Source organism: Litoreibacter halocynthiae (assembly GCF_004365635.1).
In the GTDB taxonomy this organism is placed as follows: Bacteria; Pseudomonadota; Alphaproteobacteria; order Rhodobacterales; family Rhodobacteraceae; genus Litoreibacter; species Litoreibacter halocynthiae.
In genome coordinates this window covers 1-57671 of sequence record NZ_SOBH01000001.1, presented here as the reverse complement: position 1 = coordinate 57671, position 57671 = coordinate 1, and the positions used below count along the sequence as shown (strand labels likewise).

Here is a 57671-nt window from a genome sequence, read left to right as displayed (position 1 = left end):
CCTCCGACGACAACGTCAAAGGCATCCTGGTCAACATCTTCGGTGGCATCATGCGCTGCGACGTCATCGCCGAGGGCGTCGTCGCCGCCGTGAAAGAAGTCGGCCTTCAAGTGCCGCTGGTCGTCCGCCTCGAAGGGACCAATGTTGAAGAGGGCAAAGCCATCATCAACGGCTCCGACGTCGACATCATCGCCGCCGACGACCTGAAAGACGGTGCCGAGAAGATCGTGAAGGCGGTTAAGGGTTAACTTGTAGGGCGGGGTTCACCCCGCCGTGCTTGTCCATCGGCGGGGTGAACCCCGCCCTACACTCAAGATTTCAAGAGGAGCCCACATGGCCATTCTCATCGACGAAAACACCAAGGTAATCTGTCAGGGCTTCACCGGCTCGCAAGGCACCTTCCATTCCGAACAAGCCATCGCTTACGGCACCAAAATGGTCGGCGGCGTGACCCCCGGCAAGGGCGGGCAGACCCATCTGGACCTGCCCGTGTTCGACAGCTGCCACGAGGCGGTGGAGCGCACCGGCGCGGATGCAACCGTGATCTACGTCCCGCCCCCCTTTGCGGCGGATTCCATTCTGGAAGCCATCGACGCCGAGATCCCCTTCATCTGCTGCATCACGGAAGGCATTCCGGTGCTCGACATGATGAAGGTCAAGCGCGCGCTGGAAGGCTCCAAGTCCCGCCTGATCGGCCCCAACTGCCCCGGTGTCATCACGCCTGATGCGTGCAAGATCGGCATCATGCCCGGCCACATCCACAAGCGCGGCTCCGTCGGTGTGGTCTCCCGCTCCGGCACGCTGACCTATGAGGCGGTGAAGCAGACCACCGATAGCGGCCTCGGCCAGTCCACCGCCGTCGGCATCGGCGGCGACCCGATCAAAGGGACCGAGCATATCGACGTGCTGGAAATGTTCCTCGCCGACCCCGAGACCCAGTCGATCATCATGATCGGCGAAATCGGCGGCAGCGCCGAGGAAGAAGCCGCACAGTTCTTGGCTGACGAGAAGAAGGCCGGTCGCTGGAAACCAACAGCAGGCTTCATCGCTGGTCGCACCGCCCCTCCCGGCCGCCGCATGGGCCACGCGGGCGCAATCGTCGCCGGTGGTAAAGGCGACGCGGAAAGCAAGATCGAAGCGATGAAAGCCGCAGGAATCGTGGTGGCTGAGTCCCCCGCAGGTCTGGGCGAAGCCGTTCTGGCAGCGATCGCAAAATGATCAAAGCGGTCGCCATAGCAGCGTGCGCAAGCACCGCTTTGGCGGCCACTTCACTTATGGCCGGCACACCCTCTTGGGACGAAAAGTCCGGCGCGATCAGTCGCTCCCTCCGGATTGGAGGCCACTGAAATGATTTGGCGCGGAATGAAGGAGGGGTTCAAGAACTATGGTGTAGTGCAGGGGCGAAGTTCTCGCAGCCAGTTCTTGCGCGTGATGGTTGCTTTCTCGCTTCTTTTCGCGGTCGCTTTTTCTCCAGCGCTCTGGCTGTTGTTTTCGGAGCAAGATTCTCCCGGCAGCGTTCCGGCGCTAATTGGGGTAGGCATAATGGTCTTGCAAATTTCAGCGATGTTCGTTCTGTTGCCACCTCCTTGGTGCATTGCGCTCCAAAGAATGAACGATACGCCTCTTAGTTTTCCCGATACATTCGCATTGGACCTGCCATTTTTCAAACGGTTGATCCGATTTGGTATATCGTATTGGGCAGGGCTGGTCGTACCTATTGTGTCAGCCGCTTTCGTCGCACAGTTGGCCGTCGATCAGCAAATCTCGATTGAGAACCCGATCGCGTTTGCCTTATTTTTTGTTCCAACAGCCCTGCTCTTGTTCCTTCCCTCCGAGAAAGGCTCCAACACTTACGGCTCCAACCCAATGGGGGCCGTGACATGATGCGCGTGCTAACACTTTCCTTTCTGGCGGCGTTGCCCGCCAGCGCTCTGACGCTGACCGAGATGTCCGCCTCCATCGAGGCGTGCCACCTGCCCCACTCCAATATCGACGACACCATCGGCGCACTGGCGCATCAAGGCTGGATACAAGCCCCCGAGGGCGATCTTACCCCTGAAATTATCGAGATGTTGATCTGGCCCCAAGTCGCCTTCTACGCGACCGGCGACACGGGCGGCGAGCAGATCAAGGCCATCGTGGACCTGCAACGCAAAACAGTCGCAGGGTTCGCCCGCAAGAAAGACATCCCTCAAAGCAAAACCCGCATCCTGACCCGCCAGATCGGCGCGGATACCGAGGCCGCTTTGGTGTTCTGGCTCCAGCCGGACCCCACACAGACCAACATCATATGCCGCTTCGCGCTGTCGCCCCATTCGCTCATCGGTCACACCGCCAGCGACTTCGCCGCCCCGCAGGTGGTCGAGACCTCACCCACCCAACGCTTCGCCATCACGCCCATGAACGCCGCGAGTCTTTCGGCCAAAATCGGCGCCCCCGTCACAGTCTCCGGCACGCTAGAGACGCAAACCAGTTTCCCGTCTCAGGAGTAGCCCCCAATGACTGAACACTCCCCCAACGACCAGTTCCACGCCTCCAGCTTCATGCAAGGCCACAATGCCGAGTATCTGGAGCAGCTTTATGCGCGTTACGCCAAAGACCCCAACGCGGTCGATCAAGGCTGGCAGGACTTCTTTAAAGCCCTGGGCGACGCCGACACCGATGTGACCGCCGAGGCCGCTGGCCCAAGCTGGGCGCGCGCCGACTGGCCGCCGCAGCCCAACGACGACCTGACCCAAGCGCTGGACGGCCAATGGGCGGAGCCGGAAAAAGCCGCCGACAAGATCAAGGCGAAGGCCGCCGAAAAGGGCGTGCCGGTTTCCGATGACCAGATCAAGCAAGCCGTGCTGGATTCCATCCGCGCCATCATGATCATCCGCGCCTATCGCATCCGTGGCCACCTTGCCGCCGATCTGGACCCGCTGGGCATGCGCGAGATCACCGAACACCCCGAATTGGACCCGAAGAACTACGGCTTCTCCGAGACCGACCTTGACCGCCCGATATTCATCGACAACGTGCTGGGGCTGGAAACCGCCTCCATGCGCGACATCGTGGCTATACTGAAACGCACCTATTGCGGCACATTCGCGCTGCAATACATGCACATTTCCAACCCCGAAGAAGCAGGCTGGTTGAAAGAGCGTATCGAAGGTTGGGGCAAGGAAATCACTTTCAGCCAAGAAGGCCGCAAGGCAATCCTGAACAAGCTGGTCGAGGCCGAAGGCTTCGAAAAGTTCCTGCACGTCAAATACATGGGTACCAAACGCTTCGGCCTTGATGGTGGCGAAAGCCTCGTGCCTGCGATGGAGCAGATCATCAAACGCGGTGGTAGCCTTGGCGTCAAAGACATCGTCATCGGCATGCCCCACCGTGGCCGCCTATCAGTTTTGGCGAACGTGATGAGCAAGCCCTACAAGGCGATCTTCAACGAGTTTCAGGGCGGCAGCTTCAAGCCCGAAGATGTCGACGGCTCCGGCGACGTGAAATACCACCTCGGCGCATCGTCGGACCGCGAATTTGACGGCAATACTGTCCACCTGTCGCTCACCGCCAACCCGTCCCACCTTGAGGCGGTCAACCCCGTCGTCTTGGGCAAGGCCCGCGCCAAGCAGGACCAGAACAACGACAAAGACCGGACAAGCTGCATGCCGATCCTGCTGCATGGCGATGCGGCCTTCGCAGGTCAGGGCGTTGTGGCAGAAGGCTTCGGCCTGTCCGGCCTGAAGGGCCACAAGACCGGCGGCACAATGCATATCGTGGTGAACAACCAGATCGGCTTCACCACAGCGCCACATTTCTCGCGCTCCTCGCCCTACCCGACCGATATCGCTTTGATGGTCGAGGCACCGATTTTCCACGTCAATGGCGACGACCCGGAGGCCGTGGTCCACGCCGCCAAGGTCGCGACCGAGTTCCGCCAGAAGTTCCACAAGGATGTGGTGATCGACATCATCTGCTACCGTCGGTTCGGCCATAACGAGGGCGATGAGCCCATGTTCACCAACCCGTTGATGTACAAGCAGATAAAGAAGCAGAAGACCACGCTGACCCTCTACACCGAACGCCTCGTGCGTGACGGGCTGATCCCCGAGGGCGAGATCGACGACATGAAGGAAACCTTCCAGAACTACCTCAGCGAGGAGTTCGAGGCGGGCAAGGACTACAAACCCAACAAGGCCGACTGGCTGGACGGCAAGTGGTCCCATCTGGATCGCCGTGACGAGGAAGATTACCAACGTGGCCAAACCTCTATCTCCAAGGAGACCTTCGACGAGGTTGGCAAGTCCTTGGTCAAAGCCCCCGACGGCTTCCCGCTTCACAAAACTGTGGGCCGCCTGCTGGAAACCAAGGCTGAGATGTTCAAATCCGGCGAGGGCTTCGACTGGGCAACAGGCGAGGCGCTGGCCTTTGGTTCGCTGCTCACCGAAGGTTTCCCCGTCCGCCTGTCCGGCCAGGACTGTACACGCGGCACTTTTAGCCACCGCCACTCCGGCCTGATCAATCAGGACACTGAGGAGCGGTACTACCCCCTCAACAATATCCGCGATGGCCAGTCCCAGTACGAGGTCATTGACTCGATGCTGTCGGAATATGCGGTGCTTGGGTTTGAATACGGCTACAGCCTCGCCGAACCCAACGCGCTGGTGCTCTGGGAAGCCCAGTTCGGCGACTTCGCCAACGGCGCGCAGATCATGTTCGATCAGTTCATCTCGTCGGGCGAGTCCAAGTGGCTGCGCATGTCCGGCCTCGTCTGCCTACTGCCCCACGGTTATGAGGGCCAAGGCCCCGAGCACTCCTCAGCCCGCCTTGAACGCTTCCTGACCATGTGCGGCGGTGACAACTGGATCGTGGCAAACTGCACGACGCCCGCCAACTACTTCCACATCCTGCGCCGCCAGATCCACCGCGACTTCCGCAAGCCGCTGATCCTGATGACGCCCAAATCCCTGCTGCGCCACAAAATGGCGGTGTCCAAAGCGGAAGAATTCCAGGACGGCTCATCCTTCCACCGCGTGTTGTGGGACGACGCGCAACATGGCAACTCCGACACCAAGCTGGTGTCGGACGACAAGATCAAGCGCGTGGTCATGTGTTCCGGCAAGGTCTATTTCGACCTGCTGGAGGAACGCGACGCCCGCGGCCTCGACGACGTCTACCTGATGCGGTTCGAGCAGTTCTATCCTTTCCCCGCCATCTCCGCGGTGGGCGAGCTGGAGCGCTTCAAGAACGCCGAAATGGTTTGGTGTCAGGAAGAGCCCAAGAACCAGGGCGCGTGGTCCTTTATGGAGCCCAACATCGAGTGGGTACTGACCCGCATCAAAGCCAAGCATTCGCGCCCGGTCTATGCCGGTCGCGCCGCCGCTGCCTCGCCCGCCACGGGTCTGGCCAGCCAGCACAAAGCACAACAAGCAGCACTCGTAGACGATGCGCTCACAGTTAAAGGAACGAAATAATGTCTGAGATCCGCGTCCCAACCCTTGGCGAAAGCGTCACCGAGGCCACCGTGGCCACATGGTTCAAAAAGCCCGGCGATACCGTCGCCGTCGATGAAATGTTGTGCGAGCTGGAAACCGACAAGGTCACCGTCGAGGTGCCGTCCCCCGTCGCAGGGACCCTGTCGGAAATCGTCGCCCAAGAAGGCGAAACCGTCGGCGTCGACGCCCTGCTGGCGCAGGTCAGCGAAGGTGATGCAGAAAAGCCGAAGCAGGACGATCCGACTGTCGAGCCCGACAAAGCCATCAACGCAGGCCCGACAGACGTGAAGCCCCGCGAAGACGGCGGTGACAGCATCGATGTCATGGTCCCCACATTGGGCGAAAGCGTGACCGAGGCGACCGTCTCCACATGGTTCAAGAAAGTCGGCGACACCGTCGCGCAGGACGAAATGCTCTGCGAGTTGGAGACCGACAAGGTCTCCGTCGAGGTCCCGTCGCCCGCCGCCGGCACGATCACCGAAATACTCGCCGCTGAAGGCACGACCGTGGACGCCTCCGCCAAACTGGCCGTCCTGTCCTCTGGTGGTGGTGCGGCTGCGGCCGCTGCGCCTCCGGCGTCAAAGGACAGCGCCCCTGCGCCCGCATCCAGCGGCGGCAAGGACGTCGAGAACGCCCCCTCCGCCAACAAGATCATGGCCGAAAAGGGCATCGACCCCGCCACCGTCCAAGGCTCCGGCCGCGACGGGCGCATCATGAAGGAAGACGTGCAAAACGCCATGGCCTCCGCTCCTACCCCTGCCGCGCAGGCCCCCCGCGCACCGGTTTCCGCCGATGACGACAGCCGCGAAGAACGGGTCAAGATGACCCGCCTGCGCCAGACCATCGCGCGCCGCCTGAAGGAAAGCCAGAACACCGCCGCCATGCTGACCACCTATAACGAGGTGGACATGGGCGCGGTCATGGACCTGCGCAACGAATACAAGGACCTGTTCCTGAAGAAACATGGCGTGAAGCTTGGCTTCATGTCCTTCTTCACCAAGGCCTGCGTCCACGCGCTGAAGGAGGTCCCCGAGGTCAACGCCGAGATCGACGGCACCGACGTGGTCTACAAGAACTACGTCCACATGGGCATCGCCGCAGGCACGCCCACCGGCCTCGTCGTCCCCGTGATCCGCGACGCGGATTCCATGAGCTTCGCCGAGATCGAGAAGGCCATCGCCGAGAAAGGCGCCAAGGCCCGCGACGGCAAGCTGTCCATGGCAGAGATGCAGGGCGGCTCGTTCACCATCTCCAACGGCGGCGTCTACGGCTCGCTCATGTCCTCGCCCATCCTGAACCCACCGCAATCCGGCATCCTCGGCATGCACAAAATCCAGGACCGCCCCATGGCGATCAACGGAGAGGTCGTCATCCGCCCGATGATGTATCTGGCGCTTAGTTACGACCACCGGATTGTGGATGGCAAAGGGGCTGTGACGTTCTTGGTGCGTGTGAAAGAGGCGCTTGAGGATCCACGTAGGTTGTTGATGGATTTGTAGGGATACAAGTATGTCAAGTATCAAGTGCTTTGGCTTGTTCTGGCGGCGTGACTTAGTCGAACTTGATGATTTTTGGATTTATGGCTGGAGACCAAAATCACTTTCCTCAACAGAGCCTGACGAACCAGAAACGCAAATCAACTTTCAGTCAGGTGTTTATGTTCTGCAGAATGACCAACGAGAAAATTTGTACATTGGTCAGGCGGGCCGCGGTAAGTCAAAAATTGGGCCAAGACTTTGGGCGCACACTCGGAACAATAACAGAGACCGATGGTCACATTTCTCATGGTTTGGGTTAACTGATCCAAAGCGGTTGCCGAAAGGGAGTGTAGATGACCAATCCGAAGCTGACGAAACTGAAGACAATGCTCGCCCGATCAGCTTTGCATTGAACGAACTTGAGGCCCTGCTGATTTCAGTTGGTGAACCAGCGCTAAATAAACGAGGAGGCGATTGGGGCGATGCAAAGGAGTATCTGCAATGGTCGCACTATGAAGACGTGCACCTTCGAGAACTATACTCTCAAAATAAAAAACTAAAAAAGAGACTTAAACGAATTGAGAAAAGACTCGGCCAATAGCACCCCGAGTTGTGGTTCGTTCTTTGCCAAAGACGAACGATTCACCTACCACACCACCCCCGTAGGGCGGGGTTCACCCCGCCACCCCACAAAGGATCTCGATGGCCTATCTAGACCCCATAACCCTCACCTGCCCGGAAAGCGATTTCAACGATGAAATCCGCATCGTGGTCGGTGTCGGTCCAAGCTCCGAGCCGGGGGATACGCCCTACCACCGCTTCCAAAGCTCGGGCGGGTTTGTCAAGGGCACCAAAGAAGACGGCTCGCGCGACGGGACACTTCAGTGCCCCAATGATGGCACGATCGTCTGGACCAACCAAGCCGGAAAGAAAGCCAAGAAATGACCACCGAACTCACCATCCTCACCCTCGCGGCCCTGCTGCAAGTCGTGCAATTCTTGCTCTACTCGGTCACCGCACAAATGCAGGTCGGCACAAAAGCCGCCGCCTCACCGCGCGACAAGAAGATCGAGCTGACCGGAACCGCCGGCCGTCTGCAACGCGCGATGAACAACCATTTCGAGGGGCTGATCCTGTTCACCATCGCCGCCGTCGTGATCTCGGTCAGCGGCCAGTCCACCCCCGTCACCGCAACCTGCGCCTGGCTCTACCTCATCGCGCGGGTGCTCTACATTCCCGCCTACGCGTTTGGCCTGACCCCTTGGCGCTCCGTCATTTGGGCCGTAGGGTTCTTCGCAACAGTCACCATGCTTGTCGCGGCGCTGCTCTAAAAAGGTGCCCGACAGAAGTCCGACGCTTTGCCGACGGATCGCAGACACAGAAAACACGCCTATTTAAGGTAAGGAGATACCTCAATGTCCAGCTACGACGTCATCATCATCGGTTCCGGCCCCGGCGGCTACGTCTGCGCCATCCGCTGCGCCCAACTCGGCCTGAAAGTGGCTTGCGTAGAAGGTCGCGAAACCCTTGGCGGCACCTGCCTGAACGTCGGCTGCATCCCGTCCAAGGCCCTGCTGCACGCGTCGCACCAGTTGCATGAGGCAGAGCATAATTTCGCCAAGATGGGCCTGAAGGGCAAGGCACCGTCCGTCGACTGGAAACAGATGCTGTCCTACAAGGACGAGGTCATTTCCGGCAACACCTCCGGCATCGAATTTCTGTTCAAAAAGAACAAGATAGATTGGATCAAAGGCTGGGCCTCCATCCCCGAGGTGGGCAAGGTAAAAGTCGGTGACGAAGTCCATGAGGCCAAGAATATCGTCATCGCATCCGGCTCTGACGTGGCCACCCTGCCCGGCGTAGAGATCGACAAAAAGACCGTCGTCTCCTCCACCGGCGCATTGGAATTGGGCAAGGTTCCAAACAAGCTGGTCGTGATCGGCGCAGGCGTGATCGGACTGGAACTGGGCTCTGTCTACAAGCGTTTGGGTGCCGAAGTGAAGGTGATAGAGTTCCTCGACACAATCACCCCCGGCATGGACGCGGAAGTGGCCAAGACCTTCCAGAAACTGCTGAAGAAACAAGGTCTTGAGTTCCAACTCGGCGCCGCCGTCCAAGGCGTAGACGTCAAGAACAACAAGGCCAAAGTCACCTACAAACTGCGCAAGGACGACAGCGAGCACACCGAAGACGCAGACGTCGTGCTGGTTGCCACTGGTCGCAAACCCTACACCGACGGTCTTGGCCTCGAAGCCCTTGGCGTCGAGATGGAAAAGCGCGGCCAGATCAAGACCGACGCCCATTGGGCAACCTCGGTGAAAGGCATTTACGCCATCGGCGACGCGATCACCGGCCCGATGCTGGCCCACAAGGCCGAAGACGAAGGCATGGGCGTCGCCGAGGTCCTTGCAGGCCAAAAAGGCCATGTAAATTATGATGTTATCCCCGGCGTGATCTACACCCACCCCGAAGTCGCCAGCGTCGGTGCCACCGAAGAACAGCTCAAAGAGGCGGGCCGAAACTACAAGGTCGGCAAATTCTCCTTCATGGGCAACGGCCGCGCAAAGGCCAATTTCGCAGGCGACGGGTTTGTCAAAATCCTCGCCGACAAGGATACCGACCGTATCTTGGGTGCGCATATCATCGGCCCAATGGCGGGCGACCTGATCCACGAGGTTTGCGTTGCGATGGAATTCGGCGCCGCGGCGGAGGATCTCGCCCGCACCTGCCACGCGCACCCGACCTATTCGGAAGCCGTGCGCGAGGCCGCACTGGCTTGTGGCGACGGCCCCATCCACAGCTAACCGCCTATCATTGCTTCACAAATACCTCGGGGTGTGGGGCAGCGCCCCACGAATATCGGGGGTCCGAAAGGACCTCCGAAACTCCTATTGCGCCAACATCCGAAGCCCTTGGGTCACATCCGCCCGCACAGCCAACCGCAATCCCGGTTCATCCCCTGCCTTGAGAGCGGCGACGATGAGACGGTGGTGTTGCGGCAGTTCCGAGCGCCTTAGCTTCTCGTACAAACTGCGCATGGTTGGCCCCATTTGCAGCCAGACGGTTTCCGCCATGGCCAGCATGGCCGGGGCCTGCGCACGCAGATAAAGCGTCCGGTGGAACTCGAGATTGGTGCGGATATAACCAACAGCATCTTGGCGCGCGATGGCTTGTCCAATAGTGCCATTGATAGTTTGCAATCGATCAATCAGCGCGAAATGCGCACGAGGCAGCGCACGGGCTGCCAGTTCCGGCTCCAGCAGCGCGCGCAAGGCCGCCAATTCTTCAATGCGGTCGTTTGATAGCTCCGGTGTTGAAATACGTCCCGACGACGACAATGAGAACGCCCCTTCCGCCACCAACCGCCGCATGGCTTCGCGTGCGGGAGTCATCGACACACCGAATTCCTTACCGATCCCCCGAAGGGTCTTGGCAGAGCCGGGCAATATCTCCCCGTGCATGATCTGGGACCGAAGGCGACGGTACACCATGTCATTGGCCGCACCTGTCGCGGCGGTGCCTGTGGGTTCGGGCTTGGGCGCATTCAGCAGCATGGAAAGACTGTGATCACAAACCCTTGCACGGTCAAGGTGTCAAACCTCAAGCTCCGCCACCAGCGCTGCGAACGACGCGCCGTGCATGTCACGATCCTGACGCGTTCCTTGCACCGCAGGGCGAGGCAGGCTGAATTTCAGCACGTTCAATGAGTCCATCTCGTAGCGATCTACAACAGCGATCTCGGCCTCAAATACGTCAGCGATCCGTGCTGACGTGATTGAGGTACAGACCTGCGCGAATACACTTTGTGAGCCACAGAAAATGTCGACGGTTAACCAGAACGGCCCCGCGTTTTTGGAACGCACCTTGACCGCAATATCCCCGAGCCTGCTCATTGGCCCAACTCCTCAATGGTCAATGTGAAAGCCTCCATCAGGTCTTCAAGCTCCAGCACATGGTTCAAGCAGAACTCGTAGACCGCGCCCCTAGACACTTCCGGTGGCGAAAACGGGAATGCAAATGTGGGCATTTCCTCTTCTTCGGTCAACGGGTGATGCAGAAGATACGGGTTCAAAACCTTGGCCACCTCGCGTGACAGACTTTCGGTTGGGGCCGTAACCAGACCCAACACTCCAACTTCGGTTCCAGCTTTGGCTTGTGTGTCCAGTTCCCCCAAAGTCGCATCCAAACCAATCAGGCGGAGTTCAATCTCGAACCCCTCCCCGACACGCGCACGCGCTTTTTCAGTCGCCTTGATCGCGATATCATCGCACCATGTACGGATATTGGCGACGTAGCGGGGGTCGCGCACAGTGACCAAGGACACCGTCTGAAAACCCGCCAGACGTGCGCCTTCCAACTTTACCGTGTAGCGGTCCGAGACCACCCATTCGCTTCCGGAAACACGCACCCGCCTGTCATCGAGTGCCTCATATTTTGCGGCACTTACGTCCAGATAGCCGCCGGGCTCATAAAGGATGTCAGGGTTGGAGTTTTCATAGAGCATATGGGCCGAAACGGTGTGTGGTGTCGCGCGGGCCTCCGCGCCCATCGGGGAAATTGTGAACCCTTCCGCGTCAAACTCGATCAGAATGGTGCCAGAATTGGGCGCAGTCGTTGCCAGCGCGCCGCACTCCCCGATCTTGGCCCCGTGCCACGCCCCGCCAGCGTGGCACCCACGCGACAAGGGCAAAGCTGAAATAATTGCCGTGTCAGTTGTTCGCCCTGCAATCACAATATCCGCACCGGTCTCAAGTGCCGCTTGTATTTGCTCGGCTCCGGCCAATGCCACGATGTTGGAGCAGGATGCTATGACGTCCTCGGACAGCTCCGGTGCCGGCTTTAAGGGCGTGATTTTTCCCTGACCGAATGCGTCGATCAAAGCATCCTGTCGCTGCCCACTTTTGAGAACGGCAAGCTTCACCTTCATCCCGGTTTCGGCAACGATCTCTCGCGTGATATCCACCAGCCAATCCACGGCACTATCCGCGCCGCAGGTGCCAGCGGTTCCGATGATCAGTGGCACACCCGCCTCGGCGCGGGCCTCCATCAACTCACGCCATTCCGCCTTGGTGGAACCGCGCGCATATTTGGAGGTGCCGGTCCCAAGATAATGGGGCCCACTATCCGTGGACCCCCCGTCAATCGCTATGATGTCCGGCTTCTCGCTTATACCTCGTGCCAAAGCTTTGCGGTCATACCCGAGCCCCAAAGCCCCGGAGGGAATAAGAACCTTGACCATCAGTCTGTGATCGCTTGTGGCTTTTTCAGAATGTTACGCAAGAACATCGGCGCAACGAACCCTGCTATGGCAGCGACCCATAGCCCGATCGCAATCGGGCTGGAGAACAGGTAGGTCACATCGCCATCCGACAGTGTCATGGCACGACGCAATGCGTCCTCCATGTTACCGCCTAGCAAGATGCCAAGGATCACGGGCACAGTCGGAATGTCGAGTTTGCGCAGAATGTATCCGAGCGCACCGAAACCTACCATCATCAACAGATCGAAGTAGCTGCCTGACAACGAGTAGATACCGACAAACGAAATCATCGTCACGCCGGGCAGCAATATCCACGCTGGCACCATCAAGATTTTGACGAAGATCTTCACCATCGGCACGTTCATCAAGAGCAGCACAATGTTCGCGATAAGCAGCGAAGCGATCAGGCCCCAAACGACTTCGGGCCGGTCGGTGAACAGCGTCGGGCCGGGTGTGATGTTAAGTGTCATCAGAAGCGCCAGCAAAACCGCGGTCGTGCCAGACCCTGGCACGCCCAGTGTCAGCATTGGCACAAGCGCACCACCTGCTGCGGCGTTGTTGCCCGCCTCCGGAGCCGCGACGCCTTTAGGGACGCCTGTGCCGAAGCCGCCTTTTTCGCCCGCAATGGATTTCTCTGACATATAGGCCATGAACGAGCCAAGCGACGCCCCGGCACCGGGAAGAATGCCCGCGATGAAGCCGACAGCAGAGGACCGAAGCATCGTCCACTTGGTGTCCCAGATATCGCCCCATGGAATGCCGACCTTGTCCAGTTTCACACCGATGGACGACCCCTTGCCGTGGCTTTCGATGAAGAAGAACACCTCGGCGATAGCGAACAGACCGACGATGGCAACAAGGAAATCAACACCGTCATACAGGTGCAGGTTGCCGCCCGTCAGACGCGGCAGACCGGAGGACGAGTCCACACCGATCGTTGCAATACCTAGGCCGATACAAGCGGCCAAAGCGGCTTTGGCCTGGTTGTTGGAGGCCATGCCGCCAAGGGTGCAGAATGCCAGAAGATAGAGGGCAAAATACTCGGCGGGGCCAAAAAGAAACGCGACCCGCGCCAGCGACGGGGCCAGCAGCATCAGGCCGATAGTGGCAAGGAAGGCACCCACGAAAGACGCGACACCTGACAGCACCAGCGCGTCTCCCGCGCGGCCTTGCTTGGCCATCGGGTAGCCGTCGAGGGTGGTCATCAGTGCTGGCTCGTCACCAGGAATGTTCAGCAGGATCGAGGATATCCGCCCGCCATACATCGCGCCGTAATAGACGGAAGTCATCAGCACCAAGGCACTGGTGGCGTCTAGGCCAAGGGTGAAGGTAATCGGGATCAGGATCGCCACGCCGTTCGACGGACCTAAGCCCGGCAGCGCACCGATAATGGTTCCGAGGAAACAGCCGCAAACGGCCAGAAACAGGGTGTAGGGCGAAAGCGCCACGCCGAAGCCCAGCGCGAGGTTGGATAGAATGTCCATATCAGTGCCCCACGAATGGAATGAGAATTGAGATCGCGTCCCACAGTTTCGCGGGCGTCGGGATGCGGTAGGCCACGATGTTGCCCAAACCCAGCGCGAACTTGAACAGCACGAACAGCCCCAGCGACAGGCCGATGCCAGCCAGCATGGCAGGCTTGGCACGCGGGGAAATTTGGTAGCTCAGGATGCCTGCGGCGAAGATGGTCGGCAGGATGAATCCCAGCGGTTTCAGCAGCACGGCGTAGATTGCAAGCACGACGACAGCGACGCCCATGGCGATCCACGAGCCGGAGGCGGGCCAGTCAGGCTCCGGGTCCGGTTTGAAAACCATGAACAACGAACAAAGCGCTGCCACGCCACCGATCAGCATCGGGAACAGCTTCGGCAGAAATTCGCCCGAGAAAAGGTTCGTCTGAATCTGAGTGGCGGCCGCGAGATACGCGACCGCCGTGATCAGAGTGACCAGACCAAATATCCGGTCAGAGGCCATTACTGGGTAACTCCCAGCTCTTTGGACATTGCGGCGATGTCAGCGACAAGACCATCGACATAGGACTGGAAGTCGCCACCGACTTTGGTGAACGGGGCCAAGCCGTTGTCTTTCATTGCCTGCGCCCACTCTGGGCTGTCAGCAACTTGCTGCAGCTTACCGGCCCATTCGTCGAATTTCTCGTCAGAGATGCCCTTTGGTACGTAGAGACCACGCCAGTTCACCGCAACCACATCATAGCCCTGCTCCTTGGCAGTCGGGATATCATCAAAGCCCGGCACGCGCTCGTCAGTGAGAACCGCGATGACGCGGATGTCACCGTTGGACAGGAACGACACAACTTCGGACATGTCGCCGGTCATGGCTTGGGTGAAGCCACCCACAGTTTGCGTGATCGCATCCGCACCGCCGTCAACACCGATATATTTGACCTTGGTGATGTCGGTGAAGCCAGCTTTTTGCAGGATCATAAGTGGCTTCATGTGGTCAAAACCGCCCACAGCAGAACCGCCAGCGAAAGCGACGGAGCCGGGATCGGCCTTGATGGCATCAACCAGATCACCCAAAGACTTGTAGGGGCTGTCAGCTGCAACCACGATCACACCTGGATCGGCACCAATAGCGCCAACAAAGCGCACTTGGTCAGCCGTCATGCCAGCGTAAGCATTTTGTGCCAGACGCGTGGTGGTGGCGGAAGATGCGGCGACAATCAGGTCGCCATCATCTGCGCGCTCGGAAACCACGTGGTTATAAGCAAGTCCGCCACCGGCACCCGGCATGTTGGTCACCTGAACAGGTGTATCAACGGCTTTGATGTCATACATGATCTTGCCGATTTGACGGCAGGTGAAGTCCCAGCCGCCGCCAGGGTTGGCAGGCGCGATACATTCAGCAGCGGAAATTGCGGTGGTGGCCCCAAGACCCAATACAGCACTCGTCATGAGCGCCTTAAAAAGACGGTTCGTCATAGTTTCCTCCCATTTGACATGGCGGGATTCCCCGCACATGGTCCCAGACAAACGCTGAAACCTGACACGAACCTGTCACGCAGCCCAAAAGGCTTCAACCCCATGCGCTATCTGCTGATCGAGGATAACCAAAAGCTGGCAGGTGCGATTGTGGAGCGGCTACAGCTTGACGGACACGCGGTGGATCACGCTGACCGTCTTGACGCGGCAAGTGCCTGCATGGATGTTGCCGATTACGACTTGATTTTGCTGGATATTATGCTGCCAGATGGCGACGGCCGCGATTTCCTACAGCGTCAAAGGCGCGCCGAGAAACGCACACCTGTTATCGTCATCACCGCGCGTTCCGCCGTGTCTGATCGTATCTCCTTATTGGATTTGGGGGCGGATGATTATATTACCAAACCGTTCGACTTTGCCGAGCTGGAAGCCCGTTGCCGCGCTGTCATGCGCCGCCAAGGGGGTGCCGCAGACAACCAGAAGACCTTTGAAGGAACCGTGCTGAACCTGACAACGGGTGCATTGCAATTTGGCGACGCCTCAACAAACCTGCGCAATCGGGAGCTTCGGCTTCTAGAGGTATTCTTCGCCGCGCCCGGTCAAGTATTCTCCAAATCACACCTTATCGACCGGATGTTTTCATTCTCTGACGAGGCGTCAGAAAATGCCATCGAGGTCTATGTAGCCCGCCTTCGCAAACGGCTCGAAGGCTCCGGTGCGCGCATCGAAACCGTGCGTGGCCTCGGGTATCGCATGATCCCCGCATGAAGCAGCCAACCTCCATTCGCAAACGCCTGTTTTTCCAGCTTGCCGCCGTGGCAGCGGTGTTGTCGCTGGCTTTTGTCATGGTGGTGCGCGGTGTCGCGTCGCAGGCAGCCGAGGGAACGCAAGATGACATCCTCGCGGCCTCAGCCACAGCTATTGCCGACAGTCTCACTTCGGAGGACGGCAAAGTCACATTGGAGCTTCCCTATTCCGCACTTTCCATGCTTGGCACGATCAACGAGGACCGTGTGTTCTACCGCGTCATGGTTCAAGGTGAAACACTGACGGGCTACGCAGATCTGCCTGTGACCCGTAGCCCCCGCCGTCTGGATACGCCCGCATTTTCAACTGAAATTTACCGTGGCGACGAGGTGCGAGTTGCCTCCGTCCTGCGCCGCGTCGCCAATACTGCGACCGGTTCGGAAGTTGTGGTCAGCGTGGCGCAGACCAGATCCGGCCTTGCGGCGATTTCGCGACGTATCACGATCACCGCTACAAGTGTGGGGTTGCTGTTCTTCTTGTTGGCCACAACGCTTTCCCTGCTCGCCGCAAACTCGGCGCTGCGCCCGTTGCGGCGGATGACGGGGGCTGTGACGCGGCGTGGCCCGTCCGACCTGCGTCCGGTGACCGCAGAAGCCCCTAAGGAACTTGTGCCCCTGGTTGACGCCCTGAACTCGTTTATGGGGCGGCTGCGTTCATCCCTGTCGCGCACGGAAGACTTGATCTCCGAAGCCGCGCATCGCGTGCGCACACCGCTTGCAACCGTGCGCACGCAAGCTGAGGTGACCCACCGCAAGCTCAACAAACCCGAGCACAAGAAAGCTATCCGCGACATGATCCGTGCGATTGATGAAAGCTCTCGCTCTGCCGGTCAAATCCTCGATCACGCCATGGTCACTTTTCGCGCCGACAGTCTGGCACTGGACCCGTTGGATTTGGCGGCGCTGATCAATGAGACCTGTGATCGCCTCGCGCCTACGGCGGGTTTAAAGGACATTGCTTTGTTGCGAGAGTTGCCGGACAGACCGGTTCCCTTCAACGGTGACGGCATCATGTTGCAAGCTGCGCTGCACAACATTCTGGACAACGCGATCAAGTATTCCCCCGAGGACAGCGACATTACTGTTCGCATCGCAAGCGGCTCGGAGTTGCGTATTTCCATCGCGGATCAGGGCCGCGGCTTTGGCGGTATGGACCTTAAAGACCTCACCACGCGTTATTCTCGCGGGGCAAATGTGGGGGATGTGGTGGGGTCCGGTCTGGGGTTAACCATCGCGGATGAAGTGGCCCATGCCCATGGCGGGCGGCTGGAGCTGTCCCATAGCAAGGAAGGACAAGGCGCATGCGTGTCACTGATTTTGCCCTACGTCTGATTGCCGCCGTAACGTTGTGGAGCGGCGCGGCGCATTCATTCGAGGTCGAAGACCGTCAAGTCTATACCGCAGTGGCTGAGACATCCGTGCTTCGTGTCATTTCTACCGCTGACAAAGCAGTATTCGAGCCCATCATCGCTGCATTTCAGCAGGCAAACCCCGGCATCTCGGTCGATTACACGATCACAGGCACCACAGACCTGATGCAAGCAATCTACGAAGAAGGGGCCGTGTTCGATCTGGCAATATCGTCAGCCATGGACCTGCAAACCAAACTGGCCAATGACGGGTTTGCACAAAGCTATTCGCCGACGAACGCCGCCAGCTTGCCAGATTGGGCGATCTGGCGTGATCAGCTATTTGCCTTCACTCAAGAACCCGCCGTAATGGTGGTATCCAACACCTTCTTTAAACAAGGCGAGGCCCCGCAGACCCGCGACGCGCTTATCGCTTTGCTTCGCGAGAACCCTGACAGATTTCGCGGGCGCATCGGCACCTATGATGTACGGCGGTCGGGATTTGGCTACCTCATGGCCACGCAGGACAGCCGCACATCCGAGACATTCTGGCGATTGATGGAGGTCATGGGTCGTTTGGACGCGCAGCTCTATTGCTGCTCAGGTGACATGATTGCTGAAGTGGCGTCAGGAAAGCTGGCCTTGGCGTATAATGTGCTGGGCAGTTACGCGGCCTCCGAGCAAGCAAAGACCGAGGGCTTTCATATCGTAGAGCTAACCGATTTCGTTAATGTCATGCTGCGCACCGTATTGATCCCCGCCAATGCTGAAAACGTCAAGGACGCCCGGGTTATGGTCGATTTCCTCACATCCTTGCGCGCGCGACCGGACCTTGCGGACAAGACAGGCCTTCCGCCATTGGATGCAAGTGCCTTGCAAAACAACCCCGCGCTTCGACCGATCCGCTTCGGGCCGGGCTTGTTGGTGTTTCTTGATCAGCTGAAAGAGAACAAGTTCCTACGCAGTTGGGAAAACTCCATCTTGCAGGAAACGCCATAGGCGAAGCGGATCGTCGCTTCTGGGTTCACAAATTTCAAAACGGAGGGTGTTTGGTGGAGCCTAGCGGGATCGAACCGCTGACCTCCTGCATGCCATGCAGGCGCTCTCCCAGCTGAGCTAAGGCCCCAAACTGCAACCTTGCGGTTGCGAAGTGGTATCTAGAAGGGCGCGGGGATCAGTTCAAGCGAAAAATCCAACCGCGCCCCACTAATTAGCTGTCGTCGTCGTCGGCGGCTACATCAGCCAGTTCATCAAGGCTGACGGTGTCGTCATCGTCATCGTCTTCAAGGACGTCGTCGCCCAAATCTGCGTCTACTTCGTCCTCATCATCTTCGAGAACGACCTCGTCCGCATCGTCCGCGACGTTGTCTTTGTTTTGCGCGTCAGGCTTGTCCGCCTGCATCGTACGAGACTTGTTACCAGTCAGGCTTTCCAGCGAAAACTCGTGTTCGCAAGCCGGGCAGGTCAACGGGTCTTTTTGCAGGTCGTAGAACCGAACCTGGCAGCTTGGGCAAACGCGTTTAACGCCCCATTCTTCCTTGGGCATAATCGTCCTCTTTCGTCGGTGCAGCTATGAAGGCGCACATGCAGTTGAATATCTGAATTGCAGCCAGTTGCCACATGGGGAAAGGCGTGTCAAAGGCTTTCCCCCCATTGTTGCTTTCCATGGCCTATTGGCCGCGCTACCTTCTACCTAAGCAGTACAATGCAGGCACACAAGAAATGGCAGAAACGATTCAACTGGGTGATCCCCCGATTGACGTGACGTTGAAGCACTCGGCGCGGGCGAAGCGGCTGTCGCTACGCGTGTCGGGTGTCGACGGGCGTGTGTCTCTTACGTTGCCCCGTCGCGCCTCTCTGCGCGAGGCTCAGGCGTTCCTGCACACCAAGGAAGACTGGATTCGTGGCCATCTGGACCGCCAGCCAAGCACGACACTTGTCGTCCCCGGCGCGCTGATACCTGTTGAGGGACGTCCTCGCCTGATCGCTGAAACCCGCACACGCGTCGTGAAGCTGATGGACGAGCACATTCTTGTACCACTTGGTGAAGACAAAGCCGGCGTTCGGGTGCGGGCCTTTCTCAAGACGCTCGCCCGCGACCGCTTGGCGGAAGCCAGCGCACGCTACGCCGCGCAATTGGGTCACCCGTTCGGGAAAATCAGCCTACGCGATACGCGATCCCGCTGGGGGTCGTGCACATCCGAGGGGAACCTGATGTATTCGTGGCGGCTGATACTCGCCCCGGCAAGCGTGCTGGACTATGTCGCAGCGCACGAAGTGGCACATTTGGCCGAGATGAACCACAGCGCGGCGTTTTGGAACGAGGTTGCGGGATTGATGCCCGAATACGAGACCCCACGCAAATGGCTGCGGTCCAACGGCGGCGGATTGCACCGCTTCCAGTTTTGAAAAGGGACGCCCAGTGCCACACAAAAAAAGTGCACACAACCTCGCCTAAAGCTGCGGCTCACTGGGTAATTGACGCAGAGCGCCCCTCTCTCACGCGAACAGTAATTGCCCGCATGACTTGTACAATGATCAGGCCCTTCCTGTCGGTCCTGTCACCGTCACCCTCCCGCCCATAGGGGCGGTGACTTGTAAGTCCCCAAGCGCGCTTTCAAGTGCACGTTCTTAACCGGGTTTTCATATTCATAGACTTGCGTCGCCATACCAGACATCGGGTCCAACCCGTCTGCCAACGCGCGCACGATGGACCGCGCGACCTGTGGTGCAGCACCGCTCGTCCCGATCAGGATCGACCGCGCTCCGGAATAGACACCTTGTGCGACAGTTCCCGGCAGCACCGGACTTCTGTCAGACACCCCACAGATATCGACGTGCTGGCCCCAAGTTTCAGGGGCTGGGTCATCTGTGTTCAGCAGGCCACCGGCAGACGAGTAAGGTGCAGGTTGTCCGGTGCTTTGAATGTAACCCGCAACACGTGTCACCAAATCAGCGTTGGCCACCCCGTTCATGCTGCCGAACCCTCGCACGAGGCTCAGGGGTTGCTTATATTCGGGTAAAGCCGACTTCTGAGTCGGCGCTTTGTCCAATTCCACCAGATAACTTTGTCGCCCGCCGGTCCGTAGCTCTGACGGGTCGTCATCGCGCTGCGCCCATATGTTGATATAATCACCATCAGGCAAGCGATCTGCCGCAGTAGTCCTTTTCAGCGTGAGCGTCCAACGCCCCGAGGTGGCCCAGCGCGGAGGATCATCATTTGGCATCTTGAGCGGCATACTGGGGGCCAAGGCAACCATCGCCCTCCAGCGCGTTCCGCGATTTTTATCGACTGACAATTGCCCCACCGCCGCGCCACCCACGCGAAGATTCACGAAATTTCGTGGATCTCCACGAGGGAAGCGCGGGGCACCCCGCAAAGCCAGGGAAGGCGTAGCGTCAAAAGAGACACCACGTGGCGGGGTAACTTCAAATGTGTAGCCGTCGGGATCCAGCCCTTCCGGCAGCCACATTTCTACATAGCTGGAGGTGCGGTCGTCAGGTTGCACCTGCCAGCCAATGCTGATTTCGTCGTTTACGAATTCACTCTCTTGGAAATTCGCGTGCATTTTGTCGAGATAGGTGTTGCCGCTTGGCATGACCAGATAGGTGGGTGCAAGCGTGCGTCTGGACTCGAGAAGTTCCTGTATTGCGGTGTCCATCTCGGATTGCCCGTCATGACGGCCGCCAGACCAGCCATAGGAGAAATTCACGACCAATGGCAGCTCTGCACTCCCGTGCGCTTCGGCGATACGCTTGGCTCGCTCGAATACGTAGTGCAGCGCCGAGAGCATATACATTTCTTTGCCGAAGCCCGAAGTGTCCCATGCAATCGTATTTGGCAGCTGCACCGCAATGATTTCGATATCATCCTGCGAAGGCTCTTGGGTCTTTCCAAGTGTTTTTCCAGCGGCTGTCGACAGGATATGCGCGCCGTGGGTGGTCTCTCGCAGCAAGTAGTTACCCATCTCGGGCAGGTCTGCGTCGATGGCCCCCGCCGCGTAGTAGATCGCCTTCTCGTCGCGACCATGCTCCGTCCGCAGAGCGTCAATCTCGCCATTACTCAACTCGCGCCCGAAAGGAACCGCCCCTGGCCCGGGGCTGCGCGCCGATTGCAGCCAGCAATTGCTGATCCGCGTTTTGCCCGCACTGTTAAGATAGGTCCGGTTGGCAAAAGGTATCCCATCGTCAATGACAGCTATAATCGCCTTTGGCGCTGTAACTTGCGGAGCGAAGTCGCCCACGGGGCCAGCGGGATCATAGTCTTGCGTCCAAGTCGCCGGATTGATCGGAAAATTGATGCGATAGCGGGGGCGCGGGCGATTGTCGGAACTCGCATCAAAGTTGTCTATGTTTTGGTCGAGCAGCTCAAGCAGCATGTCGATCCAGTCTTCGATGCTCGTGGACGCAGGCTCTTCCTCTGCGGCGGGGTCATAAAAGCAGAACGGACGAACACTAAGCCCCTGCCCGTCATTCCAAAGTGGCGGATAGCGGATATCGACCCGCTCCACCGGCGCGCCCGGTTCGGCGCGGAACTTAACGGTGGAGACATCTGGCAAGGCCGTCTGGCTGTCCATAAGTGCCGCGAAATAGCGCGAACTCCAGTTCCGGATTGCCGGAAAACTGAAAGGGCGGCCTAGATTCTTGCCGAAGACCCAGCGCTCGTAAGGGCCGGTATATTGCCTGACACGGCGCGCCATCTAGACCATCGCCCCTTCATCTCCGGTGTGGGCTTCTTTCAGCGCTTTCTTCCAAAGCCAATTAAACAGTTCCGATTGCGAAGATTGCACACCTGCGCCAATCTGGATGCCATAGTCCGTGCTGACAGGGTCACCCGCAACCAGCCGATCGAATTCGTGGCCGAAAAAGTCGGTATTGTTGGGCGTGTAGGTAATTGACTTAGCGCTCTGCGTCGCACCGCAGCGCCCTAAAATCGCCCCTCCGACGGCTTGGCCCAGTGATGCGCCCGCCCAGCTATCCATCGGATAATGCACACCCGCCACCGTACGGTTGACGGCAATGCGGTTGGCAAGCTGTTGAAGCAATGCGCGGCGGTCGGTGCTATCCGCGTAGCTTTGCCACGCATCCATAAGGCCCAACATGACAGTCGCAACGCCGTAAGCTTCAGTCGCGTGTGCCGACGGGAAACTACCGTGCCCTGGTGTCGCGATCATTGGCATAATGCGCGTGTCCACCTGATCCGGGCGTCGGATCGCCAGCGCATATTTTGCCATCATGGCCATGTGCGCGCACATCAATTGCGTGACCGTGATCAATTCCAGAGTATAGCGGTTATGGGCCGGATGCAGCGCCAAGATCATGGCGAAATACTCTGTTGGGAAGCCAAGCTGGCTGGTAATTTCCGCCGCGCGGTCCGCTCTCAAATCCGCATATTCGCGTACAAATTTGGCCTGTTGCGACATCAATTCGGCAGATGGGCGGTTGATCGCGACCAAATCCGCCCCCTCAAAACTGAGCGACACCTGGTTACCGGCGACGGTGCTATCAACATCTTTGATAAAGTCCGTAAGGTAGAGAGACCCACGCACCCAATCCGCAGAGCGCGCGAGGTTTGCGGTCGAATTCTCCGGCAATTGCGTCGGGACCGGAGCCGGACCGTCACCGGCAACATGCTCAATACCTTCGGCCGCTGTTTGCAAGCCAACGGTAAGGGCGGGATCGTAGGGACCGACCGCTCCTGCGGTAAAGAAATCACCAAGACCTGTGCCCCCGATTCCCCCTGCGCCGCCAAAGCCACCAAAACCTCCGAAGCCACCGAAACCACCGAAACCACCATTTTGCGCCATATGTCCTATTCCTTATCTAAATACACCTACCGTACACCCGCTGCCGATAGTGCGGTCACCACGCGTTTTCCGGCTCGATGCTGAGCTGCCGGGTGCTGCCTCGCATATTCTTCAACCCTGAAGTCAGGTGCCCGGCGAGTCAAATCTTGGGCAGCGATACGAGCGTCGTCCCCTCGGCCCAGAAAATGCAGCGCTGTAATTTTGGTTCGCAGCGTCGAAAGGTGCCGGTCATTAAAGGCAAGCGAACGATCCGCAAGTTCCAAGGCGCGACTGTAGTTCTCTGCCGCCAAATAGGCTGTGCTGGACAGGCTATCGTAGTAATAGCCAAATGGATCAATTGGCGACAAATTGCGCGCCTGCTCGGCAGCAGCAATCGCAGCGGGCCCCTCGTCCTGAAACGCCAGCAGCGCACCGCGCAAGAGCCAAGAGAGGCTTTCATTCGGATTGATGTCGATCGCCGTGTCGTAGCGCTGGCTGGCCACGTCCATTCGCTGCATCAAGTTGTTATGCGCAAAACCGTCGATCACTAGTGAGAACGAACTGTCCGGGTTAATGTCCAATGCCCGTGACGACGCATCCAGCGCCTTCTGGGTGTCACCGCTTCTGTCAGTGGTCCATCCGTTAAACACGCTCAGCACATACCACTTGGCAAGCCATGCGTGGGTCTCCGCCACCATCGGCGCACGTATCACAGCCTCTTCGAGCAAGGTTCGGGACTTGGCGAAATCCCGGAATGTCGGGCGATGCATCAGTGATACGCCGCCAATGACAAGGTGGTGGTCCTCTAGTTCTGGCACGGGCCTGTCGTTCACATAAGCAATGGCCTCGTCGGCGATGGTCCGGCCGATCGCACGCACGACCCCATCCAGCCCTGTCGTAATTTCATCCCAAAACTTCGATTGCGGCCCCGCAATCTGACGGGTCCACATAATGTTGCCGTCACGCGCATCCACGAAATCCATGTCCACAACGATACGCCCGCCCATATCGCGGATCGAGCCGGTGACGAAATAGTCGACATCCAACTCCCGACGGACATCAAGCGTGTCGGTGGTGCGCGTCGCCAATGCGCGACTTGATAAATGCGAGATGACGGAAAGCAGATTGGAGCGTGATAATGACCGGCAAACCTCCTCAGCCAACCAATCACCAAGCACATTCAGATCTTCGCCGCCCATTATCCGTTGAAATGGCAGCGCTGTGATTCGTGGCAGCGGGCGCCCCAACTCAGTGCGCGGCGTCGTGCGATAGAGCGCCGCGATCTGGTTTACATCAGCCCGCATGGACGCAACCCACTCCTCAAAGCCGCGATCGCGAATTCCGATACCTTCCATGAACGCCCCTGTGCCGGGCGCGCCGAGGAAGTTGACCAATGACAGGTCCAACTCAACGTCGCTGTTCGTGCATTTGATAAAGTGGTCGAAATCCGCCCCCAGAAGGCTGCGCAAATCGGACAGGGCACGGCGCAAGTTCTGACGCCCCCCGTCATAGCAGGACGAGCCCCACAAGGTACGCTGAAGGTAGGACCGCGTGCGGCGTCCAAGAGGTGCCGTCGCCAAAAGCGCGAACAGCGCCCTGTGCTTGGCACCCTTCACTTCGACTCCCTCCGCGCCGTCCACACGCACAACGCATGAACCGAACAACGATATGTTAAGCTTTTTGGCCACGATGTTCTCACTGCCTTCCCTAGGGGTAAGCTTAACAAGTTAATGCAAGTGGCACCAAGACCTTCACACTTTTTTCACATGTGGCAGCCTCGTTGCGTTGATAGCCTGTTATCAATAAATATTTTTTGTTCACCGGAGCTACAAATGATGCCGCTTAAGAAGGGGCCTGAACCAATCACCGATTTGCTCGACTTTTATGACCGCTGGCCGTCACTACGCGGCTCGATGCACGCGTTGAGTGAGGACAGCGCGCTAAGCGAGGATGCGCGCGAAACGCTTTCTTGGTTGATCTTGTTGGCGGATCGCGTAGGTCCCGCAGACCTCAGCGACTGACCTCTCCCCTTGTTGGGTTTCCCGGCGCGGGCTAAGTCTCAGTCATGTCCATTACACTTCTTCGCACCCTCATCGCCGTTGCGGATACCGGCAGCTTTGTTGCAGCCTCGGATCAGGTCCATGTGTCGCAAGCAGCTGTGGGGCAGCAAATGCGACGTTTGGAAGACGTGCTGGGCGCAGCCCTGTTCGACCGTCAGGCCAAGCCACCCAGCCTAACAGCGCTGGCCTTGTCCCTTATTCCCAAGGCGCGCGCGGTCGTGGCTGCCTATGACGCATTGCTCGCCGATGCCGGAAGCGAAAGCACCCTCGTAGGAACACTTACCCTCGGTGCTGTGCCGTCAAGCTTGCACGGGTTGGTTCCAATGGCCCTCAAAAGACTTATGCAAAGCACGCCGCAACTTCAGGTCCGGGTCGTCCCCGGCCTGTCGAGCGATCTGGTCGAAATGGTCGATCGCGGCGCGGTAGATGCAGTGATCACGTCCGCTTTGGACGTCCCGTCGTCCAGCCTGCGCACATACCATATCGCACATGAGCCATTGGTGCTGATCATTGCCCCAGACGGTCCGAAGGGTACTCCGGAAGAATTACTGCGCAGCTTGCCCTATATCCGCCATGCGCGCCGTTCAGCGGCGGGAAAAATCGCTGAAGACTGGCTCGTTCGCAACCGCATCAACGTGCAGAGCAGCATGGAGTTGGAATCGCTTGAAACCGTGGCCAGTGTGGTTGCCCACGGGCTTGGGGTGTCGGTTGTTCCCCATATTTGCGTGCCCGATCCTGTTTTCGCAGGGCTACGGCGCGTGTCGCTCGAGGCCCCGGGCCGAAACCTGTGCCTGCTGACGCGCGCCGATTGCCCGAAAGCTCCCTTGATAGAACGGCTTGTGCAGGAAATCCTCGAGGCCGTTCGCATATGTAAAGTTTCTCTTAACCAAAACTAAAGAGCTTATGATTTGACCATCGCAATTCTTTAGGTCAAATCCAGATACAACAGGATCAAAGGGAGCCGACACATGTCAGTCGATAACGTCATCATCGACGGCTTTGTGAATAACAAAGTCGAGTTCATTACCACCGTGCCATGCAAACAATTGGGCGGCGTCATTGACGCCGCCGAAAAGCATCCGGACATCTACCACATCCCGTCCAACAAAGAGGACGAAGGCATGGGGCTCTGCGCCGGAGCCTTTATGGGCGGCAAACGCTCCGCGATCATCATGCAAAACACCGCCATCGGGGTGACAATCAATACGCTGGTCACGCTAACCCAATATTACCGCATGCCGCTGCCGATGCTGATATCCTACCGCGGCGAGCTGGGTGAACCGGTTGCCTGCCAAGCCGAGATGGCCGTCCATACAAAAGCCCTGCTCGCACAGATCAACATCCCGACCTACCATTTCCACAAACAATCGGATGCGGACGAGTTCGACAAGATCCTGAAATATACTTTCATGTGCAACAAGCCGGTCGCCATCCTGACAGATGCGTCCTTCTGGGGAGGCTACTAATATGATCCGTTCCGACATTATCAAAGAACTGGCCTCGACCATCAAAGACACGCTGACCGTGTGCAACATCGGCTTGCCGAGCCAGGAAATGCACATGATCGACGACCAGCCGTCCAACTTCTACATGCTGGGCACTATGGGCTTGGCCTCCTCCATTGGCCTTGGCCTCGCTTTGGCGCAGAAATCCAAAGTTCTGGTCATCGACGGCGACGGCTCAGTGCTGACCAACATGGGCACCCTGCCAACAATCGCGAACAACGTAGCCGACAACTACGTTTTGTTGATCATCGACAACGGTTCTTACGGTTCTACAGGCGACCAGCCGACCTATGCGGGCAAGCTGACGTCATTAACGAAAGTCGCCGAAGCCTGCGGGTGCAAGAACGTGATCGAGTGCAAAGCCGAAGACACTGTTCAAGTGGTCAAGGACGCGCTGGCGGGCGACAAAATGACCGTGATCGTGTCAAAATGCGAAAGCGGTAATATCAAGGTTCCGGTGATCACCATGGACCCCGTCGTAATCCGTGACCGCTTTATGAAAACGGTCGCGGCACAGAACGCATAACCGCTGCATCATTGCTTCAAAAATACCTCGGAGGGGTCTGGGGAGGCAGCGCCTCCCCGGCGTGGCGACGCGGCAAAGCCGCGGCGCAAACTCTCTCAGGAAAAGTCCTCAAACGCTTTCAGCGCCTTCGACGAATACGCATAGGACGGTCCGCCGCCCATATAAGTTGCCATCGCCAGTGCCTCGACCAGCTCGTCACGGGTAATCCCCAGCCGGATCAGCGATTTCACATGAAACCCGATGCAGCTGTCACAGCGCGTTGCAATGGCAATACCAAGCGCCATAAGCTCCTTGGTTTTCTCGTCCAGAGCGCCAGACTTTTTGGCAAAAGTCCCCATCGTGTTGAAGGCTTTCGCGGTCTCCGGCATCTCTTTGGCCAAGACGCCGATATTCTCGACAGTCTCATCCATAAACTTCGTCCAATCCATCTCTCTCATCCTCTTTCATCCGATCCCATTTTACGCTCCAACCACCGCACACCCGCGCTGATGATCAGCACCAGCACAAGGTATTCGACGATCAGCAGCGTGTAGATTTCCAGTGGCCTGTATTCCGTCACCACCAGCTCATTCGCGCGACGCGTCAGTTCCTGCATCCCGATGACAGAGGCGAATGCCGACATCTTCACAATGTAGATAAATTGGTTCGCCAAAGGTGGCAGGATGCGCCGGATTGCTTGCGGCAAAACCACATAGCGCATGGTCTGAAAATAGTTGAGGCCTACAGTCTTCGCGGCTTCCGCCTGCCCTTTGGCGATGCTTTGTATCCCCGCGCGGTATATCTCTGCCGTGAACGCACTGTCCGACAGCGCCAGCGTAATAATCGCCCCCCAGAACGGATCGATCTGGATGCTCAACCCCATGGATTTGAACACAATCGGCAGGCCGTAGAAGACCCAAAACAACATAGGCAACAGCGGGATCGCACGGACAATTTCGACATAGAAGCGATTTATCGCTCGGATGCCGCGCCGCTCTGACAAGCCGGGCAAGGCCACGAGCAACCCCAAGACAATGGAAATGGACGCCGCGATCACCGACAGAAGGATGGTTGCCCCCATGCCGTTCACCAAGAACGTGATGTTGGTCCAGCCCGAAGCCGTCATCGGGTTGACGACATACCACCCCCAAATGTCGGATGATCCGCAACCAGATAGCGCCAAGAGCGCAGCAAGCGATAAAACTATCCGCATCTCAGTGCTGCAAGATCTGTTTGAGAAACGTTTGGGTGCGCTCGGATTTCGGGGCGTTGAAGAAGTCTTCCGGCGTGCCAGTTTCCACGATCTCACCTTCATCCATGAAGACCATCTGGTCGGCTACTTTGCGCGCAAACCCCATCTCATGTGTCACCACGACCATGGTCATCCCCTCCTCAGCCAGCTCCACAATAACGTCGAGCACTTCAGAGATCATTTCGGGGTCCAGCGCAGAGGTCGGCTCGTCGAACAGCATCACCTTCGGCTCCATGCACAGGCTGCGGGCAATCGCCACGCGCTGTTGCTGACCACCCGAAAGCTGGCTTGGGCGTTTGAGGGCCTGTTCAGGAATACGCACACGCTCAAGGTATTTCATCGCGCGCTCTTCAGCATCCTTGCGCGTCATGCCGCGGGCCTTCATCGGACCCAGTACAAGGTTTTCCATGACACTCAGATGCGGGAACAAATTGAACTGTTGGAACACCATGCCGACTTCCGATCGGATCGCCTCAAGGGCCGCCGCACTGCCGTCTTGCACCACACCACCGATCTTGATCACGCCCTTTTGATGCGCCTCCAACCGGTTGATGCAGCGCACCACCGTGGATTTTCCCGATCCGGACGGTCCACAGATCACCACCCGGTCACCCGGTTTCACGTTTAGATTAATGCCTTTGAGAACCTGGAAGTCGCCAAACCACTTGTCCACATCGATCATTTCGATCGCGTCTTGTGTCACACTCGCGCCCTTCCGGCCTTGTCATCTATCACCTTGAGGTTATGTGGCAAGTGACCGAAACTTCAAGTCACGATCACCCGTGATCTTGCAGATGTAATGACAAGGTCACTTTCCAACACCGGAGAACTTCCTGATATGAAACAATTTGCAAACGCCCTCGCGGCGCTGGCCTTTGGCGCTGTGATGAGCACCGCTGCCGTGGCCCAATCTGCCCTGAACGAAATCCTTGACGGCGGCGTCATGAAAGTCGGCACAACCGGCGACTGGAATCCGATGTCTGTGCGCGACCCCGCGACCAATAGCTACAAAGGCTATGACATCGACATTATGACGGAACTGGCGAAAGACCTCGGCGTCGAGGTTGAGTTCGTTCCTACCGACTGGAAGACACTCGTAAACGGTGTAAGTGCTGGCAGCTACCACATGACCGGCTCCGCCTCGATTTCACCTGCACGCATGAAGGTTGCTGGCTTCTCGGAAAGCTACATCGCAGTTGAAATATTCCCCTTCACTCTGAAGGAAAACGCCGACAAGTTTGACGGCTACGAGAGCATCAACAAACCCGAAGTGACCGTGGCCACCACCCTTGGCACCACGTTCGAGAGCCTCGCCAAAGAATGGTTCCCGAATGCCACGATCAAGGTCGTAGAAGCGCCGGCGCGTGGGTATCAAGAAGTTATCGCGGGCCGTGCGGATGTGTTCATCACGTCCAACATCGAAGGCTCCACCTTGGACGACAAGTTCCCCGTGGTACGTGTGCCGGGCACAGAGCCGCGTGCGCCATCGCCCATCGCGATGTTGCTGCCACAGGCGGATCAAGTCTGGATCAACTATGTCAACAACTGGGTCAAAGTGAAAAAGGCTGGTGGGTTCTTCGACGCCACGGCCAAGAAGTGGGGGCTGTAAAGCCCTTTCCACTGAGCAAGCAGATCAGGCCGCGCGGCATGCGTGGCCTGTTTCATTTGATGAGCATCCCGGCGACTTCGTCCGCGCGCTCCAACGCACCTTCCAGAAAGCCGCCTTGCGTGGCGGCAAATTCTGTCGAGCCGAAGATCAGCTTCCCATCCCAGAGACCGTGCAACGCCGGCGGGCATCCATAGCTTGGGTGCGGACCGTTGAAATCCCAGTCAGGTCGCTTTGCGGTAAACGGCTCTTGCGCCCAATCCTTCAGCACTAGCATTTCCGGCTTTGCCGCTTTCGGACCAAACATACGTTCCAGTTGAACCAACCCCGCCGCGCGAATGGCCTCAGCTTGCCCGTTGCGATGCGCCGCGGGCACGCCAATGAAGCCAAAGATCGCGCCCTTCCCGCTGACGGAGTCCGACGCATCGTGCATCTCGACCATTGGGCCGATCTGACTGATGGCATCGCCAGACAACCCGTCCTCACGCCAAAACGGTGTCGGGTAGGTTGCCACCAATTTGGCCTGTCCCGCCATCCAGCCGGGAATATCACCCAGTGGCTGACGTGCGGCCACCGGCAGCGATGGTGAAAATGCCAGTTCAGCTGCAACACGCGGAGGCAAAGCCAATACAACATGATGGGCCGCGTAATCCGTGCCATCGCTGGTCGTCACAATCACACTGTCTTCGCGGGTGATTGTCTGTACCTTGGTGCTAAGATGAAGGCACGACGCATCCAGTTTCGCCACCAACGCTTTTACTAAAGCGGGCATACCACCGGAAATCCGGTAGGTGCCGGCCATGGAGGCGAACCCCTGCCCGCGCTGTATCGCCGAGTGATCTTCGTAGAGCGCATCGCCAGTGCTCCATTGCTCGAACACCCCAACCCCCAGCTTTTTTGCCAAGACCGCCATACGCGAGTGACCGGGCCAGAACCATGAGGGGCCGAGGTCCACGCCATCTACGCCGTCAATGCGTCCACCGAAGCGCTCACGTGCTTCGAACAGGCGATAAGACAACCCGCGCGATTGGGCGATGCGTGCGAGGGCCAGCCCAGATAGACCACCGCCTACGATAGCAAGGTCAAGCGCCATGAAACCGCGACAAATCGAGGCCGCGCCAACTGCCGAAACACTCCTCGGAGCGCAAACCTTCCACGGGCGTCGGTTGGTAACCTCCGGTGAAGTAAGCGAACGCCATCTCGGCTGCACGAGCGGTTCGGAAATCGGTCACGCTGTCGCCGACATAGAGGCATTCCTCAACCGTGAGACCCAAAGCAACCGCAGTATGGACCAAGGGCAACGGGTCGGGCTTTTTGGCAAGTGTGCTGTCACCGCCGGTGATCACAGTGAAATTACGCGTGAGGTCCAACTGATCACATAAGTCACGCGCCGGAGTTTCCGGCTTGTTGGTGCACAGCGCCATGGGGAGGTCGATTGCGTCCAATGTCTCGCGCACCCCGTCAAACAAGCGGGTCAGCGTAGTCAGGTCTTTGGCATAAGCGCAGTTCATCTCGGCATAGTGCGGCGTCAGATCATCAGGCACGCCACCCGTCGCGCGCATGCAGCGCTCTACCAGCTTCTCGATGCCGTTGCCGATAAATCCGATCACCTGATCTAACGTTACCGGATCCCGACCGGCATGGGCCAGCATCACGTTTGCTGCGGCGTGGATGTCTGGCGCGGAGTGAACCAGTGTTCCGTCGAGATCAAAGATAATGGCCTTCATGCGAATCCGATCTGTGTTTTCATGGCACGGGTGCGGTCGGAGGCTAGCTCGAACGCCTCGACCGCGTCTTTCATCGGCAAGGTCTGGGTGATGTATGGCTTCACGTCAATCAGCCCTTTTTGCATGAGGGAGACGCCGGTGAAGAACTCCTCGTGGAAACGGAAGGAGCCACTCAGGTTCAGCTCTTTCGCAGTGATTGCCATCATCGGTAAAGACATGTCCCCGCTTAGGCCAAGCTGTACGATCGTGCCACCCGGACGCATGGCGTGGATGCCTGCGGTCAGGGCAGAGACCGCGCCGGAGCATTCAAACTGCACATCGACCAGTCCCTTTTCGGACATGTAAGGCTGCAAGGGTTTGTCGACCTTGGTAATGTTGAAGGTGACGTCTGCGCCAGCCTCGCGCGCTTTCTCAAGCGTGAAGTCGGACATGTCGGTCGCAACGATATGATCCGCTCCAGCCCGCCGCGCGGCAAGGATGCAAAGCACCCCGATGGGGCCGCAACCAGTGACAAGGACCGTTTTGCCAAGCAGCGGGCCCGCTTGGCGCACCGCGTGCAGACACACGGCAAGCGGTTCGGCCATTGCCGCCTCGCCAGCCGTCAGCCCGTCGGCCACAGCGCATTGAGCAGCATTTGCGTTCAACACCTGACTGAACGCGCCCTGGATATGAGGGAACGGCATGGCGGAGCCATAAAAGCGCATGTTCAAGCATTGGTTCGGCTGGCCCGACAGGCAGAACTTGCACTTCGCGCAGGGCCGCGACGGGGAGACAGCGACCAGTTGGCCGACTTTCAACGCCGTGACACCTTCACCCAATGCGGTGACGTGACCCGAAACTTCGTGACCCAATATCATCGGTTCGCGTAGCTTCACCGCGCCAAACCCACCATTTTGGTAATAGTGAAGATCCGAGCCACAAATGCCGCCCGCGGCCATAGTGATTTGCACTTCGCCTGCTGCAGGGGGCGTAATGGGATGATCCTCTATGCGAAGATCGCGCGGAGCGTGGATGACGATGGATTTCATAGCTTGCGCCTTTCCGGTCGGGAAATGTTAGCGCAAGCTATGCCTGTTTATGGAAGGCTTCCAGCCTAATTCGTGATGATCTCCGGCCCCATCATAAGTGTCGGGAGCCATGTCGAGATGAACGGCACGTAGGTGACGATAATCAGGAACACAAACAACACGGCCAGGAACGGCAGCGCCGCACGGACAACTGCCATCATCGGCATACCCGCCACGCCCGAGGTCACGAAGAGGTTGAGACCTACTGGTGGCGTGATCATCCCGATCTCCATGTTCACCACCATGATGATGCCCAGATGAATCGGGTCGATACCAAGCTCGATCGCAATCGGGAACACCAGCGGGGCCACAATCACGATCAGTCCCGAAGGCTCCATGAATTGCCCGCCGATGAGCAGAATGATGTTGACCATCACAAGGAACATCACCGGCCCCAGACCCGCCGCCAGCATCGCATCCGCGATGTGCTGCGGGATTTGTTCATCGGTCAGCACATGCTTGAGGATCAGCGCGTTGGCGATGATGAACATGAGCATCACCGTTAGCTTGCCCGCATCGAACAGCGTCGCGAAGGTATCGCGGTGGAAGAACGCTGTGACGATAGACAGAGGCCGCTGGAACACAGTCAGGTTGCGCTGGCCGTCCGGAGTATGAAGCGGCCCCATGTCACGGTAGATGAACGTCGCCACGAAGAATGCGTAGACGGAAGCAACGGCCGCAGCCTCTGTCGGGGTGAAGATTGCGCCGGTTAGGCCCGGGATGCCATAGATGCCGACCATAATGATGGCAATAAGCATCAAGCCCCAGAACGCGTCTCGGAAGCTTTCGAAAATCTCGCCCCAACCCTGCCATTCGCCTTTGGGCAGATTCTTGATCCGCGCCATAACGTAGATGGTGATCATCAGCATGGTGCCCGCCAGAAGGCCCGGTATCACGCCCGCAAGGAACATCCGGCCAACCGACACGTCGGTGGCGGAGGCGTAAACCACCATCACGATGGAAGGCGGGATCAGAATTCCCAGCGTACCTGCGTTACAGATTACACCTGCGGCGAAGTCTTTGGTGTAGCCCACCTTGACCATCGCCGCGATGACGATGGAGCCGATGGCGACCACAGTCGCAGGAGACGAGCCTGACAGCGCCGCGAAAATCATACAGGCGAGCACGCCTGCGATGGCCAGACCGCCGCGCAAATGGCCCACACAGGCGATAGAGAAACGGATGATCCGCGCCGCCACCCCACCGGTAGACATGAAGCTGGAGGCCAGAATGAAAAACGGAATGGCCAGCAGGGTATAGTGCCCGGCCATCGCCTGAAACAGCGAGGCCGCGATGGAGGCCAGCGATGTGTCGCTGAACATCAACAAGAACAGCATCGACGACAGGCCCAACGAGACCGCGATCGGCACCCCGATCATCAGCATGCCGATGATCAGTACAAAGAGCAGAATAACATCCATCGGTTTACGTCCCTTTGCTTTGAGCGGCGAGGTCCTCGATGGCCTCCTCCGCTTCATGGCTGACAATCATCGTGTGCTGCGTGCCGCGCAAAACCTTTATGAAGGCTTGCACAAACCGCAGCAGGATCAGAGCGCAGGCGATTGGCAGCATGGTGTAGGGAACAAAGTCGGGCAGCTTGGAATAGCTATCGCCGTCGTTGATCAAATCACCCAGAAAATTCAGAAAGAAGGGCATGGGCACCTGATCGGTTTCCATGAATGCGCGGCTTCGCGTTTCGGTGAAGCCTGTCGGGAACCAGCGCCCCGATGTCACATCCAACCCTGCGAACGGGGCCCAGTAGTCATAGGCCCCCTTCATCAGCAGCACGGCGTAGATCACACAGATCAACGAAGCGAAAATCAGGGCGATTTTCCTCGGGCCAGTCGGTAATACGTTGGTCAGAGCATCGACACCGAGATGGGTATTCTTTTTGATGCCGTAGCTGATGCCCAGCAGGATCATCCAGGCAAACAACATCAACACAAGCTCGAGGCTCCAGATAAGGGAAGCATTGAACACGTAGCGTCGGATCACGTTGACGAAGGTCAAGATCACCATGATGCCAAGCATCAGCGCGAGCGCATTTTCTTCTAGCCGGTCGATAAAGCGGCCAATGCCGCTGGACGCTTCTTGATCGTGTTGCACGTGTGTCCCTCCCCGAAACTGTTGTCTCTATTGTCAGACAGGCCCGACCCGAATGGGCCGCGCCTGTCCGTATCATGTCACGTTAAAGCTCAATGCTTGGCATTGATTTCTTGTGCAGCGGCAATGTTGTCAGCCCCAACATCTGCTTCGAACTGCGACCAAACCGGCTTCATCGCCTCAACCCATGCTGTCCGCTGTTCTGCTGTCAGTTCGCGCACCGAACCACCGGCAGCAAGGATTGCCTGCTTGGCTTCCTCATTCACCTTTGCGGATTCAGAGTTACGGGTCACAGTGACCTCTTCGAGGATCGTCAGGAACTGGTCGCGTACGTCTGCTTCGAGGCTATCAAGCCAGTCGACAGAAGCCACGACCATGTAGTCGATGATGCCGTGGTTGGTTTCGGTGATACCGTCCTGAACTTCAAAGAACTTCTGGCCATAAATGTTGGACCAGGTGTTTTCCTGACCATCTACAACGCCGGTTTGCAGCGCGCCATATACCTCGGCGAATGCCATCGGCTGCGGCGATGCGTCAAGCGCCTCCATCTGGGCGACCAAGACGTCAGATGGCTGAACGCGGAATTTCAGGCCAGCAGCATCGGAAGGCATTTCCAGCGGCTTGTTCGCCGAGATCTGCTTCATGCCGTTGTGCCAGAATTGCAAACCTTGCAAGCCGCGCTTCGCCATAACACTTTTCATGGCTTCGCCAGCTTCCGACGTTTGGAACTCGTCTACTGCCTTAATGTTCTTGAACATGAATGGCAGGTCGAACAGGCGATATTGCTTGGTAAAGCTTTCGAACAGGGACAGCGATGGCGCGCCCAGTTGAACGTCACCCTGCAGGATAGCTTCGAGCACTTGCTCGTCTTTATAGAGCGTGGAGTTCGGGAACACTTCCATGCAAGCCTTACCTTGCATTTCGTCATTCACACGCTGCTCCAGCAGGGATGCTGCGACACCTTTGGGGTGCTTGTCGGTGTTGGTTACGTGGCTGAACTTGATGACCAGTTCGCCTTCGTCACATGCTGCGGCTGCAACGGATGGAACAAGGGTTACTGCAGCGACGCAGGCCGCTTTCAAAAGAGTTGTCATGGTTTCCTCCCAATGGAATTTCAATCGGACGGGCTCCCCCGCCGGATGCTTGGAGCATTGCAAGAAGCCCCCAAGCGGTGCAAGCTGATCATTCAAATCTGTCTTTATTGCTTTATTACAAATACTTACCTGTAGGACCTCATATCCGCACACCTTAAAAATGCGAAATCTCGCACGTTTTTTACTGCCACGACTGCAAAACTTGCGATATTTCGCACAACCATCTGTGGCGAATCGAGGGAATATGGGCAGAGCTCCGCGCATCAAGAAGCTGCACATCTTCGCCGCCACTTACGTGGTCTTGTCACTTGCATTGGTCGCAACGGTCTATCAACTCAGTCTGAAATCCGGGCTTGATCAACTTTCGCGTTCTGGAGCAGTAATCGTAGAGCAGTCAGCCGACCGCTTGATAGCCCAGTTGGAAAGCTACCGAGAGCTTACCGACCTAATGGCGCGCCATCCGCAAATATCAGCACTTCTTGAAGGCCGTTCCACCACGGAGCGCACATCGGAGTTTATGCTGCGGACAGCACTCATCACCGGCACGAAAGAAATTCATGCGCTTGATGCAAACGGCCGGGTACAAGCGTCGTCGATCCTTGAAGATCAGCCCCAGATCATTGGTGCCGACTGGTCGGGTCGCGCTGATGTGGTCGCAGCACGTACTCGCCGGATGGGTGTCTACCATTCTGCCGACGAGAATGGTCAACGCAGCTACTATTTCGCCCGAAGTGTCCTGCGCGATGATAGCTCCCCTCAAGGTTATGTCGTGGTCAAAGTGAACATGGACGAACTGGAGGCGGAGTGGCGAATTGACGAAACGGTGGTGACCTTCTTCGACCCAGCCGGCGTCGGATTTGTGTCTAACCGCTTAGGCCTCGCTCTGCGGCGTGATGAAACGCTTGAACGCGTGGCGCCCGCCACCTTCGACTACCCAGATGGGTTGATTCTACAATTGCCCAGCTACACACCATCGGTCGTTGGTGGGGTGACCGTTTTGAATTTCCCCAAAGGTGGTGAAATGCCGAGCCGTGCGCTGGCGGTTTCGCAAGATGTCCCACTTATAGATATGACAGCCCGCGCGTTCATGGATGCGCAACCAGCCATCAGCCAGGCCCGTTTGCTCGCCTCGTTATCTGCCGCTCTGCTGTCGTTGTTCGGCTTGGGTTTTGCCATTTTCGTGCAAAGCCGGGCCCGACTTGCGGATCAACTGCGTCTGGAAGCGGAGGCAAACACCAAGCTGGAAGCGCGCGTTGCCAAGCGAAATGCGCAGCTTCAAAAGGCACAAGACGATCTTGTTCAAGCGAGCAAACTAACCGCCCTTGGTCAGATGTCAGCTGGCATCAGTCATGAGTTGAACCAACCCATATCAGCAATTCAAAACTACGCTGCAAATGCCAAGAAGCTGATCGAACGCGGCCGCGAACCAGAGGCGAGCGAGAACCTGACGCTGATTTCAGAACAGACCCAGCGTATGGGTCGTATCATTCACAATCTACGCGGCTTTGCGCGGAAGGAGACAGAACCCTTGGAAAAGGTGAACGTCGCCGAGGTGCTAAATGCGTCGCTGGAGTTCGCCTCGCAACGGATTAAAACTGAAGGAGTTACGTTAAACGTAACAACGACACCGGAAGCCTGGGTTGATGCCGGACAAGTTCGTCTGCAACAGGTGATGGTGAATCTGCTTTCAAACGCCGTTGATGCGTTAACCGATTGTGCGCGTAAAGAAATCACGGTTTCACTGAGTAAGAGACGTGATCAAGTGCAACTGGTGATCTCGGACACCGGTCCCGGATTGGCAGATATCGAACGCGCGTTTGAACCATTTTACACCACCAAAGAAATCGGCGCATCCAAAGGACTGGGCCTTGGCCTGTCCATTTCCTATGGAATTATCGGCAGCTTCGGAGGATTGCTTAGTGTCGAAAACCTGACAACAGGCGGAGCGGCATTCACCATAACTCTCCCTGCACTCCCAACACCGGAGGCGAAAAATGACCCCGACATTGCTTCTCATTGAAGACGACTCTGCTTTACGTAAATCGCTGGCTCAAAGCTTTGAGCTGGAAGACATCGCGGTGATCGCGGCCTCTAGCTTTGTGATGGCTAAGTCTCATATCGCGTGCGACTTCGAGGGTGTAATCCTTTCCGATATCCGGATGCCGGGAAGGGATGGGTTCGACGTTCTCAGCTATGCGCGCAAGATTGATCCGGACCTGCCCGTGGTCCTGTTAACTGGTGAAGCGGATGTCCCAATGGCCGTTCGCGCTATGGCGGAAGGAGCCTACGACTTTCGTCAAAAGCCTTGCCCACCGGAACAACTGATTGAAGTCATAAACCGCGCGATGGAACATCGTCATCTCGTCCTGCGGTCGCGCAACATGGAGCGAAAGTTGCAGGCCGGTGACGCCGCAGCGGCAAATTTCCCGGGAACGTCGTCGCCGGTTGAACGACTGCGCGCAGCCTTGCGTCAGGCGGCCAGTCTACCGGTTCATATCTACCTCCACGGCCCCGCCGGAGCAGGTAAAAGACTAGCGGCCCACACAATCCATGCGCTTGCGCCCGATAAGCAGCGGTTTATCTCGCTGTCACTTCGGGACACTGGCGCGGACGCACTAAAGGCGCTCGACCTGACGTCGCAACCCACGGACCTGTCTGTCAAATCGCTTGATGTGGCCAACTCCGCTCAACAGACAGCCTTGTTGGACCTTATGGAGCAGTTCCCGGATTTGCGCGTTATCGCGTCTTCCCCGCATTCCCTTGAGAGGCTACGCGACACGGGCCTCCGCGACGATCTGTTTTATGCGCTCGACATGCTTCAAATCGAAGTTCCCTCGCTTGCGCAAAGGCGAAAAGATCTTGCAGTTATTTTCGAGGCACTGGTCCGACAGACCGTGCGCAGTATGAATGGCGATATGCCCAAAATCCCAGAGAGCCTATATGCGCAGGTGATCGCACGCGACTGGCCTGATAACCTTCCGGAACTCCGCAACTTCGCCCGCAGTTTTGCTCTGGGCTTGAATGTAAAAACTGACGCCAACAGCTGTGCCGAGCTTGGTTTAGCCGAGCAAATGAACGCTTTCGAGAAGCTCGTTCTAACTGACACGTTGCGCCGTTTTGGTGGCAAATCTGCTGCCGTCGCGGATGCGTTGGGGCTTCCGCGAAAGACCCTCTACGACAAACTCGCAAAACACGACCTTCGCGCGAAAGATTTCCGCAGCCCACATTCCTGAACCGACACGACTTTCCGAAGATCCGTTAGCAAATTCCAGTCCAGAAGGTGCATATGGGCAGCGTTGCATCTACATTCCAGTGAGTTAGTATTTCCTCCCCGCTGTTAAAGAAGATGCGATGCACCAATTGGAAGACCGGCTGGCAAGTGACATCGCAAAAGCCTTGATCAATTCATGCGTAGTCGACGGCGACGCGCTTTTCACCTTTAACGCCCAGCAGTTGAGATGAGAGGCGGCGCGATGGGTAAATTCTACCACCGCGCCACAGTTTCTACATCGACGCGTCCAAATCGCTGAGAGCCTCTAAAAGTGCGCGACTCAGCGCCGGGTCGATCAAGCGACCTGCCTCGGTATCAAATTTCTCAGCGAACGGGCCGACAGAAAAGCTGCCTTTTATATCTGCACCAAAGAAGCCGGCCGACTCTTTTGCCGCAGCCATTACGCTCGCGCCACCGCCGCCACCAGCGGATGCAGACATTATGACCGCGGGTTTGTCTTGAAAAACTTTCTTGTCGATCCGGGACATCCAGTCGAACAGGTTTTTCCAAACCGCCGTGTAGTGGCCGTTGTGTTCAGCGTATGAAATCAGAAGAGCATCTGCCGCCCCGATCTTTGTGTGAAACTGTTTTGCCAACTCTGGGACGCCGCCCTCGACCTCTCGGTCGGCACTATAGATCGGTATCCCGAAGTCATTGAGGTCGAGGATTTCGACCTCCGCATGGGGGGCTACATCGCTTTGGAGTACTTCTGTGGCATGGATCACAAGGCGTTTGTTGATTGAGGACCGGCTGTTGGAAGCCGCGAATGCTAGAATCTTCATTTTAAGGTCCGTTCGTTTGGAAATTCTTGTCCCCAACCTGCACCTTCACAAAAATTCACACAACGCCGACCCGCGCGCAGCTTCTGTGCGCCAACGCAAAAGCCCGGCCTATTGGCCGGGCTTTGCTTGACTTTACAACTAAGTCTTTACGCTACCGCACGACATAGACCGAGCAATTGGCGTGCCTGACAATGCGTGCCGCATTTGGCCCAAGCAAGTATTCAGCAAAATCCACCTTACTCGCACCAACGACGATGAGAGACGGCTTTGCCTTTTTCGCGAGCTTTAGAACTTCCTCATAGGCCCGCCCCGTGGCCACGACATGACGGACCTTCGCATTTTGATCCGGATCGAGAGCCTCGCTGACCAACTCATTAAGTTGCCGCTTGGCCTCGGCCACCATTTTGTCATGGTGATCCTTGTTGAAGAAGCTGCCGACCGTACTCATCCCGAAATCCGGAACAACCGCAATCACGTCAAGTTGCGCCCCGTCAAGCGCCGCCATTCGAGCAGCCGTCTGGATCGTCTTGAGGTCGTCTTGACCGTTGCTGATATCCACCGCGCATAATACAGGATTTGTCATGCTGGAACTCCTTCACGAGAGATGCGGGCGCGCTGCATAAGCGCCACCAAAGCCAAAAGGATCAAGGCAGGTATGAAAACCCACTCCTTCGCCATTTGGTCAGACGGCGCCTGAACTGTCGCGATTTGAACGGGGGTATCCGCGTAGAAATCAAAACTGCTCATCGTGTCCGAGAACGGAGTACCAAATAGCGGCTCCTCCATTTTTACCACGCCGTCCTCCTCTAACAGCATCACGCCGAACTCGTTCAGCCGCTCGTCTCCGGTACCATCACCTTTGATCGGCATGACGAGGGTTGTCTCCTTTGCCTCACCAGTATCAAAGTCTGGCCCAGAAACTACGATACGCAACTCTTGCCCGTCTTTGGCATTACCCACCGCCGTTGCAAAACCTGACGGTTCGACAATCTGGAATGGCGGCTGGATGCGGTCCATCACAAAGTCCGGACGGAAAAGCGCGAATGCGATGGCGACCAAAACGACACTTTCATAAATGCGGCTTTTGGTCAGGAACCAGCCCATGGTGCCCGCCGTGAACACGAGGATCGCAATCGAGGCAGTTATGAACACAAGTATCCCCTGCATCCAAGTCACATCAATCAACAACAGGTCGGTGTTGAAAATGAACACGAACGGCAATGCCACCGTGCGCAAGCTGTAGAAAAACGCCACGAAGCCTGTCTTGATCGCGTCCCCACCCGAAACAGCGGCTGCGGCAAAACTCGCCAAGCCAACGGGCGGTGTCACATCGGCCATAATGCCGAAGTAGAACACGAACAGGTGCACGGCGATCAATGGCACAATCAGGCCCGACTGCGCGCCCAACTCCACCACAACGCCCGCCATGAGCGAGGACACCACGATGTAGTTGGCCGTGGTCGGAAGACCCATGCCAAGGATCAACGACAAAAGCCCGACCATCACCAGCATCAAGATCAGATTACCACCGGACAGGAACTCGACCAGATCAGCCATCACCTGCCCTACGCCCGTTAGGGTCACGGTGCCGACGATCACACCAGCCGTCGCCGTCGCAAGACCGATACCAATCATGTTACGTGCGCCGTCGATCAACCCTTGGATCAGGTCGGCTACGCCCGCCTTGATGGCATTGGCAGTGTCGCTTTCGCCTCGGAAGATTGCCTTCAGTGGACGCTGTGTCAGCAAGATCACGAACAGCAGCATGGTCGCCCAGAAGGCCGACAGGCCAGGGGATTTTTGCTCGATCATCAAGAAGTAGACCAACACGATAATCGGCAGAAGGTAGTAGAGGCCCGACTTGTAAATTTCACCAACGACGGGCAGTTCCACTTCTTCGGCGTTGGGGTCGTCCGGCTCCAAATCGGGAACGCTGGCCGCAAGCCACAACAGGCCTGCGTAGGCTGCAAAGATCAGCAAAGACATGACTGTTGCAGACGCATTCGGCACCGCCGAGACGATCCAGCCAACTGGGTACTGCACGCCATAGCAAAGACCCGCGAACCCGAAGAAGAACAGCGCCATGCCCCCAATGGTTTTTCCCATCGAGACCACGCGATTGCCAAGAACCGGCATGTTGCTTTTCACCGCTTCAAGGTGAACGATGTAGACCAGCGCGATGTAGGAAATCGTCGCGGGCAGGAAGGCATGCGTGATCACTTCCACGTAGGAAATGCCCACATATTCCACCATCAAGAAGGCCGCAGCCCCCATGACCGGCGGCATGATCTGCCCATTGACGGAACTTGCCACTTCAACGGCACCAGCCTTCTCGGACGAGAAGCCAACACGTTTCATCAGCGGAATGGTGAATGTGCCTGTGGTCACGACGTTGGCGATGGAAGAGCCAGAGATCAGGCCAGTCGCGGCGGAGCCGACAACAGCGGCCTTTGCAGGCCCGCCTTTCAGGTGGCCCAACGCGCCGAACGCCATTTTGATGAAATAGTTGCCAGCACCTGCCTTATCCAGCAGCGCACCGAACAGCACGAAGAGGAAAACGAACTTGGTGGACACGCCCAATGCGATGCCAAACACACCTTCCGAGGTGATCCACATATGACTCATCGCTTTCTTCAACGACGCGCCTTTCCAGCGGATGACGTCCGGTACCAAATCGGAGGAGCCAAAGAACACGTAAGCCAAGAAAATCGTGGCGATGATCGCCATCGCAGGACCAAGCGCGCGGCGGGCGCCCTCGAACAGGATCAGCAAACCGGCAAGCGCGAACCACTTGTCCATGTCATCTGCCAGACCACCTGCGTCGACGATCTTCTGGTAGAAGAAAAACCCGTACATCGCGATGAACGCGCCGACCAAGCCAAGCACCCAATCTGCGATCGGAATGTAGTGGCGCGGGCTGGATTTAAAGGCGGGATATGCCATGAAAGCAAGGAACACGGCAAAGGCCAGATGAACCTGTCGGGAGTTGTTGATGATGTCACCCGGCAAAATATAGTTTGCCAAAGGTGAGGCCAGCAGAACCTGAAATAGGGACCATACCACGGCAACAACCGCGAGCAGCGTACCAACGCCCCCCGCCGGATCGCGCGCGCCAGCGTCGGATGAGGCTACGAGGTCCTGTAGCTCCTCCTCGCTCAAGGCGCGGTTTTCTGATTGATTATCTGTCATAAATCCCCCGGTCGGAAAGCCTGAATTTTATCAGTGTTTTTTTGTCTGGTGAGGTGGTGTGGGAGGGGCGTTTCCGCCCACTCCCGAAAGCGATGACCTTACTCGATCAGGCCTTTTTCTTTGTAGTATTTCGCGGCACCAGGGTGCAGCGGAGCCGACAAACCAGCGGTCGCCATCTCTTTAGGGTCGAGATTTGCGAAAGCAGGGTGCAGCTTTTTGAAGTCTTCGAAGTTTTCGAACACTGCGCTGACAACGGCATAGACCGCATCGTCAGATACGGCAGTCGAGGTCACGAAAGTTGCCCCCACGCCGAACGTGCCAACGTCGCTGTCGTTGCCGCGATACATTCCACCGGGAACGGTAGCCGTCCGGTAGAACGAGTTCTCGCTAATCAATTTGTCGACGGCTTCGCCATCCACAGTCACAAGCACGGAGTCACAGGCTGTGGTTGCCTCTTGGATCGTGCCAGATGGGTGCCCAACGGTGAATACCATTGCGTCGATCTGATTGTCACACAGCGCCGCGGATTGTTCGGCAGGCTTCAGCTCGGACGCCAGAGTGAAGTCATCCGTGGTCCAGCCTTTGGATGCCATCAGAACTTCCATCGTGCCACGTGCACCAGATCCCGGGTTGCCAATGTTGACGCGCTTGCCCTTCAGGTCATCGAAGTTGGTGACGCCAGCGTCAGCGCGGGCTACAACAGTGAATGGCTCCGGGTGCACGGAGAACACCGCGCGCAGACCTTCAAACGCCCCAACGTCTTCGAATTTAGAAGTACCGTTATAGGCGTGGTACTGCCAGTCAGATTGAGCCACACCAAATTCCAATTCGCCTTCGCGAATGGTGTTGATGTTGTAGACCGAACCGCCAGTGGATTCGACCGAGCACCGAATGCCGTGCTCTTTACGGCCTTTGTTCACCAGACGGCAAATCGCGCCACCGGTCGGATAGTAAACGCCAGTTACGCCACCGGTACCGATGGTGATAAACTCTTCGGCGAAGGCAGCCGGTGCCATCATGGCCCCAACAGCGAAGCCTGCGACGGACAGTTTCAGGTTAATTGACATCAATAGTCTCCTCTTTTTGATGTTTCGTCTCGGGTCGGGTGCTTTGAGGGCCCCATACCTCGGTTTGTGTTCAGTTTCGGCCTTCGGCTTCCACGTTTCTAGCGTGCGTAGGCATCCCCCACGGCTGGCCAACATCCCGATCATGGTCTGTACGAAGACGAGAGTCGACGAATAAGATGAAAAGAAATTTCAGCTTGGCAGTCGCACGATGAAGCTTGCCATCGCGAAAATCAAGGCTGTGCACAGATGGGTTCTGAGGGTATCGGACAAAACCGCGAAAAGCTCAGCGGTCTCAAATACCAATTTTTAAAGGGCCAATTCGACAAAATGATCACCACATTTGATCCTAATACTATTCAACCGGCTGCTCTCATGTATCATTGTCGGCAACCAACCATTCAGGATAGAAACGTGTCACATATTTTTCCGCGCCATACCAAATCCAACCTTCCCGTTGTTGCGCGTGGAGAGGGTGTTTACCTCTACGATCAAAGCGGTAAGGCATATTTTGATGGCTCAGGCGGCGCTGCGGTATCTTGTTTGGGACATGGTGACACGGACGTGACTGAGGCCATAAAAACACAGCTCGATTCGATTGCTTTCGCGCATACAAGCTTCTTCACCTCCGATCCCGCCGAGCAATTAGCCGACAAGCTGATCACACATGCACCGAAGGGAATAGACCGCGTTTACCTTGTCTCGGGTGGGTCCGAGGCAATGGAAGCCGCGTTGAAGCTAGCGCGGCAGTACTTCGTTGAAATTGATCAGCCCCAGCGTCGGCACATCATTGCACGCAAACAAAGCTATCACGGCAATACACTTGGCGCGCTTGCGACCGGAGGCAACGAGTGGCGACGCGCGCCGTTTGCTCCGATGCTGGTAGAAACGACGCATATTTCGCCCTGTTTCGAGTATCGCGGGAAACGCGCTGAGGAGACGACCTTGGACTACGGGCTTCGTATCGCGAACGAGTTGGAGACCGAAATTCAACGGCTTGGCGAAGACAGTGTAATCGCCTTCGTTGCCGAACCGGTGGTGGGTGCCACAGCGGGTGCAGTCCCTGCGGTGCAAGGCTACCTCAAGCGCATCCGCGAGATTTGCGACCAATACGGCGTTCTGTTGATCCTGGATGAAGTGATGTGCGGGATGGGCAGAACAGGAACGCTGTTCGCAAGCGAACAAGACGACGTCGTCCCGGACATTGTCGCAATCGCCAAAGGCCTTGGCGCTGGATATCAACCGATTGGGGCGATGCTCTGCTCCGCGGCGATCTACAAGGCCATCGAAAATGGCAGCGGATTTTTCCAACACGGGCACACCTATATCGGCCATCCGGTCGCAAGCGCAGCAGCCTTGGCCGTTCTGACGAAGTTAACAGATGGTGGACTCGTCGAGCGATGTGCGATGATGGGTGATAAACTAAACGACGCCCTGCAACACGCCTTCGGGCAGCACCCAAACATTGGCGACATACGTGGGCGCGGGTTGTTCAGAGCGTTGGAGTTCGTCGAAGACCGCAGCACCAAGACTCCGTTCGCACCGGATCGAGCGGTTCACAAATCGTTAAAGAAGGAATGCTTCGAGGCGGGTCTGATTTGCTATCCCATGGGGGGGACGATCGACGGCAGAAGTGGCGACCACATCCTGCTCGCCCCGCCATTCATCATGGAAGACGCTCACATCGACGAGATCGTCAGCAAGTTACAGATAGCAATAAACCGCGTTCTGTGACGGCAGGTTCCGGGCTTCTGAACGAAACTGGACCCTGAAATTACACGAAATCAATGTGCTTGTTGAACGGCATCTCCCGAATACGTTGCCCCGTCGCGGCAAAAATCGCGTTCGCCAAAGCTGGTGCCGCAGGCGGTATCGGCGGCTCCCCTATCCCTTTGACAGCACTTCCGTTCTCCAGCCCTTTCACAAAGATTTCAGGGCATTGATTCAGGCGCATCCCCTCATGGGTGTAAAAATTCGACTGCTCCGCCATGCCGTCCGAATAGGTAATCTCGCTGTTCATCGCGTGGCCGAGGCCCCAGATCACGCCCCCCTTCATCAGGTTGTCAAAGTTGATCGGATCTACGATGCGGCCGACATCAGCGGCGACCCAGACCTTGTCAATCTTGATCCCGCTGTCGGTGTTCGTTACCTCAACGACCTCCGCGACTGGCACGCCAAAGGACAACACAAACGCGACACCGCGCCCGCGATTGGGGCCGAGGGCGCTGCCCCAGTTGGACATCTCCCCCACGGCTTCCAGAACTTTCCGCGACACGTCGTGGTTCATTAGGCGAAGCCGTTCTTCAAGCGGGTCGGCGCCCGCAGCGTGGATCAACTCGTCCAGCGCGCAGTCCGAGAAGAACCCGCCACTCGAAGCCCCAACCGAACGCCAAGACGAGGTCGGAGCGAGTTCCGGCACGGCATAAGCCCGCACCCTGAAGTTCGGTATCGAATAGGGTTGTTCCCATGCGCCTGCAACGATCTGACTGTCAGGACCGGGCAATGATTGCCCAAGCCGTCCCATCTGGGAACGTGACGATGACACTGTCGCAATCTGCAAATCATGTGCGATCACCTTGCCGTCCTTCACGGCCCCCTTGGAGCGGCTCATGCCGATCTGGCGGGTGAAATCCTGCGCAAAATCTTCTTCGCGGCTGAAGGTGATCTTGATCGGCGTTCCGCGCATCTGATTGGCAGCTTCCACCGTCGCGGTGATGTTTTCAAACTCCAAACGATGCCCGAAGCTGCCGCCACCATATTGATTGTGAAAATAGATCTGCGCAGCGTTGTGACCTGTAATCGCCGCGATCTTGTCGACAGCAAAGCGCGGCATCTGGTGCGTTGCCCAAACATCTACACGATCATCGGTGACCTTTGCGACTGCGCTGATCGGCTCCATGGGCTGGTGCGCGACATAGGGCGCGCGGTATTCCATCTCAAGCGTTTTCGCACCGTCTAACGCGACATCGACATCCCCATCGTTGCGCCACTCGGAGTCGAGTCGGTCGTCAACAAATGACGACGCAACCACGTTCCAATGTGCATCCTGTTCCGCTGGATACGCCGCAGGTGCCCAGTCGTAGTCGATTGCGTCTGCGGCTTGAAAGGCCGTCCATGTATTGTCAGCCAACACCACAACGCCATTCGTGATCGGCAGTACTTTGCGAACACCTTTCATAGCTTCAGCAGCAGTTGCATCATACCCGTTCAGCGGAGCGCCTTTGCGCGGATTCATCCGCACTGTGCCGTTGAGCATCCCGTCGAGATAAAAGTCGATGCCGTAGCCCATTGTGCCAGTCGACTTGGCAACAACGTCCAATCGCTTCATGTCCTGGCCAACCATGCGCCACGTGCTTGGATCGCGCAAAGGTACATCCGTGACTGGCTCAAGTTTTGCTGCATCCGCTGCGAGGGCTGTGTATTTCAGCTCGCTTCCGTCGGGCAGCTGGACCGCGCCGTTGCTCGTGTTCAGCTCCGAGACCGGAACGCCTGACCTTTGCGAAGCGGCCAGTTTCAGCGTCTCACGTGCGGACGCGCCCGCCGCGCGCAGCTTGTCGTAGCTATCAGGTGTTGAACTGGAGCCACCAGTGACCTGCGCGCCAAGCACCTTGATGGCAGCGCCCATGACCGAACGCATCGTTTCGGCTGCGAAACTCTTGTCAGTCGGCATGAACGGTACGGCTTCACTCGCCATTGCCGTGTTATAGTAAGCCGCGCTTGGCTGGCCAAAACTGGTTTGGAATTGACCGAATTCGATATCCAGCTCCTCTGCGATGAGGGCCGCCTGCATTGACGCCACCCCCTGCCCTGTATCTGCGTGCGGCACGATCAGGGTAATAGCTTCGCTGCTGACCAAAACCCACGGGTTGAACGTCGCTTCACCATCCGCAACCTGATCAGCCAACGGATTATCGTGCGGCCTGCGCACCACATAGGTGCCAAAGGCGACGCCCCCCGCCAGTGCGGCAGAGCCTACCAGAAATGATCGGCGTGCGATTGTACGTGCTTTCCCCATGACTCTATAATTCCAATTTCGCGGCGGCGCTTTTGACCGCGGCGCGGATGCGTGGGTAGGTGCCGCATCGGCACAAATTGCCGGACATGGCGTCATCAATGTCTTCATCGCTTGGCGCCGGATTTTCTGACAGCAAAGAAGCCGCTTGCATCATCTGGCCGGATTGGCAGTAGCCGCATTGTGCCACCTGATGCTCGATCCAGGCTTCTTGAATAAAGTGCAGCGCGTCGGGTGTGCCCAACCCTTCAATGGTGGTGACGTCACCTTCCAAATCACCGATAGCTAATTGACAGGACCGCACCGCCTCGCCGTCGACATGCACAGTGCAGGCTCCGCATTGTGCGATGCCGCAGCCGTATTTGACGCCCGTTATTTGCAATTCGTCACGCAGCACCCAAAGCAAAGGCATTTCTGCAGGCGCGTCTACATCGTGGGATCGTCCGTTGACGGTGATTTTCATGCGGCTCTCCATGCGTTGCTTTGGCCTACAAATTGAGACCAAGCCGTGCTTTGTCAAGCTAACGCAGGGTTAACTCAGCGCGCCAACCAGCCGCCATCGACGTTAAGCACCGCACCGTGGATATAGTCCGCTGCGGGTGAAGCCAGAAACACGGCCGCTCCGCCGATATCTGACGCTTGGCCCCATGATCCCGCAGGTATGCGGTCCAGAATGGCTTTGTTGCGCTCCGGATCGGCGCGCAGCGCGTCGGTATTGTTGGTTGCGATATACCCCGGCGCCAACGCATTGACGTTAATACCCTTGGCCGCCCATTCGTTCGCCAGCAGCTTGGTTAACCCGGCAACGCCATGCTTCGATGCGGTGTAGGACGGCACTCTAATCCCGCCTTGAAACGACAATAGCGAGGCGATGTTGACGATACGACCGCGACCTTGTCGCGCCAAAACGGCACGGGCAAACGCCTGACATGTGAAGAACACGGCCTTCAGGTTCACATCCATCACGTCGTCCCAATCGGTCTCGGTAAAATCGGTGCTATCCTCACGACGAATAATGCCTGCGTTGTTCACGACGATATCAATGTGCTGGTCCGTGAACACATCTCGCGCGGCCATTGGGTCTGAGAAATCAAGTTCGAGCGCGGTCCCGTTCGCAACCTTTGCCAATGTCTCTTCCATGGAGGAACGACCGGCGCAGACGACTTCCGCCCCTGCATTGCAGAGAGAGACCGCTATTGCTTGCCCGATTCCAGTGTTGGCTCCGGTGACCAGCGCGCGCTGGCCATCCAGCCTGAACGGGTCGTTCATCGCAGATCTCCCATCGGCACCATATCCATGTCGGTGAAATCGATATTGTCACCCGCCATCGCCCAACAGAACGTATAGGCTGCGGAACCGACACCGCTGTGGATCGACCAAGGCGGGGAGATCACGGCTTCTTCATTCGCCATAACGATGTGGCGCGTCTGCGATGGCTCTCCCATCAAATGGATGACGCGCTGGTCCTCGGGCAGGTCAAAATAAAGGTAAGCCTCCATGCGACGATCGTGAACATGCGCGGGCATGGTGTTCCAAATCGAACCAGGTATGAACTGGGTGTAGCCCATCACCAGCTGGCAGGTTTCCACCACGTCCGGATGCAAGAACTGGTAGATTACCCGCTCGTTTGCCTGCTCCTTAGAGCCCAGAGGTACTTTCTTCGCTTGGTCAAGGCGAACGAGCTTCGTTGGGTAAGCTTGATGCGCAGGGGCCGACAGAATGTAGAAGCGTCCAGCGCCCGAAAAAACAACGTCGCCGTTACCCATCCCGATATAAAGAATTTCGCCACGCTCGAGCGTGTGTGCCTCCCCCCCGGTGGTAACCTGACCCGTGTCACCAATATTCAGGACACCCATTTCACGGCGTTCTAGAAAGCTTGCGGTGCCGGTCTCTGGAACTTTGTCAAGCGTCAGCGTCCCACCGCCTGGCACTGCCCCGCCGATGACCAGTCTGTCATAGTGGCTGTAAATCATCTTGATCTCACCTTCGATGAACAACCCCCCAATATGGAAGTGGCTACGAAGCTGCTCAGTATCCAGTGTCTTGGTCGTTGCAGGGTCGATCGCGTAACGTGTTTCAGCGTCTGGCAAGGCTTGATCTCCTCGAAGGATTCTTGTGGCTTCGCTAGAGCCCATCGTGAAAAGGGAACAGAGCGTGAGCGCACCAACTGGTATTCTAATATGTTAGTTTGGCGAGAGCGTCAATTAACGGATGTTTTAAAAGATACCAAACTAGCTAGATTGCCCGCGTCAAACGCAGCGCATCATAAATTGCTGCATGCGTATTGCGCGCAGATACGGCATCACCAATGCGGAACAGCTGGAACTTTCCATTAGAGTTGCGCACGATTGCTTGAGGCTCGCAGGATATAAATGCGTCCTGATCCAACGCCCCGCCATTCGAACTCTGCGGCCTTAGTTCGTGGTAGAGGTCGTCCATCGGCAGTGTTCCGTAGTTGACGACCACCTGATCATAATCAGCTTGATGCGTATGATCGCTGTAGTCCGTGCCAATCGTGGCAGTGAGCTTGTTGCCTGATTTTTCCACCCCCAAAAGGCGGCGCGTCACGGTGAATGTAACGTCCTTGTCCTGCAGAGACCGCATGTAGGGCACGAGGTTCATTGCCATGATATCCGGCGCAAAGATGCGGTCCGGTGTCATGACCTCAACTTTCGATCCGACATTGGCGGCAACCTCGGCAGCTTGCAGACCGGGATGGTCACCGCTTTCGTCATAAATCAGGACATTCTCGGCAGGCTTCACATCGCCGGAAATGATGTCCCATGCCGTGACGACATGGTCCGCCTCTTTGCCGGTCTCGAACAGTTCGGTATTCGGCATGCCACCTGTCGCAACGATTACCACGTCAGGCTCCAAAGCTAACACATCCTCAGCCTCAGCCCATGAATTGAACCGGAAATCCACGTCGCGGGCGGCGCATTGCGCCATGCGCCAGTCGATGATCGAAATCATCTCCTTTCGGCGCGGGCTTTGCGCGGTCAGCCTGACTTGGCCGCCGGGATCGGGCTGCGCCTCGAACACCATGACGTCGTGGCCGCGCTCAGCGGCAACCCGTGCGGCCTCCAGACCAGCGGGGCCGGCACCGACGATCACAACCTTGCGCCGCGTCTTAGCGGGCTCGATCTTATGCGGCATCGTCAGCTCGCGCCCGGTGGAGGGGTTATGGATGCACAGCGCCTCCCCCGCCTGATAGATGCGGTCAAGGCAGTAGGTGGCACCGACGCAGGGGCGAATATCCTCCTCCCGCTCTTCCATGATTTTCTGGACGATATGCGGGTCCGCCATGTGGGCGCGGGTCATGCCGACCATGTCCAGCAGCCCCGACGCGATAGCGTGGCGCGCGGTTGCCACGTCAGGAATCCGCGCAGCGTGGAAGGTGGGCATACCAGTGGCTTTGCGCACTTCGCCCGCGAAATCCAGATGCGGGGCGCTCTTCATACCTTGCACGGGGATCACGTCGGTCATCGCCGGATCGGTTTGTATCCGCCCGCGAATAACGTTCAGGAAATCCAGCTGACAGGATGCCGCCAGCTTCCTGGATATCTCGATCCCTTCCTCCGCCGTGATGCCACCTTTTTGCGCCTCGTCGGCGGTGTAGCGGAAGCCCACGATGAAGTCGTCGCCCACGCGCTTGCGCACGGCGGCCAGCACATCCATCGGAAACCGCATGCGGTTTTCCAGCGTGTCGGCCCCGTATGGCCCAACCAGATCGTTGGTCAGCGGCGACCAGAACTGATCCAGAAGATGGCCGTAAACCTGCAACTCGATCCCGTCCATGCCGCCTGCCTTCATCCGCTCGGCGGCGTCGGCGAAGTCGGTTATGATCCGCTCGATGTCCCAATCCTCGATCAGCTTCGGGAATGCGCGGTGTGCAGGTTCGCGGTGTTTGGAGGACGACACAGACGGCAGCCAATCGCCCTTGTTCCATGTGGTGCGCCGCCCCAGATGTGTCAGTTGGATCATCATCGCACAGCCGTGCTCGTGGCAGCTGTCGGTCAGTTCCCTGATCCAAGGAACGACCTCATCTTTGTAAACCAACACGTTGTTGAACACCGGTGGGCTGTCTTTCGAGACCGCGGCAGACCCCGCCGTCATCGCCATCGCCACGCCAGCCTTAGCGCGTTCCTCGTGATAGGCGCGATACCGTTCCTTCGGCATTCCGTCTTCGGGATAGGCCGGCTCGTGACTGGTCGTCATAATCCGGTTTTTCAGCGTCAAATGCTTGAGCTGATAAGGCTGCAACAGCGGGTCGGTGGACATGGCGTCATCCTTTGCACGAGGTGGCTTGTGCCGACGCTGGCCAAAAACAAACCCGCTGTCAATTTTTGCAATGACAGCGGGTTCAGTGGATTATTCCGCCGCGTCGGCGTAGCTTTCCATGGGTGGACACGTGCAGGTCAAGTTGCGGTCACCCCAGACGTTGTCGACCCGATTCACAGGGGGCCAGTATTTGTCGACACGGAACGCACCTGGAGGGAAGCAACCCGTCTCACGCGAGTATGGACGATCCCAGTCCTTCACCAGATCTTCCATTGTGTGCGGTGCGTTCTTGAGCGCGTTATTCTCCGCATCCATTTCACCGTTTTCAATGGCTGTGATCTCGGCTCGGATGGCAAGCATGGCGTCGCAAAAACGGTCAAGCTCGGCTTTGGTTTCGGACTCCGTCGGCTCGATCATCAACGTGCCGGCCACGGGCCAGCTCATCGTCGGCGCGTGGAAGCCGCAGTCGATCAGGCGTTTGGCAATGTCGTCTACTGTGACATGGGCGCTGTCCGCAAACGGGCGCGTGTCGATGATGCACTCATGCGCCACACGACCAGACGGGCCTTTGTAGAGGACGTCGAATGCGCCTTCCAACCGCTTGGCGATGTAGTTGGCGTTGAGAATTGCCACACGCGTCGCTTGGGTCAGCCCCTCGCCGCCCATCATCAGGCAATAGGCCCACGAGATCGGCAGCAACGACGGCGATCCGAAGGCCGCAGCCGAAACCGCACCGCACTCGCCCGTAGCAGGATCAGATGGGAGGTGCTTGATCAGGTGTTCCTTCACTCCGATCGGCCCCATGCCCGGCCCACCGCCGCCATGCGGGATGCAGAATGTCTTGTGCAGGTTCAGGTGGCTCACGTCGCCGCCCAGATCGCCCGGACGGGACAGCCCGACCATCGCGTTCATGTTGGCACCGTCGATATATACCTGACCGCCATTGTCATGGGTGATCTTGCAGATATCGATCACGGTCTCCTCGAACACGCCATGTGTCGACGGATAGGTGATCATGCATCCGGCGAGGTTCTCAGCGTGCTGAGCTACCTTGGCGCGAAAATCTTCTAGGTCGATATCGCCGTTGGCCGCCGATTTCACCGGCACGACCTTCCAGCCAACCATCTGCGCGGAAGCCGGGTTGGTGCCATGTGCCGACATCGGAATCAGGCAGATATTGCGATGGCCCTGCCCGTTCGCGCGATGATAAGCGGCAATCGTCAACAAGCCCGCCAGTTCACCCTGCGCGCCGGAATTCGGCTGCATTGTCAGACCATCATAGCCGGTAATTTCGCACAATTTCGCAGACAGATCGTCGATCATCTCGCGGTACCCTGCGGCCTGATTTTCAGGCACATACGGGTGCAACAGCGAGAACTCGTCCCACGTCACAGGCATCATTTCAGCGGCCGAGTTCAACTTCATGGTGCAAGACCCCAGCGGGATCATCGCGCGGTCCAGTGCAAGATCACGGTCTGCGAGCCTGCGCATATAGCGCATCATTTCCGTCTCGGCCCGGTTCATGTGGAAGACCGGGTGCGTCAGGTAGTCAGACGTGCGCAGCAGTTCATCAGGAATGCGATACTCGGCGTCCAGATCAACGTCTCGATCAGCAATGCCAAAGGCACGCCAAACGGCGCGGATGGTTGCCGGACGTGTGCGCTCATCCAACGTGATACCGACGCGGGTCTCCCCTACGCGGCGCAAATTGATCCCTTCGTCCACGGCTGATTTCATAACCGCTTCTTGCAAAGGGCCGACCTCAACAGTGATCGTGTCAAAGAAGGAGTCCGGCTCGACCTTGAAGCCTTGCTCTTCCAGCCCGCGGGCGAGCCGCACAGTCTTGCGGTGAATCCGTTGCGCAATCGCTTTGAGCCCTTCAGGCCCGTGGAACACCGCATAAAAGCCGGCCATGACAGCCAACAAAGCTTGTGCGGTACATACGTTAGATGTCGCCTTTTCGCGACGGATATGCTGCTCACGGGTTTGCAGGGACAGGCGATAGGCACGGTTTCCGTGGCTGTCGATGGACACGCCGATGATGCGCCCCGGCATTGCGCGCACATGCACTTGTTTAGTCGCCATGTAAGCCGCATGCGGGCCGCCATAGCCAACAGGCACACCGAAACGCTGCGTGCTGCCGACGGCGATGTCGGCCCCCATCGCACCGGGCTCTTTCAACAAGGTCAGCGCCATTGGGTCGGCGGAGATGATGCCGATAGAAGATTGCTCATGCAGCTTTGCAATCTCGTCCGTAAAATCGCGCAATGTGCCGTGCGTGCCGGGATACTGGAAAATCGCACCGAAAACTGTACTTGGGTCTAGGTCATCAGGGTTGCCGATGATGATCTCGATGCCCAGCGGAGCAGCGCGGGTTTTCATCACCGCGATATTCTGCGGGTGGCAGTTCTCGTCGATAAAGAAGCCTGCCGCTTTCGACTTGGCGACCCGTTGAGCCATTGTCATGGCTTCGGCGCAAGCCGTGGCTTCATCAAGCAAGGAGCCATTGGCAATTTCCAGCCCCGTCAAGTCCGACACCATGGTTTGGAAGTTCAACAACGCCTCCAATCGCCCTTGGCTGATTTCCGGCTGGTAAGGCGTGTAGGCCGTATACCATGCCGGATTCTCCAGAATGTTGCGCTGGATGGCGGGTGGAGTGACCGTGCCGTGGTAGCCCTGCCCGATCAATGACGTGAGCACCTTGTTCTTGCCGGCGACTTCTTTCATGTGGTGCAGCAATTCACGCTCGGATTTGGGTTTACCAAAATCCAAGGGCTGTTTCTGCCGGATTTCGGCGGGAAGCGTGTCGTCAATCAACGCTTCGAGGTCTTTCGCCCCCACGACCTGCAACATCTGCTCCATTTCGGCCGGTGAAGGGCCAATATGGCGGCGGTTTGCGAAGTCGTAAGGCAGGTAGTCGGTGGGGGTGAAAGTCATGATTGCGCTCCGCTTATTCGATCATTGCTTTGTAGGCAGCTTCGTCCATGTAGGCGTCCATCTGAGAGGGATCAGATGGCTTGATTTTGAAGAACCAGCCCTCACCCGTCGCATCGTCGTTAGCCAAGTTGGGTGTATCGGCGAGCGCGTCGTTCACAGCTACAATCTCACCGTCCAGCGGAGCCGAAATGTCGGATGCGGCTTTGACGGATTCGATCACGACAACCTCCTCGTCCTTGCTCACTTCTGCACCGACTTCCGGCAGCTCAACGAAGACGATGTCACCAAGCTGTGTGGTTGCGTGCTCGGTGATGCCGACGACAACAACGTCGCCTTCAGTGCGAAGCCATTCGTGTTCTTCAGTATATTTCATTGAGTCTCTCCGTTGTTTATCGTTTGAAATTGGCCGGTGTGAACGGCATCTTGGTGACGGTTAATGGCATACGTTTACCGCGCAATTCGCCATAGACGGTTGTTCCTGCAGAAGATAATTCTGTAGGGACATACCCCATCGCGACCGGTCCTTCGACCGTCGGGCCGAAGCCACCCGATGTGATGGTACCTATTTGAACGCCCCCTTCGGGTGCGTCAAATAATGGTACACCTTCGCGCATCGGCGCTCGCCCCTCGGGGACAAGACCAACACGCTTGCGCGCCGCTCCGGATGCTAATTCAGCAAGGATGCTCTCTGCTCCGGGGAAGCCACCCTCTCGTTCCCCGCCAGCGCGACGCACCTTCTGAATGGCCCATATCAGACCGGCTTGTACCGGTGTCGTTTCGGTATCGATGTCATGCCCGTAGAGGCACAGGCCCGCTTCCAAGCGCAGTGAGTCTCGTGCGCCCAGTCCGATAGGCTCAACGTCATCATGATCAAGCAGCGCCTGCGCAAGGGCGACCGCATCAGCGTTGGGCACAGAAATTTCATATCCGTCTTCGCCTGTATAGCCAGAGCGCGATACCCAGCATTCTGCTCCGTTGAGCGACAATGTCGCCACGTCCATAAAGTTCATGTCCGCTGCGGCCGGATTAAGCGCGCTCAACACCTTTTCCGCCGCTGGTCCTTGCAGGGCAAGCAGCGCGCGGTCGGAGATTGGGGTAATTTGCGTCGAGGGTTCTAGGTTCGCCTTCATATGAGCGATATCGGCGTCTTTACAGGCGGCATTCACAACCACGAAAATATGATCGCCGCGGTTGGCCAACATCAGGTCATCAGAAATTCCGCCTGTATCGGTCGTAAAAAACCCGTATCTCTGACGGTTCTCTGTCAAACCTGCGATATCTACGGGGATCAAGCTCTCGAGGGCAGAAGCCGCATTGTCGCCGGTCACGATGACCTGCCCCATATGGCTGACATCGAACAGTCCTGCCTTTGCGCGGGTGTGTAGGTGCTCTTTCATAACACCCAACTCGTACTGCACTGGCATGGCATAACCTGCAAAGGGGACCATTTTTGCCCCGAGGCTTACATGCAAATCATGGAGTGGGGTGTGCAGCAGGTCTGACATTTTTCGTCCCTTTGTCCGTAACGGGCCGATGGATCTGGTTGATCAGCATGCGGCACCAAATAACGCGAGGTTGCCCACACGCAAGATGCCCGCTCTGTCCTTCTGCCTGAGATCGCTATCCCTTCGGCGGGTGACCAAACACCTCTCTCCAGATCTTTGCCAGTTGCGTCGGTCCGTTTGGCCTGAGAGTTTCCGGGGCGGTTGCTCCTTCGGCACCAGCTTGGCTGGTTCTCCCGACGTGACTGCACTTGAAGAGAGCTTAACTGCTACCCCCAAGCCTGATCAGATGATCTTCGAAACGGTGTAGAGTCAAGCTAAAGAAGACTCCTATTCAGGTGAATGATTGATGGGAAGATTTCGGTTTATCATCGTTGGCTTGTGTAAAGTTTCAGGCGTCTTGAAGCGAGTAAGAGGATTCCCCATTCGATACTCTCTATTCAGCCCAATGCTGCAAACGGTAGGTGGCCGAAGGGGATAGAACAAGACATGACACCATCCGATTGGCGCACCAGCACAACTTAGCGCGACATTACGCGCTTCGGTTGCATCCACAGAGCTTCCATGGCGATAGCCCTAACGCCGAAAGCCACCCTTGGGTGGCTGTTAACGCATT

At 57.5% G+C, this 57671-nt stretch carries 53 protein-coding genes, 1 tRNA gene and 1 riboswitch (1 of these 55 running past the window's edge); of the genes, 22 read left to right on the top strand and 32 right to left on the bottom strand.

All coding sequences use genetic code 11. The features are described from left to right. From sucC to lpdA, 10 genes are all read left to right on the top strand, one after another. Positions 1–248: the final stretch of an ADP-forming succinate--CoA ligase subunit beta gene (sucC, locus tag BDE40_RS00270; RefSeq protein ID WP_134011744.1), read on the top strand. The gene continues 946 nt to the left of window position 1, outside the view; 248 of the gene's 1194 nt are visible here — the last part of the coding sequence; its start codon lies beyond the left edge, outside the window; the stop codon is at positions 246–248. Positions 249–333: 85 nt separating this feature from the next. Further along, positions 334–1218: a succinate--CoA ligase subunit alpha gene (gene sucD / locus BDE40_RS00265; RefSeq protein ID WP_134011742.1), complete on the top strand. Its 885-nt coding sequence runs from the start codon at positions 334–336 to the stop codon at positions 1216–1218. Positions 1219–1347: 129 nt separating this feature from the next. Beyond that, complete coding sequence (locus BDE40_RS00260; protein ID WP_073143091.1) at positions 1348–1884, top strand: DUF805 domain-containing protein; 537 nt, start codon at positions 1348–1350, stop codon at positions 1882–1884. Beyond that, a complete protein-coding gene (locus BDE40_RS00255) occupies positions 1881–2492 on the top strand; it encodes a hypothetical protein (protein WP_134011740.1) in 612 nt (203 codons plus the stop codon). The genes BDE40_RS00260 and BDE40_RS00255 overlap by 4 nt, the downstream gene beginning before the upstream one ends. 6 nt (positions 2493–2498) lie before the next feature. Then, entirely contained in the window at positions 2499–5456 is a 2958-nt protein-coding gene (locus BDE40_RS00250; RefSeq protein ID WP_134011739.1) for a 2-oxoglutarate dehydrogenase E1 component, read from the top strand. Beyond that, entirely contained in the window at positions 5453–6976 is a 1524-nt protein-coding gene (odhB, locus tag BDE40_RS00245; protein WP_134011737.1) for a 2-oxoglutarate dehydrogenase complex dihydrolipoyllysine-residue succinyltransferase, read from the top strand. Before BDE40_RS00250 ends, odhB begins: the two co-directional genes overlap by 4 nt. 10 nt (positions 6977–6986) lie before the next feature. After that, positions 6987–7556 carry a GIY-YIG nuclease family protein gene (locus BDE40_RS00240; protein ID WP_134011735.1) on the top strand — a complete coding sequence of 190 codons (570 nt, stop codon included), beginning with the start codon at positions 6987–6989 and terminating at the stop codon, positions 7554–7556. Between the two features lie 101 nt (positions 7557–7657). Further along, a complete protein-coding gene (locus BDE40_RS00235) occupies positions 7658–7900 on the top strand; it encodes a hypothetical protein (protein ID WP_134011733.1) in 243 nt (80 codons plus the stop codon). Further along, complete coding sequence (locus BDE40_RS00230) at positions 7897–8286, top strand: MAPEG family protein (protein ID WP_134011731.1); 390 nt, start codon at positions 7897–7899, stop codon at positions 8284–8286. Before BDE40_RS00235 ends, BDE40_RS00230 begins: the two co-directional genes overlap by 4 nt. 84 nt (positions 8287–8370) lie before the next feature. Then, on the top strand, positions 8371–9759 hold the full coding sequence (lpdA, locus tag BDE40_RS00225; RefSeq protein WP_134011729.1) for a dihydrolipoyl dehydrogenase: 1389 nt from the start codon (positions 8371–8373) through the stop codon (positions 9757–9759). An 84-nt stretch (positions 9760–9843) separates the two neighbouring features. Here the strand turns inward: lpdA and BDE40_RS00220 are convergent, their stop codons facing one another. The 6 genes from BDE40_RS00220 to BDE40_RS00195 are packed head-to-tail and all read right to left on the bottom strand — an operon-like array spanning position 9844 to position 15157. Continuing rightward, positions 9844–10509 carry a GntR family transcriptional regulator gene (locus BDE40_RS00220; protein ID WP_073143073.1) on the bottom strand — a complete coding sequence of 222 codons (666 nt, stop codon included), beginning with the start codon at positions 10507–10509 and terminating at the stop codon, positions 9844–9846. A 39-nt stretch (positions 10510–10548) separates the two neighbouring features. Continuing rightward, a complete protein-coding gene (locus tag BDE40_RS00215) occupies positions 10549–10848 on the bottom strand; it encodes a DUF4387 family protein (protein WP_134011727.1) in 300 nt (99 codons plus the stop codon). Then, positions 10845–12194, bottom strand: a complete 1350-nt coding sequence (locus BDE40_RS00210; protein WP_134011725.1) for an acyclic terpene utilization AtuA family protein — start codon at positions 12192–12194, stop codon at positions 10845–10847. The genes BDE40_RS00215 and BDE40_RS00210 overlap by 4 nt, the downstream gene beginning before the upstream one ends. Next, positions 12194–13699 carry a tripartite tricarboxylate transporter permease gene (locus BDE40_RS00205; RefSeq protein WP_134011723.1) on the bottom strand — a complete coding sequence of 502 codons (1506 nt, stop codon included), beginning with the start codon at positions 13697–13699 and terminating at the stop codon, positions 12194–12196. Before BDE40_RS00205 ends, BDE40_RS00210 begins: the two co-directional genes overlap by 1 nt. Before the next feature lies 1 nt (position 13700). After that, the gene (locus BDE40_RS00200) at positions 13701–14189 is read right to left on the bottom strand and encodes a tripartite tricarboxylate transporter TctB family protein (protein WP_134011721.1); all 489 of its coding nucleotides are present in this window, start codon (positions 14187–14189) and stop codon (positions 13701–13703) included. Continuing rightward, positions 14189–15157, bottom strand: a complete 969-nt coding sequence (locus BDE40_RS00195) for a Bug family tripartite tricarboxylate transporter substrate binding protein (protein WP_134011719.1) — start codon at positions 15155–15157, stop codon at positions 14189–14191. Before BDE40_RS00195 ends, BDE40_RS00200 begins: the two co-directional genes overlap by 1 nt. Positions 15158–15259: 102 nt before the next feature. Here BDE40_RS00195 and BDE40_RS00190 point away from each other — a divergent pair, with 102 nt between their 5' ends. From BDE40_RS00190 to BDE40_RS00180, 3 genes are read left to right on the top strand one after another with little or no spacing between them, the layout of a single operon-like run. Continuing rightward, complete coding sequence (locus tag BDE40_RS00190) at positions 15260–15925, top strand: response regulator transcription factor (RefSeq protein WP_134011718.1); 666 nt, start codon at positions 15260–15262, stop codon at positions 15923–15925. Beyond that, entirely contained in the window at positions 15922–17295 is a 1374-nt protein-coding gene (locus BDE40_RS00185) for a sensor histidine kinase (RefSeq protein ID WP_134011716.1), read from the top strand. The genes BDE40_RS00190 and BDE40_RS00185 overlap by 4 nt, the downstream gene beginning before the upstream one ends. Beyond that, the gene (locus tag BDE40_RS00180; protein WP_134011714.1) at positions 17265–18311 is read left to right on the top strand and encodes an ABC transporter substrate-binding protein; all 1047 of its coding nucleotides are present in this window, start codon (positions 17265–17267) and stop codon (positions 18309–18311) included. The genes BDE40_RS00185 and BDE40_RS00180 overlap by 31 nt, the downstream gene beginning before the upstream one ends. A gap of 51 nt (positions 18312–18362) precedes the next feature. Here the strand turns inward: BDE40_RS00180 and BDE40_RS00175 are convergent. Then, a tRNA-Ala gene (locus BDE40_RS00175) sits at positions 18363–18438 on the bottom strand. A gap of 84 nt (positions 18439–18522) precedes the next feature. After that, positions 18523–18858: a TIGR02300 family protein gene (locus BDE40_RS00170; protein WP_073143056.1), complete on the bottom strand. Its 336-nt coding sequence runs from the start codon at positions 18856–18858 to the stop codon at positions 18523–18525. 176 nt (positions 18859–19034) lie between these two features. Here BDE40_RS00170 and BDE40_RS00165 point away from each other — a divergent pair, with 176 nt between their 5' ends. After that, entirely contained in the window at positions 19035–19721 is a 687-nt protein-coding gene (locus BDE40_RS00165) for a M48 family metallopeptidase (protein ID WP_134011712.1), read from the top strand. Positions 19722–19879: 158 nt separating this feature from the next. Here BDE40_RS00165 and BDE40_RS00160 read toward each other — a convergent pair whose 3' ends face one another. From BDE40_RS00160 to BDE40_RS00150, 3 genes are read right to left on the bottom strand one after another with little or no spacing between them, the layout of a single operon-like run. Then, positions 19880–22012 carry a S8/S53 family peptidase gene (locus BDE40_RS00160; RefSeq protein WP_134011710.1) on the bottom strand — a complete coding sequence of 711 codons (2133 nt, stop codon included), beginning with the start codon at positions 22010–22012 and terminating at the stop codon, positions 19880–19882. Then, positions 22013–23119 (bottom strand): phosphatase PAP2 family protein, encoded by a 1107-nt coding sequence (locus tag BDE40_RS00155; RefSeq protein ID WP_134011709.1) that lies wholly within the window; start codon positions 23117–23119, stop codon positions 22013–22015. A gap of 26 nt (positions 23120–23145) precedes the next feature. Then, on the bottom strand, positions 23146–24786 hold the full coding sequence (locus BDE40_RS00150) for a hypothetical protein (RefSeq protein WP_211342386.1): 1641 nt from the start codon (positions 24784–24786) through the stop codon (positions 23146–23148). Positions 24787–24930: 144 nt separating this feature from the next. Here BDE40_RS00150 and BDE40_RS00145 point away from each other — a divergent pair, with 144 nt between their 5' ends. The 4 genes from BDE40_RS00145 (at position 24931) to comE (ending at position 27189) form a co-directional block, all read left to right on the top strand. Continuing rightward, a complete protein-coding gene (locus BDE40_RS00145; protein WP_073143047.1) occupies positions 24931–25119 on the top strand; it encodes a hypothetical protein in 189 nt (62 codons plus the stop codon). Positions 25120–25163: 44 nt separating this feature from the next. Further along, a complete protein-coding gene (locus BDE40_RS00140) occupies positions 25164–26054 on the top strand; it encodes a LysR substrate-binding domain-containing protein (RefSeq protein ID WP_134011705.1) in 891 nt (296 codons plus the stop codon). Positions 26055–26126: 72 nt separating this feature from the next. Further along, positions 26127–26624 (top strand): thiamine pyrophosphate-binding protein, encoded by a 498-nt coding sequence (locus BDE40_RS00135; protein ID WP_134011703.1) that lies wholly within the window; start codon positions 26127–26129, stop codon positions 26622–26624. A gap of 1 nt (position 26625) precedes the next feature. After that, complete coding sequence (comE, locus tag BDE40_RS00130; RefSeq protein WP_134011701.1) at positions 26626–27189, top strand: sulfopyruvate decarboxylase subunit beta; 564 nt, start codon at positions 26626–26628, stop codon at positions 27187–27189. Positions 27190–27284: 95 nt separating this feature from the next. On the opposite strand, the gene BDE40_RS00125 is transcribed toward comE, so the two are convergent. Genes BDE40_RS00125 through BDE40_RS00115 form a run of 3 tightly spaced genes read right to left on the bottom strand, consistent with a single transcriptional unit; the run spans position 27285 to position 29123 of the window. Further along, positions 27285–27617 carry a carboxymuconolactone decarboxylase family protein gene (locus BDE40_RS00125; RefSeq protein ID WP_134011699.1) on the bottom strand — a complete coding sequence of 111 codons (333 nt, stop codon included), beginning with the start codon at positions 27615–27617 and terminating at the stop codon, positions 27285–27287. 5 nt (positions 27618–27622) lie between these two features. Next, positions 27623–28381 carry an amino acid ABC transporter permease gene (locus tag BDE40_RS00120; protein WP_134011698.1) on the bottom strand — a complete coding sequence of 253 codons (759 nt, stop codon included), beginning with the start codon at positions 28379–28381 and terminating at the stop codon, positions 27623–27625. Position 28382: 1 nt separating this feature from the next. Next, positions 28383–29123 carry an amino acid ABC transporter ATP-binding protein gene (locus tag BDE40_RS00115; RefSeq protein ID WP_281275410.1) on the bottom strand — a complete coding sequence of 247 codons (741 nt, stop codon included), beginning with the start codon at positions 29121–29123 and terminating at the stop codon, positions 28383–28385. Positions 29124–29258: 135 nt separating this feature from the next. On the opposite strand from BDE40_RS00115, the gene BDE40_RS00110 reads away from it, so the two are divergent. Then, a complete protein-coding gene (locus BDE40_RS00110; protein ID WP_134011696.1) occupies positions 29259–30029 on the top strand; it encodes a transporter substrate-binding domain-containing protein in 771 nt (256 codons plus the stop codon). A 52-nt stretch (positions 30030–30081) separates the two neighbouring features. Here the strand turns inward: BDE40_RS00110 and BDE40_RS00105 are convergent, their stop codons facing one another. From BDE40_RS00105 to BDE40_RS00080, 6 genes are all read right to left on the bottom strand, one after another. After that, on the bottom strand, positions 30082–31119 hold the full coding sequence (locus BDE40_RS00105) for a flavin monoamine oxidase family protein (protein ID WP_134011694.1): 1038 nt from the start codon (positions 31117–31119) through the stop codon (positions 30082–30084). Next, the gene (gene gph / locus BDE40_RS00100) at positions 31109–31753 is read right to left on the bottom strand and encodes a phosphoglycolate phosphatase (protein ID WP_134011692.1); all 645 of its coding nucleotides are present in this window, start codon (positions 31751–31753) and stop codon (positions 31109–31111) included. The genes BDE40_RS00105 and gph overlap by 11 nt, the downstream gene beginning before the upstream one ends. Beyond that, positions 31750–32781: an L-idonate 5-dehydrogenase gene (locus tag BDE40_RS00095; RefSeq protein WP_134011690.1), complete on the bottom strand. Its 1032-nt coding sequence runs from the start codon at positions 32779–32781 to the stop codon at positions 31750–31752. The genes gph and BDE40_RS00095 overlap by 4 nt, the downstream gene beginning before the upstream one ends. A 65-nt stretch (positions 32782–32846) precedes the next feature. Next, on the bottom strand, positions 32847–34241 hold the full coding sequence (locus BDE40_RS00090; protein ID WP_134011688.1) for a TRAP transporter large permease: 1395 nt from the start codon (positions 34239–34241) through the stop codon (positions 32847–32849). Between the two features lie 4 nt (positions 34242–34245). Next, positions 34246–34926, bottom strand: a complete 681-nt coding sequence (locus tag BDE40_RS00085) for a TRAP transporter small permease (RefSeq protein ID WP_246030315.1) — start codon at positions 34924–34926, stop codon at positions 34246–34248. 89 nt (positions 34927–35015) lie between these two features. Continuing rightward, on the bottom strand, positions 35016–36017 hold the full coding sequence (locus BDE40_RS00080; protein WP_134011686.1) for a DctP family TRAP transporter solute-binding subunit: 1002 nt from the start codon (positions 36015–36017) through the stop codon (positions 35016–35018). 160 nt (positions 36018–36177) lie between these two features. Here BDE40_RS00080 and BDE40_RS00075 point away from each other — a divergent pair, with 160 nt between their 5' ends. Continuing rightward, the gene (locus BDE40_RS00075; protein WP_134011684.1) at positions 36178–38037 is read left to right on the top strand and encodes an ATP-binding protein; all 1860 of its coding nucleotides are present in this window, start codon (positions 36178–36180) and stop codon (positions 38035–38037) included. Beyond that, complete coding sequence (locus tag BDE40_RS00070) at positions 38012–39250, top strand: sigma-54-dependent transcriptional regulator (RefSeq protein ID WP_134011682.1); 1239 nt, start codon at positions 38012–38014, stop codon at positions 39248–39250. The genes BDE40_RS00075 and BDE40_RS00070 overlap by 26 nt, the downstream gene beginning before the upstream one ends. A 271-nt stretch (positions 39251–39521) precedes the next feature. On the opposite strand, the gene BDE40_RS00065 is transcribed toward BDE40_RS00070, so the two are convergent. The 4 genes from BDE40_RS00065 to BDE40_RS00050 all read right to left on the bottom strand — a co-directional run bounded on the left by BDE40_RS00065 (position 39522) and on the right by BDE40_RS00050 (position 44326). Beyond that, a complete protein-coding gene (locus tag BDE40_RS00065) occupies positions 39522–40070 on the bottom strand; it encodes an NADPH-dependent FMN reductase (RefSeq protein ID WP_134011679.1) in 549 nt (182 codons plus the stop codon). Between the two features lie 151 nt (positions 40071–40221). Further along, positions 40222–40653: a universal stress protein gene (locus BDE40_RS00060; RefSeq protein ID WP_134011676.1), complete on the bottom strand. Its 432-nt coding sequence runs from the start codon at positions 40651–40653 to the stop codon at positions 40222–40224. Further along, the gene (locus BDE40_RS00055) at positions 40650–43259 is read right to left on the bottom strand and encodes a TRAP transporter permease (protein WP_134011673.1); all 2610 of its coding nucleotides are present in this window, start codon (positions 43257–43259) and stop codon (positions 40650–40652) included. Before BDE40_RS00055 ends, BDE40_RS00060 begins: the two co-directional genes overlap by 4 nt. A gap of 98 nt (positions 43260–43357) precedes the next feature. Further along, positions 43358–44326, bottom strand: a complete 969-nt coding sequence (locus BDE40_RS00050) for a TAXI family TRAP transporter solute-binding subunit (protein WP_134011670.1) — start codon at positions 44324–44326, stop codon at positions 43358–43360. Positions 44327–44737: 411 nt separating this feature from the next. Between BDE40_RS00050 and BDE40_RS00045 the strand changes: the two genes are divergently transcribed. Further along, complete coding sequence (locus tag BDE40_RS00045; RefSeq protein WP_134011667.1) at positions 44738–46057, top strand: aspartate aminotransferase family protein; 1320 nt, start codon at positions 44738–44740, stop codon at positions 46055–46057. A 40-nt stretch (positions 46058–46097) separates the two neighbouring features. On the opposite strand, the gene BDE40_RS00040 is transcribed toward BDE40_RS00045, so the two are convergent. The 8 genes from BDE40_RS00040 to gcvT form a co-directional block, all read right to left on the bottom strand. Next, positions 46098–48338: a xanthine dehydrogenase family protein molybdopterin-binding subunit gene (locus BDE40_RS00040; RefSeq protein WP_134011664.1), complete on the bottom strand. Its 2241-nt coding sequence runs from the start codon at positions 48336–48338 to the stop codon at positions 46098–46100. Positions 48339–48342: 4 nt separating this feature from the next. After that, a complete protein-coding gene (locus tag BDE40_RS00035; protein WP_134011661.1) occupies positions 48343–48798 on the bottom strand; it encodes a (2Fe-2S)-binding protein in 456 nt (151 codons plus the stop codon). A gap of 74 nt (positions 48799–48872) precedes the next feature. Next, positions 48873–49604, bottom strand: a complete 732-nt coding sequence (gene kduD, locus BDE40_RS00030) for a 2-dehydro-3-deoxy-D-gluconate 5-dehydrogenase KduD (protein ID WP_134011658.1) — start codon at positions 49602–49604, stop codon at positions 48873–48875. Beyond that, on the bottom strand, positions 49601–50470 hold the full coding sequence (gene kduI, locus BDE40_RS00025) for a 5-dehydro-4-deoxy-D-glucuronate isomerase (RefSeq protein ID WP_425462382.1): 870 nt from the start codon (positions 50468–50470) through the stop codon (positions 49601–49603). Before kduI ends, kduD begins: the two co-directional genes overlap by 4 nt. Positions 50471–50570: 100 nt before the next feature. After that, positions 50571–52616, bottom strand: a complete 2046-nt coding sequence (locus BDE40_RS00020) for an NADH:flavin oxidoreductase (protein ID WP_134011652.1) — start codon at positions 52614–52616, stop codon at positions 50571–50573. A 90-nt stretch (positions 52617–52706) separates the two neighbouring features. After that, positions 52707–55553 carry an aminomethyl-transferring glycine dehydrogenase gene (gene gcvP, locus BDE40_RS00015; RefSeq protein WP_134011649.1) on the bottom strand — a complete coding sequence of 949 codons (2847 nt, stop codon included), beginning with the start codon at positions 55551–55553 and terminating at the stop codon, positions 52707–52709. 13 nt (positions 55554–55566) lie between these two features. Beyond that, complete coding sequence (gcvH, locus tag BDE40_RS00010; protein ID WP_134011646.1) at positions 55567–55926, bottom strand: glycine cleavage system protein GcvH; 360 nt, start codon at positions 55924–55926, stop codon at positions 55567–55569. A 16-nt stretch (positions 55927–55942) separates the two neighbouring features. Next, positions 55943–57058 (bottom strand): glycine cleavage system aminomethyltransferase GcvT, encoded by a 1116-nt coding sequence (gcvT, locus tag BDE40_RS00005; RefSeq protein WP_134011643.1) that lies wholly within the window; start codon positions 57056–57058, stop codon positions 55943–55945. A 159-nt stretch (positions 57059–57217) separates the two neighbouring features. Beyond that, positions 57218–57304: riboswitch (glycine riboswitch) on the bottom strand. Positions 57305–57671 lie beyond the last annotated feature (367 nt).

Excerpts from the sequence above, each read along its gene's own strand:
- BDE40_RS00180 (WP_134011714.1), top strand. The coding sequence starts at position 17,265 with ATGCGTGTCACTGATTTTGCCCTACGTCTGATTGCCGCCGTAACGTTG.
- sucD (WP_134011742.1), top strand. The coding sequence starts at position 334 with ATGGCCATTCTCATCGACGAAAACACCAAGGTAATCTGTCAGGGCTTC.
- BDE40_RS00170 (WP_073143056.1), bottom strand. The coding sequence starts at position 18,858 with ATGCCCAAGGAAGAATGGGGCGTTAAACGCGTTTGCCCAAGCTGCCAG.
- BDE40_RS00215 (WP_134011727.1), bottom strand. The coding sequence starts at position 10,848 with ATGAGCAGGCTCGGGGATATTGCGGTCAAGGTGCGTTCCAAAAACGCG.
- BDE40_RS00110 (WP_134011696.1), top strand. The coding sequence starts at position 29,259 with ATGAAACAATTTGCAAACGCCCTCGCGGCGCTGGCCTTTGGCGCTGTG.
- BDE40_RS00075 (WP_134011684.1), top strand. The coding sequence starts at position 36,178 with ATGCGAAATCTCGCACGTTTTTTACTGCCACGACTGCAAAACTTGCGA.
- BDE40_RS00120 (WP_134011698.1), bottom strand. The coding sequence starts at position 28,381 with ATGCGGATAGTTTTATCGCTTGCTGCGCTCTTGGCGCTATCTGGTTGC.
- BDE40_RS00145 (WP_073143047.1), top strand. The coding sequence starts at position 24,931 with ATGATGCCGCTTAAGAAGGGGCCTGAACCAATCACCGATTTGCTCGAC.
- BDE40_RS00235 (WP_134011733.1), top strand. The coding sequence starts at position 7,658 with ATGGCCTATCTAGACCCCATAACCCTCACCTGCCCGGAAAGCGATTTC.
- BDE40_RS00090 (WP_134011688.1), bottom strand. The coding sequence starts at position 34,241 with ATGGATGTTATTCTGCTCTTTGTACTGATCATCGGCATGCTGATGATC.
- BDE40_RS00060 (WP_134011676.1), bottom strand. The coding sequence starts at position 40,653 with ATGACAAATCCTGTATTATGCGCGGTGGATATCAGCAACGGTCAAGAC.
- kduI (WP_425462382.1), bottom strand. The coding sequence starts at position 50,470 with ATGGGCTCTAGCGAAGCCACAAGAATCCTTCGAGGAGATCAAGCCTTG.
- BDE40_RS00205 (WP_134011723.1), bottom strand. The coding sequence starts at position 13,699 with ATGGACATTCTATCCAACCTCGCGCTGGGCTTCGGCGTGGCGCTTTCG.
- kduD (WP_134011658.1), bottom strand. The coding sequence starts at position 49,604 with ATGAACGACCCGTTCAGGCTGGATGGCCAGCGCGCGCTGGTCACCGGA.
- BDE40_RS00125 (WP_134011699.1), bottom strand. The coding sequence starts at position 27,617 with ATGGATTGGACGAAGTTTATGGATGAGACTGTCGAGAATATCGGCGTC.
- BDE40_RS00095 (WP_134011690.1), bottom strand. The coding sequence starts at position 32,781 with ATGAAATCCATCGTCATCCACGCTCCGCGCGATCTTCGCATAGAGGAT.
- BDE40_RS00155 (WP_134011709.1), bottom strand. The coding sequence starts at position 23,119 with ATGGCGCAAAATGGTGGTTTCGGTGGTTTCGGTGGCTTCGGAGGTTTT.
- BDE40_RS00080 (WP_134011686.1), bottom strand. The coding sequence starts at position 36,017 with ATGACAACTCTTTTGAAAGCGGCCTGCGTCGCTGCAGTAACCCTTGTT.
- gph (WP_134011692.1), bottom strand. The coding sequence starts at position 31,753 with ATGAAGGCCATTATCTTTGATCTCGACGGAACACTGGTTCACTCCGCG.
- gcvH (WP_134011646.1), bottom strand. The coding sequence starts at position 55,926 with ATGAAATATACTGAAGAACACGAATGGCTTCGCACTGAAGGCGACGTT.
- BDE40_RS00040 (WP_134011664.1), bottom strand. The coding sequence starts at position 48,338 with ATGGGGAAAGCACGTACAATCGCACGCCGATCATTTCTGGTAGGCTCT.
- BDE40_RS00140 (WP_134011705.1), top strand. The coding sequence starts at position 25,164 with ATGTCCATTACACTTCTTCGCACCCTCATCGCCGTTGCGGATACCGGC.
- gcvT (WP_134011643.1), bottom strand. The coding sequence starts at position 57,058 with ATGTCAGACCTGCTGCACACCCCACTCCATGATTTGCATGTAAGCCTC.
- BDE40_RS00195 (WP_134011719.1), bottom strand. The coding sequence starts at position 15,157 with ATGACGAACCGTCTTTTTAAGGCGCTCATGACGAGTGCTGTATTGGGT.
- BDE40_RS00200 (WP_134011721.1), bottom strand. The coding sequence starts at position 14,189 with ATGGCCTCTGACCGGATATTTGGTCTGGTCACTCTGATCACGGCGGTC.
- BDE40_RS00160 (WP_134011710.1), bottom strand. The coding sequence starts at position 22,012 with ATGGCGCGCCGTGTCAGGCAATATACCGGCCCTTACGAGCGCTGGGTC.
- BDE40_RS00050 (WP_134011670.1), bottom strand. The coding sequence starts at position 44,326 with ATGTCAATTAACCTGAAACTGTCCGTCGCAGGCTTCGCTGTTGGGGCC.
- BDE40_RS00135 (WP_134011703.1), top strand. The coding sequence starts at position 26,127 with ATGTCAGTCGATAACGTCATCATCGACGGCTTTGTGAATAACAAAGTC.
- BDE40_RS00035 (WP_134011661.1), bottom strand. The coding sequence starts at position 48,798 with ATGAAAATCACCGTCAACGGACGATCCCACGATGTAGACGCGCCTGCA.
- BDE40_RS00210 (WP_134011725.1), bottom strand. The coding sequence starts at position 12,194 with ATGGTCAAGGTTCTTATTCCCTCCGGGGCTTTGGGGCTCGGGTATGAC.
- BDE40_RS00020 (WP_134011652.1), bottom strand. The coding sequence starts at position 52,616 with ATGTCCACCGACCCGCTGTTGCAGCCTTATCAGCTCAAGCATTTGACG.
- BDE40_RS00185 (WP_134011716.1), top strand. The coding sequence starts at position 15,922 with ATGAAGCAGCCAACCTCCATTCGCAAACGCCTGTTTTTCCAGCTTGCC.
- BDE40_RS00255 (WP_134011740.1), top strand. The coding sequence starts at position 1,881 with ATGATGCGCGTGCTAACACTTTCCTTTCTGGCGGCGTTGCCCGCCAGC.
- BDE40_RS00065 (WP_134011679.1), bottom strand. The coding sequence starts at position 40,070 with ATGAAGATTCTAGCATTCGCGGCTTCCAACAGCCGGTCCTCAATCAAC.
- BDE40_RS00240 (WP_134011735.1), top strand. The coding sequence starts at position 6,987 with ATGTCAAGTATCAAGTGCTTTGGCTTGTTCTGGCGGCGTGACTTAGTC.
- BDE40_RS00105 (WP_134011694.1), bottom strand. The coding sequence starts at position 31,119 with ATGGCGCTTGACCTTGCTATCGTAGGCGGTGGTCTATCTGGGCTGGCC.
- BDE40_RS00165 (WP_134011712.1), top strand. The coding sequence starts at position 19,035 with ATGGCAGAAACGATTCAACTGGGTGATCCCCCGATTGACGTGACGTTG.
- BDE40_RS00250 (WP_134011739.1), top strand. The coding sequence starts at position 2,499 with ATGACTGAACACTCCCCCAACGACCAGTTCCACGCCTCCAGCTTCATG.
- BDE40_RS00070 (WP_134011682.1), top strand. The coding sequence starts at position 38,012 with ATGACCCCGACATTGCTTCTCATTGAAGACGACTCTGCTTTACGTAAA.
- BDE40_RS00260 (WP_073143091.1), top strand. The coding sequence starts at position 1,348 with ATGATTTGGCGCGGAATGAAGGAGGGGTTCAAGAACTATGGTGTAGTG.
- gcvP (WP_134011649.1), bottom strand. The coding sequence starts at position 55,553 with ATGACTTTCACCCCCACCGACTACCTGCCTTACGACTTCGCAAACCGC.
- BDE40_RS00220 (WP_073143073.1), bottom strand. The coding sequence starts at position 10,509 with ATGCTGCTGAATGCGCCCAAGCCCGAACCCACAGGCACCGCCGCGACA.
- lpdA (WP_134011729.1), top strand. The coding sequence starts at position 8,371 with ATGTCCAGCTACGACGTCATCATCATCGGTTCCGGCCCCGGCGGCTAC.
- BDE40_RS00190 (WP_134011718.1), top strand. The coding sequence starts at position 15,260 with ATGCGCTATCTGCTGATCGAGGATAACCAAAAGCTGGCAGGTGCGATT.
- BDE40_RS00055 (WP_134011673.1), bottom strand. The coding sequence starts at position 43,259 with ATGACAGATAATCAATCAGAAAACCGCGCCTTGAGCGAGGAGGAGCTA.
- BDE40_RS00230 (WP_134011731.1), top strand. The coding sequence starts at position 7,897 with ATGACCACCGAACTCACCATCCTCACCCTCGCGGCCCTGCTGCAAGTC.
- comE (WP_134011701.1), top strand. The coding sequence starts at position 26,626 with ATGATCCGTTCCGACATTATCAAAGAACTGGCCTCGACCATCAAAGAC.